The organism is Deinococcus aerius (genome assembly GCF_002897375.1).
GTDB lineage: Bacteria > Deinococcota > Deinococci > Deinococcales > Deinococcaceae > Deinococcus > Deinococcus aerius.
Map to the genome: position 1 here is coordinate 392,955 of NZ_BFAG01000001.1, position 55,695 is coordinate 448,649.

At 70.7% G+C, this 55,695-nt stretch carries 52 protein-coding genes and 1 tRNA gene (1 of these 53 cut by a window edge); 25 read left to right on the forward strand and 28 right to left on the reverse strand.

Annotated elements, in window-relative coordinates; all coding sequences use genetic code 11:
- The 6 genes in view from DAERI_RS01790 to argC are tightly spaced (at most 57 nt apart) and all read left to right on the forward strand, a layout consistent with a single transcriptional unit that may run on beyond the window.
- On the forward strand, positions 1-210 hold the 3' portion of the coding sequence (locus tag DAERI_RS01790; protein ID WP_103127751.1) for a hypothetical protein. It extends 630 nt beyond the left edge of the window; 210 of the gene's 840 nt are visible here — the last part of the coding sequence; its start codon lies off the left edge, out of view; it ends in the stop codon at positions 208-210.
- Complete coding sequence (locus DAERI_RS23020; protein ID WP_103127752.1) at positions 207-1,055, forward strand: hypothetical protein; 849 nt, start codon at positions 207-209, stop codon at positions 1,053-1,055. Before DAERI_RS01790 ends, DAERI_RS23020 begins: the two co-directional genes overlap by 4 nt.
- A 57-nt stretch (positions 1,056-1,112) precedes the next feature.
- Positions 1,113-2,168 carry an ornithine carbamoyltransferase gene (argF, locus tag DAERI_RS01800; RefSeq protein ID WP_103127753.1) on the forward strand — a complete coding sequence of 352 codons (1,056 nt, stop codon included), beginning with the start codon at positions 1,113-1,115 and terminating at the stop codon, positions 2,166-2,168.
- 24 nt (positions 2,169-2,192) lie between these two features.
- Positions 2,193-2,432, forward strand: coding sequence for an AbrB/MazE/SpoVT family DNA-binding domain-containing protein (locus DAERI_RS23230; protein WP_103127754.1), 240 nt, complete (start codon positions 2,193-2,195; stop codon positions 2,430-2,432).
- On the forward strand, positions 2,429-2,746 hold the full coding sequence (locus DAERI_RS21880; protein ID WP_133161942.1) for a hypothetical protein: 318 nt from the start codon (positions 2,429-2,431) through the stop codon (positions 2,744-2,746). The genes DAERI_RS23230 and DAERI_RS21880 overlap by 4 nt, the downstream gene beginning before the upstream one ends.
- Positions 2,747-2,757: 11 nt before the next feature.
- A complete protein-coding gene (gene argC / locus DAERI_RS01810; protein ID WP_103127755.1) occupies positions 2,758-3,723 on the forward strand; it encodes an N-acetyl-gamma-glutamyl-phosphate reductase in 966 nt (321 codons plus the stop codon).
- Positions 3,724-3,933: 210 nt separating this feature from the next.
- Here the strand turns inward: argC and DAERI_RS01815 are convergent, their stop codons facing one another.
- The 3 genes from DAERI_RS01815 to DAERI_RS01825 all read right to left on the reverse strand — a co-directional run bounded on the left by DAERI_RS01815 (position 3,934) and on the right by DAERI_RS01825 (position 7,857).
- Positions 3,934-4,686 (reverse strand): segregation and condensation protein A, encoded by a 753-nt coding sequence (locus DAERI_RS01815; protein WP_103127756.1) that lies wholly within the window; start codon positions 4,684-4,686, stop codon positions 3,934-3,936.
- Between the two features lie 34 nt (positions 4,687-4,720).
- A complete protein-coding gene (gene trpS / locus DAERI_RS01820) occupies positions 4,721-5,713 on the reverse strand; it encodes a tryptophan--tRNA ligase (protein ID WP_103127757.1) in 993 nt (330 codons plus the stop codon).
- Between the two features lie 143 nt (positions 5,714-5,856).
- Entirely contained in the window at positions 5,857-7,857 is a 2,001-nt protein-coding gene (locus tag DAERI_RS01825) for a peptidylprolyl isomerase (RefSeq protein ID WP_235610174.1), read from the reverse strand.
- Positions 7,858-7,897: 40 nt separating this feature from the next.
- Between DAERI_RS01825 and DAERI_RS01830 the strand changes: the two genes are divergently transcribed.
- Positions 7,898-7,974, forward strand: a tRNA-Arg gene (locus DAERI_RS01830).
- Between the two features lie 192 nt (positions 7,975-8,166).
- On the opposite strand, the gene DAERI_RS01835 is transcribed toward DAERI_RS01830, so the two are convergent.
- Together DAERI_RS01835 and DAERI_RS01840 are read right to left on the reverse strand one after the other, a co-directional pair.
- Positions 8,167-9,405 (reverse strand): MFS transporter, encoded by a 1,239-nt coding sequence (locus DAERI_RS01835; protein WP_103127759.1) that lies wholly within the window; start codon positions 9,403-9,405, stop codon positions 8,167-8,169.
- A 9-nt stretch (positions 9,406-9,414) separates the two neighbouring features.
- The gene (locus tag DAERI_RS01840) at positions 9,415-10,332 is read right to left on the reverse strand and encodes an AraC family transcriptional regulator (protein WP_235610175.1); all 918 of its coding nucleotides are present in this window, start codon (positions 10,330-10,332) and stop codon (positions 9,415-9,417) included.
- A gap of 75 nt (positions 10,333-10,407) precedes the next feature.
- On the opposite strand from DAERI_RS01840, the gene DAERI_RS01845 reads away from it, so the two are divergent.
- On the forward strand, positions 10,408-11,433 hold the full coding sequence (locus DAERI_RS01845) for an SIS domain-containing protein (RefSeq protein WP_103127966.1): 1,026 nt from the start codon (positions 10,408-10,410) through the stop codon (positions 11,431-11,433).
- 77 nt (positions 11,434-11,510) lie between these two features.
- On the opposite strand, the gene DAERI_RS01850 is transcribed toward DAERI_RS01845, so the two are convergent.
- From DAERI_RS01850 to DAERI_RS01865, 4 genes are all read right to left on the reverse strand, one after another.
- Positions 11,511-12,317, reverse strand: coding sequence for a DUF8692 domain-containing protein (locus DAERI_RS01850; protein ID WP_133161943.1), 807 nt, complete (start codon positions 12,315-12,317; stop codon positions 11,511-11,513).
- A 340-nt stretch (positions 12,318-12,657) separates the two neighbouring features.
- Positions 12,658-14,709, reverse strand: coding sequence for a single-stranded-DNA-specific exonuclease RecJ (locus DAERI_RS01855; RefSeq protein ID WP_235610216.1), 2,052 nt, complete (start codon positions 14,707-14,709; stop codon positions 12,658-12,660).
- A gap of 77 nt (positions 14,710-14,786) precedes the next feature.
- Positions 14,787-15,134, reverse strand: a complete 348-nt coding sequence (locus DAERI_RS01860) for a lipopolysaccharide assembly protein LapA domain-containing protein (protein WP_103127762.1) — start codon at positions 15,132-15,134, stop codon at positions 14,787-14,789.
- A gap of 80 nt (positions 15,135-15,214) precedes the next feature.
- A complete protein-coding gene (locus DAERI_RS01865; RefSeq protein ID WP_103127763.1) occupies positions 15,215-16,549 on the reverse strand; it encodes an S-layer homology domain-containing protein in 1,335 nt (444 codons plus the stop codon).
- A gap of 479 nt (positions 16,550-17,028) precedes the next feature.
- Here DAERI_RS01865 and DAERI_RS01870 point away from each other — a divergent pair, with 479 nt between their 5' ends.
- From DAERI_RS01870 to DAERI_RS01890, 5 genes are all read left to right on the forward strand, one after another.
- Complete coding sequence (locus tag DAERI_RS01870; protein ID WP_103127764.1) at positions 17,029-17,751, forward strand: phosphorylase family protein; 723 nt, start codon at positions 17,029-17,031, stop codon at positions 17,749-17,751.
- A gap of 65 nt (positions 17,752-17,816) precedes the next feature.
- Positions 17,817-18,614: an enoyl-CoA hydratase/isomerase family protein gene (locus DAERI_RS01875; RefSeq protein ID WP_103127765.1), complete on the forward strand. Its 798-nt coding sequence runs from the start codon at positions 17,817-17,819 to the stop codon at positions 18,612-18,614.
- Between the two features lie 28 nt (positions 18,615-18,642).
- Positions 18,643-19,692: a phosphohydrolase gene (locus tag DAERI_RS01880; protein ID WP_103127766.1), complete on the forward strand. Its 1,050-nt coding sequence runs from the start codon at positions 18,643-18,645 to the stop codon at positions 19,690-19,692.
- 74 nt (positions 19,693-19,766) lie between these two features.
- Complete coding sequence (locus tag DAERI_RS01885; RefSeq protein ID WP_103127767.1) at positions 19,767-21,464, forward strand: VanW family protein; 1,698 nt, start codon at positions 19,767-19,769, stop codon at positions 21,462-21,464.
- Between the two features lie 89 nt (positions 21,465-21,553).
- Positions 21,554-22,711, forward strand: coding sequence for an META domain-containing protein (locus DAERI_RS01890; RefSeq protein WP_103127768.1), 1,158 nt, complete (start codon positions 21,554-21,556; stop codon positions 22,709-22,711).
- A gap of 652 nt (positions 22,712-23,363) precedes the next feature.
- On the opposite strand, the gene DAERI_RS23235 is transcribed toward DAERI_RS01890, so the two are convergent.
- Genes DAERI_RS23235 through DAERI_RS01900 form a run of 3 tightly spaced genes read right to left on the reverse strand, consistent with a single transcriptional unit; the run spans position 23,364 to position 24,467 of the window.
- Positions 23,364-23,516, reverse strand: coding sequence for a hypothetical protein (locus DAERI_RS23235; RefSeq protein WP_369689437.1), 153 nt, complete (start codon positions 23,514-23,516; stop codon positions 23,364-23,366).
- Entirely contained in the window at positions 23,517-24,086 is a 570-nt protein-coding gene (locus tag DAERI_RS01895; protein ID WP_369689438.1) for a metallophosphoesterase family protein, read from the reverse strand. It lies immediately after the preceding gene.
- Positions 24,087-24,095: 9 nt separating this feature from the next.
- Positions 24,096-24,467: a hypothetical protein gene (locus DAERI_RS01900; RefSeq protein WP_369689439.1), complete on the reverse strand. Its 372-nt coding sequence runs from the start codon at positions 24,465-24,467 to the stop codon at positions 24,096-24,098.
- Positions 24,468-24,532: 65 nt separating this feature from the next.
- Here DAERI_RS01900 and DAERI_RS01905 point away from each other — a divergent pair, with 65 nt between their 5' ends.
- Positions 24,533-24,772, forward strand: coding sequence for a VF530 family protein (locus tag DAERI_RS01905; protein WP_235610177.1), 240 nt, complete (start codon positions 24,533-24,535; stop codon positions 24,770-24,772).
- Positions 24,773-24,798: 26 nt separating this feature from the next.
- Here the strand turns inward: DAERI_RS01905 and DAERI_RS01910 are convergent, their stop codons facing one another.
- Genes DAERI_RS01910 through DAERI_RS01920 form a run of 3 tightly spaced genes read right to left on the reverse strand, consistent with a single transcriptional unit; the run spans position 24,799 to position 27,497 of the window.
- Positions 24,799-25,128 (reverse strand): VOC family protein, encoded by a 330-nt coding sequence (locus DAERI_RS01910; protein ID WP_201262699.1) that lies wholly within the window; start codon positions 25,126-25,128, stop codon positions 24,799-24,801.
- Positions 25,129-25,148: 20 nt separating this feature from the next.
- Positions 25,149-26,426, reverse strand: coding sequence for an arsenical efflux pump membrane protein ArsB (gene arsB, locus DAERI_RS01915; RefSeq protein ID WP_103127770.1), 1,278 nt, complete (start codon positions 26,424-26,426; stop codon positions 25,149-25,151).
- Between the two features lie 6 nt (positions 26,427-26,432).
- A complete protein-coding gene (locus tag DAERI_RS01920; RefSeq protein ID WP_103127771.1) occupies positions 26,433-27,497 on the reverse strand; it encodes a methyltransferase domain-containing protein in 1,065 nt (354 codons plus the stop codon).
- Positions 27,498-27,558: 61 nt separating this feature from the next.
- Between DAERI_RS01920 and DAERI_RS01925 the strand changes: the two genes are divergently transcribed.
- The 4 genes from DAERI_RS01925 (at position 27,559) to DAERI_RS01940 (ending at position 31,583) form a co-directional block, all read left to right on the forward strand.
- Complete coding sequence (locus DAERI_RS01925) at positions 27,559-28,974, forward strand: TrkH family potassium uptake protein (protein WP_103127772.1); 1,416 nt, start codon at positions 27,559-27,561, stop codon at positions 28,972-28,974.
- A gap of 35 nt (positions 28,975-29,009) precedes the next feature.
- Positions 29,010-29,669 (forward strand): potassium channel family protein, encoded by a 660-nt coding sequence (locus DAERI_RS01930; protein ID WP_103127773.1) that lies wholly within the window; start codon positions 29,010-29,012, stop codon positions 29,667-29,669.
- Between the two features lie 280 nt (positions 29,670-29,949).
- A complete protein-coding gene (locus DAERI_RS01935; RefSeq protein ID WP_103127774.1) occupies positions 29,950-31,209 on the forward strand; it encodes a DUF4127 family protein in 1,260 nt (419 codons plus the stop codon).
- Between the two features lie 179 nt (positions 31,210-31,388).
- The gene (locus DAERI_RS01940) at positions 31,389-31,583 is read left to right on the forward strand and encodes a hypothetical protein (RefSeq protein WP_103127775.1); all 195 of its coding nucleotides are present in this window, start codon (positions 31,389-31,391) and stop codon (positions 31,581-31,583) included.
- Here DAERI_RS01940 and DAERI_RS01945 read toward each other — a convergent pair.
- The 5 genes from DAERI_RS01945 to metG form a co-directional block, all read right to left on the reverse strand.
- The gene (locus tag DAERI_RS01945; RefSeq protein ID WP_103127968.1) at positions 31,563-32,444 is read right to left on the reverse strand and encodes a DMT family transporter; all 882 of its coding nucleotides are present in this window, start codon (positions 32,442-32,444) and stop codon (positions 31,563-31,565) included. The two genes, DAERI_RS01940 and DAERI_RS01945, sit on opposite strands and share 21 nt — an antisense overlap.
- Positions 32,441-33,184 carry a glucodextranase DOMON-like domain-containing protein gene (locus tag DAERI_RS01950; RefSeq protein ID WP_235610179.1) on the reverse strand — a complete coding sequence of 248 codons (744 nt, stop codon included), beginning with the start codon at positions 33,182-33,184 and terminating at the stop codon, positions 32,441-32,443. Before DAERI_RS01950 ends, DAERI_RS01945 begins: the two co-directional genes overlap by 4 nt.
- A 103-nt stretch (positions 33,185-33,287) precedes the next feature.
- A complete protein-coding gene (locus tag DAERI_RS01955) occupies positions 33,288-34,622 on the reverse strand; it encodes a gluconeogenesis factor YvcK family protein (protein WP_103127777.1) in 1,335 nt (444 codons plus the stop codon).
- Positions 34,619-35,461, reverse strand: a complete 843-nt coding sequence (gene rapZ / locus DAERI_RS01960) for an RNase adapter RapZ (RefSeq protein ID WP_103127778.1) — start codon at positions 35,459-35,461, stop codon at positions 34,619-34,621. Before rapZ ends, DAERI_RS01955 begins: the two co-directional genes overlap by 4 nt.
- Before the next feature lie 533 nt (positions 35,462-35,994).
- Complete coding sequence (metG, locus tag DAERI_RS01965) at positions 35,995-38,022, reverse strand: methionine--tRNA ligase (RefSeq protein ID WP_103127779.1); 2,028 nt, start codon at positions 38,020-38,022, stop codon at positions 35,995-35,997.
- 325 nt (positions 38,023-38,347) lie between these two features.
- Here metG and DAERI_RS01970 point away from each other — a divergent pair, with 325 nt between their 5' ends.
- The 3 genes from DAERI_RS01970 (at position 38,348) to DAERI_RS01980 (ending at position 42,763) form a co-directional block, all read left to right on the forward strand.
- A complete protein-coding gene (locus tag DAERI_RS01970) occupies positions 38,348-40,747 on the forward strand; it encodes a glycoside hydrolase family 15 protein (protein WP_103127780.1) in 2,400 nt (799 codons plus the stop codon).
- Between the two features lie 177 nt (positions 40,748-40,924).
- Entirely contained in the window at positions 40,925-41,518 is a 594-nt protein-coding gene (gene ruvA / locus DAERI_RS01975; RefSeq protein WP_103127781.1) for a Holliday junction branch migration protein RuvA, read from the forward strand.
- Positions 41,519-42,763 carry a low temperature requirement protein A gene (locus tag DAERI_RS01980; protein WP_235610181.1) on the forward strand — a complete coding sequence of 415 codons (1,245 nt, stop codon included), beginning with the start codon at positions 41,519-41,521 and terminating at the stop codon, positions 42,761-42,763.
- Positions 42,764-42,789: 26 nt separating this feature from the next.
- Here the strand turns inward: DAERI_RS01980 and DAERI_RS01985 are convergent, their stop codons facing one another.
- Entirely contained in the window at positions 42,790-44,598 is a 1,809-nt protein-coding gene (locus DAERI_RS01985; protein ID WP_103127782.1) for a hypothetical protein, read from the reverse strand.
- A gap of 298 nt (positions 44,599-44,896) precedes the next feature.
- Between DAERI_RS01985 and DAERI_RS01990 the strand changes: the two genes are divergently transcribed.
- The 3 genes from DAERI_RS01990 to ftsY are packed head-to-tail and all read left to right on the forward strand — an operon-like array spanning position 44,897 to position 48,208.
- The gene (locus DAERI_RS01990; protein WP_103127783.1) at positions 44,897-46,948 is read left to right on the forward strand and encodes a protein kinase domain-containing protein; all 2,052 of its coding nucleotides are present in this window, start codon (positions 44,897-44,899) and stop codon (positions 46,946-46,948) included.
- 3 nt (positions 46,949-46,951) lie between these two features.
- Entirely contained in the window at positions 46,952-47,215 is a 264-nt protein-coding gene (locus DAERI_RS01995) for a glutaredoxin family protein (RefSeq protein ID WP_103127784.1), read from the forward strand.
- 36 nt (positions 47,216-47,251) lie between these two features.
- Complete coding sequence (ftsY, locus tag DAERI_RS02000; protein ID WP_103127785.1) at positions 47,252-48,208, forward strand: signal recognition particle-docking protein FtsY; 957 nt, start codon at positions 47,252-47,254, stop codon at positions 48,206-48,208.
- A 13-nt stretch (positions 48,209-48,221) separates the two neighbouring features.
- On the opposite strand, the gene DAERI_RS02005 is transcribed toward ftsY, so the two are convergent.
- The 7 genes from DAERI_RS02005 to DAERI_RS02035 form a co-directional block, all read right to left on the reverse strand.
- Positions 48,222-48,719, reverse strand: coding sequence for a DUF4303 domain-containing protein (locus DAERI_RS02005; RefSeq protein ID WP_165794033.1), 498 nt, complete (start codon positions 48,717-48,719; stop codon positions 48,222-48,224).
- Between the two features lie 83 nt (positions 48,720-48,802).
- Complete coding sequence (locus DAERI_RS02010; protein WP_103127787.1) at positions 48,803-49,513, reverse strand: ABC transporter ATP-binding protein; 711 nt, start codon at positions 49,511-49,513, stop codon at positions 48,803-48,805.
- A complete protein-coding gene (locus tag DAERI_RS02015; RefSeq protein WP_103127788.1) occupies positions 49,513-50,292 on the reverse strand; it encodes an ABC transporter ATP-binding protein in 780 nt (259 codons plus the stop codon). The genes DAERI_RS02010 and DAERI_RS02015 overlap by 1 nt, the downstream gene beginning before the upstream one ends.
- Positions 50,289-51,221, reverse strand: a complete 933-nt coding sequence (locus tag DAERI_RS02020) for a branched-chain amino acid ABC transporter permease (protein ID WP_103127789.1) — start codon at positions 51,219-51,221, stop codon at positions 50,289-50,291. The genes DAERI_RS02015 and DAERI_RS02020 overlap by 4 nt, the downstream gene beginning before the upstream one ends.
- 2 nt (positions 51,222-51,223) lie before the next feature.
- Positions 51,224-52,198 carry a branched-chain amino acid ABC transporter permease gene (locus tag DAERI_RS02025; protein WP_103127790.1) on the reverse strand — a complete coding sequence of 325 codons (975 nt, stop codon included), beginning with the start codon at positions 52,196-52,198 and terminating at the stop codon, positions 51,224-51,226.
- A 77-nt stretch (positions 52,199-52,275) separates the two neighbouring features.
- Positions 52,276-53,433 (reverse strand): ABC transporter substrate-binding protein, encoded by a 1,158-nt coding sequence (locus DAERI_RS02030; RefSeq protein ID WP_103127791.1) that lies wholly within the window; start codon positions 53,431-53,433, stop codon positions 52,276-52,278.
- A 166-nt stretch (positions 53,434-53,599) separates the two neighbouring features.
- Entirely contained in the window at positions 53,600-54,739 is a 1,140-nt protein-coding gene (locus DAERI_RS02035; protein WP_103127792.1) for an acyl-CoA dehydrogenase family protein, read from the reverse strand.
- 155 nt (positions 54,740-54,894) lie between these two features.
- Between DAERI_RS02035 and DAERI_RS02040 the strand changes: the two genes are divergently transcribed.
- Positions 54,895-55,554 (forward strand): GNAT family N-acetyltransferase, encoded by a 660-nt coding sequence (locus DAERI_RS02040; protein WP_103127793.1) that lies wholly within the window; start codon positions 54,895-54,897, stop codon positions 55,552-55,554.
- Positions 55,555-55,695: the final 141 nt, after the last annotated feature.

Sequence of the window (55,695 nt, forward strand, 5' to 3'; positions counted from 1 at the left end):
AACGAGGCGTATCTGGCGTGGCAGGGAACCTTCGCCCCGACCATTGCGCCGGGGGCCGAGGCTCCGGTGGCGGACGCGGCCTTCCGCTTGCAGATCACCTCCGCGTCGTTGCTGCTGCTGCTGGGGCTGGGGCTGCTCGCCGCCGCGGGGCTGCACGCCCTGGCCCGCCGCCTCGACCCGCGCCCCCGGGCAGGCGAGGAGGCCCGGTGAGGTGGCTGCTCCTCCCCCTGCTCCTGCTCGCCTTCCTCTCCCCACGTCAGGAGTGCGAGACGCGGGTGATCGTCGAGGTGCCCGCCCGGGTGGCCGGGGAGGCCCCTACCCTCCAGACACCGCCCCTGCGGGTGGGGAGCCCCACCGCGCCGCTGGGCACCGACCGGGCGGGCCGGGACGCCCGTTGCCTGCTCTCGCGTGGCCTGGCCCGTTCCCTGACGCTGGCCCTGACCGTCCTCGCGCTGGGCGTGCTGCCCGGGCTCGTGCTGGGGATGTGGCTGGGATGGAGGGGCCGCCCCCTGGCCCTGCCCGGCGAGGTGATCGTGCTGCTCGCGCTCGTGCTGCTGCTGGGCCGCGACTCGTTCCGGCTGGTGCTGGCCCTTGGCGTGACGGCGGTGACGGCCCGCCTCGTCGCCGTGCGGGTGGGAACCGTCCTGCGCGAGCCCTTTGTCGAGGGGGCGCTCGCCCTGGGGGGCGGGACCGGGCACCTGCTGCGCCGCCACGTCCTGCCCCACCTCCTGCCGGGTCTGCCGGTGGTGCTGGCGACGGTCCTCAGCGCCGTCTTCGTGTGGCTGATGGAACTCGGCGCCCTGGGCTTTTACGACCGGGGAACTATCGTGATCGCCTTTACCGACAACTACGACCTCGTGCAGGATGTGCAGGCCTTTCCGCTGGGGGCCGACCTGGGGCAGCTCGTCAGCTTCTTCCGCTGGTCGTGGCTCGACACGCCCGAACAGCTCGTCTGGCCGGTGCTGCTCCTCGTCGCCCTGACCGCCGCCCTCAAGGACCTGGCCCGGTGGGGCGGGGCACGCCGCCGGGTTCGGCCCGGGGCCTCCTCTTCCTGAGTCCCGCCATGGGACACGTCTGCATCTTTTCTCAGGCCTTGCGTATACTCATGCCCTATGACGAAGGCGGCCCGTTCCCCCAGAAAGCCCAGGAAATCGGCAGGAGTACAGGAAGAGCCGCAAGTCCAGGCCCCATCCCACACGAATAATCCTGCGCTGCTGACTCCTGAGACCCTTCCGGCCCCCGTCCTCGCTGGCCGGGACTTCCTGAGCAACCTCGACATGACGGCCACCGAGTTGCGGACGGTGTTGGACACCGCCCATTCCATGCGGCGGGGCGAGTGGCGGGGAGTGAAGCCGCTCGCGGGCCTGAGCCTCGCGCTCGTGTTCGAGAAGGCGTCGCTGCGCACCCGCACGACCTTCGACGTGGGGATGTACCAGCTCGGCGGGCACGCGATCGCCCTCTCCAACACGGAGATCGGCCTGGGCACCCGCGAGCGCGTCAGCGACGTGGCGCGCAACCTCGAACGCTGGGTGGACGGGGTGATGGGCCGGGTCTACCTCCAGCAGACGCTGCACGAACTCGCCGACCACGCCGCCATCCCGGTCATCAACGGCCTGTCCGACATGCTCCACCCCGCGCAACTCCTGGCCGACTACCAGACCATCGAGCAGGAGTTCGGCCCCGACCTGCGCGGGCGCCGGGTCGTGTACATCGGCGACGGCAACAACCTCGCCAACAGCCACATCCACATGGGCATCCTGACGGGGACGGACGTAACGATTGTCACCCCGGTCGGGTACGAGCCCAACGCGGGCGTGCTGATGGACGCGGTAAAGGCGGGCGTGCAGGTCACCCTCACCCATGACCTCGCCGCCGTCGAGGGCGCCGACGTGCTGTACACCGACGTGTGGATCAGCATGGGCCAGGAGGCCGAGGCCGACATCCGCCGCCGCGCCTTCCGGGGTTATCAGGTCACGCCCGCCATGCTGGAAACCATCGCCCCGCACGGCATCTTCCTTCACTGCCTGCCCGCCCACTACGGCGAGGAGACGGTGCCGGGGGCGACCGAACACCCCAAGTCCCGCGTCTTCGACCAGGCCGAGAACCGCCTGCACGCGCAAAAGGCGTTGCTGTACCACCTGATGGGCGAGATGCGGGCGCGGTGGTAGAACAGGTGTAGAGGTGCAGGACAAATGAGGCTTCGGGTCAAATTGGAGAACGGCCACAGACTCACTCTTCCGCCGGAAGTCGTCGAGATGCTCGCCCTGCAGGAAGGGGACACTCTTGTCCTAACGTTGGAGGAAGGCCGTGTTGTCCTACAGTCGCAGCGACAGGTGACACGCGCTATTCAATCCAAGTACGCCCGTCCCGAGTTTTCCGGGATGGTCGAGGAATTGATCGCCGAGCGAAGGGCGGAAGCGGAGCGAGAGTGACTGACCGCAATCCCCTACTCATCGCCAGGCTGCACCTTCCCAGTGACGCCAGTACAGCCTTTGTCTACCGCGCCTTTGGAGACAATGTGGGCGCGATGGATGGAGAGATTTTCTCCTTCCAACGGGCTGGGGAAACTATTCAAGCCTACGCCTGGTGGGAGACAGTGGAACCTGTGACTCTGGTACGAGGTGAGGTCGGCACCATTGCGATTCACCCCATGAACCCCGAACTTTGGCAGCATCTCAAGGCGGGGCAAACCTTGAACTGGGCCTTCACGTCATGGTCGGCTCAGATCCTTCATCCCCTTTCGTAGGACTTCACATCATGACCCACCCCCGCATCTTCATCGACGGCGAAGCCGGAACCACCGGCCTGCAAATCCGCGCCCGCCTGGAGGGCCGGGGCGACCTCGAACTCCTGACCATCGACCCTGCCCGCCGCAAGGACCCGGAGGCCCGCCGTGAACTCCTGAACGCCGCCGACGTGGCCGTGTTGTGCCTCCACGACGACGTGGCGCGCGAGGCCGTGGCGATGATCGAGAACCCGGCGACGCGCGTGCTGGACGCCAGCAGCGCCCACCGCACCGCAAAGGGGTGGGCCTACGGTTTCCCCGAACTCACGTTGTGCAGCCGGGACGAGATCCGCGCCGCCCGCTTCGTCAGCAATCCGGGCTGCTACGCGACCGGGGCCGTCGCCCTCCTGCGCCCCCTGACGGACGCGGGGCTGCTGCCGCCTGATTTCCCCGTCAGCGTGCAGGGCTTTTCCGGCTACTCGGGCGGGGGCCGCGCCCTGGTGGACGCCAACGAGGGCCGGGGCGAGCACCCGATGGCGGGGCCCTTCAAGAGCTACGCGCTCTCGCTCACCCACAAGCATCAGCCCGAGATAGCGCGGCACGGCGGGCTGAATCACGCCCCCCTCTTCACCCCCCATGTGGGCGGCTGGCGGCAGGGGATGCTCGTCCAGATTCCGCTGCACCTCGGGGCGCTGGGGGTGGGGGCCGGGGAGCTGCACGCGGCCCTCGCCGCCCGGTACGACGGGGAACGCTTCGTGCGCGTCATGCCCTTCGAGGGGGGGAAGCCCACCGACCCCATCCTCGATCCGCAGGCCCTCAACGGCACGAACGAGCTGGAACTCTTCGTCTTCGCCAGCCCAGGTGGGGAACACGCCCTCCTCGTCTCGCGGCTCGACAACCTGGGCAAGGGCGCGAGCGGAGCTGCCGTGCAGAACCTCGACGTGATGCTGGGGCTGGAGGGGGAGGGGCACGATTACCGGGTGCCGGAAGGGGCGTAGGGGTGTTGGTTGGTCAATTTAGAAAAAGAGCGGCCGAGACAACAAAAACCCCTCCCCCTTGAGGGGGGAGTTTGGGAGGGGGTGAGCGGGCACGACCCCCAGCGTGGCGGGAAGTTGGGGCAGACCACCTTGCGGGTGCTGCAGCGGGTCACACGCCCCCTCACCCCGGCCCTCTCCCACGAGGGGAGAGGGAGAACGGCCCCTTCCCCCTCACTCCTCCAGCCCCCGCGCCGTGACCTGAATCTCCCCATAGATGCCCTCCTGCTCCACCCGGAAGGTGCCCTCCTTCACGCCCTCTAAGAGCGCGGCGAAGTAGGTCGTGCGCTCGCCCCAGTCCGCAGCGGGGATGCCCCGGAAGGTGAAGGTCCGTAACCGGGTCCCGAAGGCCCGCAGCGCGTGGAGGGCGTCGGCGAGGGTGAGGCGTTCGCGGGCCAGCAGGGGCACCTCGACCTGCCGGACGGCATTCCGCGCGGCCCTCACCAACTTGGCGAGGCTGCCCTGCGGGTTGCTCTTGCGCTCCCGGCGGGGCAGGTCGACGGGGACGGGGCGGGCGGGAATGAGTCCCTCGCGCTCGCGGCGCCGGGCGGCGAGGAAGTCCACCAGCGCCCCGAGTTCGGCGAGCGCCTCCACGCCCTCCACCACGCCCTCCAGCGGGTCGTCCGCGTAGTCGTCGGGGCCGGGCTCGTCCACCTCCGGCTGGGGCAGCAGCAGCCGGGCCTTGAGGGCGATTACGTTCGCCAGGGCGGGCAGGGCCTCCGGGTGCGCGTCGAAGGCCCCTTCTCCAGTCAGCCCCTCGGCCCACGCCAGCACCTCCCGGGTCAGGGCGAGGAGCGGCACGTCCCCCGGCGACACCCTCCCGGCCCGCAACGCCGAGGCGAGGTCCGCCAGCGTGCCCTCGAAGGCGGGCAGCCGGACGGTGAAGCCCAGAGGCAGAGCGGGAGGAGGCGCTGCCAGAACAGTCAAACGCCCCTCCCGTGACCCGCCGCCCAAGCCCCCATCAGAGCTTCAGGAACCCCACCTTCTCCCGCGCCTCCTCCATCACCGGCGCGGCGATCTGGCGGGCTTCCTTCGCCCCCTGCGCGAGCACGTCGCGCACCCGGACGGGGTCGGCCCGCAATTCAGCGGCCCGCTCCTGGATGGGCGTCAGCTCGCGCGTGATGCCCACCATCAGCATCTTCTTGCAGTCCACGCAACCGATCCCGGCGGTGCGGCAGCCCTCGTACACCGTCTCGATGGTGGGCAGGTCGGAGAAGAGCTTGTGGTAGTCCCCGATCAGGCACTTGTCGGGGTCGCCGGGGTCAGTGCGGCGCACGCGGGCGGGGTCGGTGGGCGCTGGCCGGAGCTTTTGCCAGATCGAGTCGAGGGGTTCCAGGATGCCGATGGTGTTCCCCTTGCTCTTGCTCATCTTGCCCTGGCCGTCTACCCCGGGGATTCTCAGCGCGTCCTTCGCCAGCACGGCCCTCGGCTCCGGGAACATCTCGCCGAACTGGTGGTTGAACTTGCGGGCGATCTCGCGCGTCAGCTCGATGTGCTGCACCTGATCCTCGCCGACGGGCACAGTGTCCGCCTTGTACAGCAGGATGTCGGCGGCCTGGAGGACCGGGTACATCAGCAGGCCCGCCGGGGTGCTCTCCAGTTTCTGCGCCTTGTCCTTGTACTGGGTCATGCGCTCCAGCTCGCCGACCGGCGTGATCACCGTGAAGAGCCACGCGAGTTCGGTGTGCTCGGGCACGTGCGACTGGGCGAAGAAGATGACCTTTTCCGGGTCGAGCCCGGCGGCCATGTTCGCCACCGCCATCTCCAGGGTCCGGGCGGCGAGCTGCCGGGGATCGTAGGCGTTCGGATTCGTCGGCGCGTGAAGGTCCACCACGCAGTAGATCGAGTTCTTGCCGTACTCCTCGCCCAGCCTCACGTAGTTCTTCATCGCCCCGAAGTAATTCCCGATGTGCGGATCGCCCGTCGGCTGGATTCCTGAAAACACGCGCGGCATAACCCGGCGATTCTAGCGGGCGGGGGAAGGGCTGGAAGCTGTACAGGCTGACGGAGTGGGTTCACACCGGATAAGGCTCTTTTTCCCAGGTCCAAACGAAAGAAGCGACCCCGTGAGGCCGCTTCTGGAGAGGAGGAAGGGAATCAGCGGTCGCCCGTGTCCCCGGAAGTCGTGCCCCCCGAGGTCGCGTTGCCGCTTCCGGTGGCGCTGTTCGAGCCGGTGCTCCCACCCGAGGTGGAGCCCCTGGTGGAGGACCCGGTCGAGCTGCTGCCCGTACCCTTGTCCGTGCTGCCCTGCGTGCTGCCCGCCCCGGGCGTGGCCGGGGACTGCGCCGCCGGAGTCTTGGGCTCGGCCGCCGCGACCCGCTTCTGCTGGGCGGCGAGGACCTTCTGGAGGTTGTTGACGGGGTTCAGGGCCAGCACCTGCGAGGTCAGGTAGGTCTGCCCGGCCTCCTGCTTCTTCTGGGCGAGGACCTGGTCGCGAATCTGGTCGCGCACCTGGGCGAGGGGCTGCACGGCGGCGCGCTTGAGGTCGGTGACGTAGGCGACGACGTAGCGGTTGCCCACCTTCACCACGTCGCTCAGGCTACCCTCGCCGACCGGGCGCAGGCTCTTGGCGGTGAAGACGGCGGCTTCCAGTTCGGTGCCCAGGGTGCCGGGGGCCTCCGCCGTGCCGGGCGAGACCTGGCCGCGCTCGCTGACCGTGCCGCCCGCCTTTGTCGCGGCGGTGACGAAGCTGCCCTGCCCGTTCCAGCCCTGGCGGAAGGCGAGGGCCTTGGCGCGGTCCGCGAAGCTGGCCTCGCTGACGGTGGCGCTGGCGGGCGTCTCGAACTGGGTGCGGTTTTCGGCGTAGAACTTCTGAATGTCGGCGTCGGTGACCTGTACGTCCCGTGCCCCGTAGGCGGCGAGCCCGGCGGCGAGTTCCTGCCGGGTGCCCGCCAGCGGGATGTTCTTCTTCTGCACGATGAGGGGCGCGGCGTAGCCCTGGAGCAACGTCTCGACGACCTGCGGCTTGAGGATGCCGTTGACCAGCCCCGCCGCCTGGTCCGCCGGGACCTGCCCCAGCAGGCTGGCGAACTGCTGGTTTTGCACGACCTGCGCCACCACGTCCGAGTACGGAATCTTCTGCCCGCCCACCGAGGCGACCGTGGGGTTCTCGGTCTTCCAGTTGGGGTCCAGCACCTCGATCTGGGCGTTCTTTTCCAGGCCGTCCAGCCAGCGCTCGACCGCCGCGTTCTTCTTCTGGTCGTTCACGGCGCTCACCGCGTCGGCCTTGGCTTCCTCGAAGGGCTTCACGGCGGGGGGCAGGTACTTCTCGACCTTCACGATGTAGAACTTGCCGCCGCTCCCGATCACGTCGGTCACGCCGCCGTCCTTGAGCGCGAAGGCCGCGGTGCCCACCTCGCTGGGGAGGGCGACCTGCGCCACCGGGCGGGGGCTGCCGTTCTCGATGGGTCCCAGGGCGCCGCCCCGGTCCCCGAACTCGGTGCTGTTCTGGCGGGCGAGTGTGGCGAAGTCTGCCCCGCCCTTGACCTGCGCCAGGAGTTGCTGCGCCTTCGCCTTGTCGTTCACCACGATCTCGCGGCCCACGATGCGCGCGTCGGACTGGAAGCTCTGGGGGTTGAGCTGGTAGTACAGCCGGGCCTCGGCGTCGGTCGCCGCGGGGGCCGTCTTCTGAATCTGCTCGACCTTGCGCTGCACCGCGAGCTGGTCGCGGGTCTGCTGGCGGAAGGCGGCGTCGGTCAGGCCCACCCCTTGCAGGGCGTCCGTCCAGGCCTTGTTGTCGGTGAGGTTGTTCGCCTCGCGGATCTTCTGCACCTCGGCATTCACGTCCGCGCGGCTCACGTCAATGTCCTTCGCGCCCTGGGTCAGCACCGCCTGCCGGACCTTCTGGGCCACGATGTAGATCTTGAAGTCGTCGGCCAGCACGCCCGACTCGGCGCTGCCCAGCACGGGGTTGGTGCGGCGCACCGTCTCGAGTTCCTCGGCAGTCACGGTCTGGCCGTTCACCTTCAGGGCGGGTGTGCCCTGCTGGCGGTTTCCGAACAGCGAGCCGACGTTGGGGGTGAACTGGTAGGCCATGCCGACCACCAGCAGCAGTGCGAGAACGCCCAGCAGGACGTTCACGACCTTTTTTCTTCTCACTTGATCTCCTCCCGGGTGCGTGCTACATTCCCTGAGCCCTGCGCTCGTAGCTCAGGTGGATAGAGCGTTGGCCTCCGGAGCCAAAGGCCACAGGTTCGAGTCCTGTCGAGCGCGCCACAGCAGGTCAAGACGCCACCCGCCCGGGTGGTGTTTTGCTTTGGGGTCCCTTCCCGGGGGAAGAGGCCGTGGGGCCGGGGTTCCGAAGACGCACGCGGGCGATTCTAGCACGCTGCCTCAAGACCACATGAAGCCGGAAAAGGCGTTCTGGGCGCTCTTTTCCGGCTTCCTCTCATGTGATCCCGCTGAGGCTCAGCCCGCAACCTCCCGCGCCTGTTGCCCCCCGGGCCGCTGCCCCACGAGGAGGGCGAGGGCCGCGAGGACGAGGACCGACCCCGCCCCGAAAGTGGGCGTGGCGCCCAGGCGCGAGTAGAGCTGGCCGCCACTCAGGGGGCCGACCACATTTGCCAGGGCGCTGAACGCCTGGGCCCCGCCCTGCACCCGGCCCTGCGCGTCCTGCGGCGCGGCGATGGAGACGAGCGCCCCCAGCGAGGCGTTGAAGATGCCCTCGCCCATGGCGAAGGTCGCCACGCTGAGGTACAGCAGGGCCGCGTGGGGGAGGACGGGCAGCAGGGCCAGGCCGGTCATGCCCACCGCCCCCATGCCCAGCCCGAGCAGCGCCACCCCGCGCTCGCCCAGCCGCCGCAGCAGGTGCGGCAGCAGCAAGCCCTGCGCCACGATGTCGCAGCAACCCACGATGATGAAGGCGGTGCTGGTCTGCGCGGGACCCCAGCCCAGCGTGTCGCGGGTCAGCAGCGCCAGGGCAATCTGCATGAGCGAGAAGGGCAGCAGGAACAGCACGCTCACCGACACCAGCCGCCGCACCGCCGGGTACGCGAGCGCGCCCGAGAGCTGCCGCAGCGGGTTGAGGTGCGCGGCGTCGAAGTGCCGCTGGCGCCGCTCGGGCCTCAGGCTCTCGGGCAGGACGAACGCGCCCCACAGCAGGTTGAGCAGGGCCACCCCCGCCGCCAGGAACATGGGCGCGCCCAGCCCGAGGTGCGAGGTGAGGCCGCCAAGGGCCGGGCCGATGATGAAGCCCGCCCCGACCGTCGCGCCGATCTGCCCGAAGACCTTGCCGCGCTCCTCCTCGGGGGTGGTGTCGGCCACGTACCCGAAGATGGCGCTCAGGCCCCCGGCGCACAGCCCGTCGATGATGCGGCCCAGAAACAGCATGGGCAGGCTGCCCCCGATCCCGAAGATCAGGTAGCCGATCCCCGAGCCCAGCAGGCTGAGCATGAGCACGGGCCGCCGCCCGTAGGCGTCACTGAGCGCCCCCAGCACGGGCGAGGCGAAAAAGGAACACAGCGCGTAGGCCGCGCCCAGCAGGCCGATCACGGCCGCCTGCCGGGACACGTCCGGCACCTGCACCGCCACGATGTACGGCAGGACCGGGAAGACCAGCCCGATCCCCACGGCGAACAGGAAGGCCGTGACGAGCATGAACAGCAGCGGCGGGCGCGGGGAAGCGGAAGGGGAAAGGGTCTCGTTCATGTCCCCAGGCTAGGGAAGGGCGGAGGACGGGTCTTGAACAAACGCGACACGGGCCTGCTCCGGGGTCAGGGTCTCACTCAGGGCCAAGGTGGACAGGCTGCCCAGCCTCGATTCGAGGTCCGCCGGATGTTCCGCGGCGCGCAGGCGGCTGAACCGGACGAACGCACCCGGCGTCATGTGCGACAGCACCCGGAACTCGCGGGTGAGGTGCGCCTGGTCCGAGAACCCTAGCTCGTAGGCGAGGGGAGCGAGCGGTGTGTCGGGCCAGAGCCACAGGCGGTTGTGGACCTCCTCGAAGCGGATCAGGCGGGCGAGCGTCTTGGCGGGCACGCCCACCTCCTCCCGGAAGGCGCGCTCCAGTTGCCGGGGGCTGAGGTCCAGTTCCCCGGCCAGCGTCCCGATCCGCGCGGTGCCCAGCGAGCCGTAGAGCCGCGCGGCGGCCTGCACCCCCGCCCCCGCCTCACGGCCCCGACCGGCGAGCAGGCCCAGCAGCCAGGCTTCCAGGCACTGCCGCGCCCCCTCCCAGTCACTCAGGGTGACGAGCGCGCAGACCTCGCGGGCCACCCCGCCGTACCCGGGCAGCAGGTCCAGCGACGCGGTCCCGATGGACCAGCCGAACAGTTGCCGCGCGCCCCAGGGGTAGAGGTCCACCCCCAGCGCGCGGGTCAGGCCGCGCGAGACGACCCGCAGCGGCTCCAGGCTCATGCCGAAGAGGGACGCGGCGGGCATGGGCTCCAGCTCGCCCGTGACCGGGGAGCCGTGCCAGGAGTCGCCCGCGTAGAAGGTCAGGCGCACCGAGCGCTCTGGCAGGAAACGGTGTTCCTCCTCGCCCGGCCCGTGGTGTTCCTCGACCTGCCAGTACAGCCGCACGCAGCCCCGCAGGCGGGGGTCGGGCAGGAACTCCCGGTAGGGCATGGGGGGCAGCATGCCACAGGGGACTTCCGGCCGGCATCCGTGAAATGGCGGGGAGGGCGGGCGAAACAGATGTGGTACACCGGGGCCATGGACCTTCTCCCCCTCCTGGAACGTCTGCCCGGCAGCTATGCCGGACCCACCCGGCCCGAACCCGGCCCTTACGGATTGATCGGCGTGGGGGAAGGGGCGCTGGCCGCCCACCTCGCCGCCACGCTCGTGCCCTTCACCCGGACGCGGGGCGGCACCCAGTTCGTCGTGTCGAGCGCCGACGCGGGGGACGCCGCCCGCGACTACGCCGATCTCGCCGAGGTGTCGGGTGCGGCGGTGCGCCGAGTGAGCACCGGGGGCAGCGTAGGCGACGTGGACGTGCTCGTGCCGGGCGGGGTGGTGACGACCTACCACGCCGCCCAGTACCTCGCGCACGCGACCGGGCACGCCGACCAGGCGGCGGACGCCGAACTCCTGCTCGCCAACCTGCGTGACCGCTGCGCCCCGCATGTGGAGGAGGGCAACCCCGCCCGCGACCTGGCCTGGACCCTGTGGGGCCGCACGCCCCTGCTGCTCGCCGCACCCGAGGCCGACGCCCTCCCGCACGCCTGGCAGTCGCTCCTCGCGCGGGTGGGCAAGACGCTCGCCGTGCCCCTCCTGGGCGATCCGCTGATCCTGGCGACCGGGGCCTTCGAGGCGCAGCACGAGAAGGGCGACGCCAAGGTGGCGCTCCTGCTGGGTGACCCCGACCCGGCCCTGGGCGTCGCCCGCGAGGTGCTGGAGTCGCGGGTGGACGAGGTGCTGCACGTCCCCTACCCCGAGGGCGTCAGCCCCGACCAGGTCGGCGGGTACGCGGCCCAGCTCGCCCTGTGGTACTTCGGGGCCTGGGTGGCGGCCTACCTCGCCGAGCGGTACGGGGTGGACGCCGCCGATCCGCCCATGCTCGCCCGCGCGCAGGCCGTCCTGGCGGGCGAGGGCGACCCCGCGACCCTCCTGGCCCCCCAGGGCGGCGAGGACGTGCGCCGCACCAACCTCGTCCGCGACTGGCGGGGGGACGAAGCGGATGAGGACGAGGACTACGACGAGGACCTGGACGAGGACGAGGGGAACAGCGAGGAGGATTGAGCTGGGAACCCCAATTCAGGGGAAGAGCGGGGCGAGTCTCCCGCGCCCACCCCGCCGCCCGAACAGCACTCCGGCGCTTACCGCCGGCCCGCCTCCCGGGTCTCCGGCCCCACGCTGAGCTGGAGGGCAAACCCCGGCAGGACCCTCTGGAGGTACGAGAGCAGCGCGGAGATAAAGATCACCGTGCCGCACATCTCCATCGTCTCCTCGACGATGACGCCCCACACCGGGATGAACCCCGCGGCGATGTGGCGCGAGTTGGAGGCGGCCTCCAGGAGTTCCATCCCCAGGGCTCCCCCGACGTACACGGCGCCCGCCAGGATGAAGAGGCGCCGGGTCGGGGCGGGCAGGTGGAGCAGGAACCGGATGGACCCCAGGAGCAGGGCCAGCGCCGCCACTCCGTAGGGAACCACCCAGAGGTACAGCAGGGCGCCGCTCGAGTGGTGCAGCCGACTCAGGGGAAGGCTGATGTTGTCGTGGATGCTGGCGAGTTCGTCGAGGGAGAGGAAGAGAAAGGTGGCGGACAGCACGGCCCAGTGGGGCCAGAACGGTCCTCCGAACCGCCGCCTCGCCAGGGCGATGGCGCCGAGCAGGAGGCCGCTGAGCAGCAGCAGGCCGCCCGAGAACGTGGCCGGGATGTTGGCCTCGCCCCCCAGGCCGAACATGATCGTCAGCCAGTCCCGCCCGGTGAAGTCCGAAAAGTGCAGCGTCGCCAGCCGCGTCAGCACGTTGATGACGACCAGGACCGCCGAGATCCCGGCCAGCAGCCGGACGATCCCGCGGGGGGACAGGGTGAACGGCTGAACCCCTGCCGGGGACGGATGCGCGGCGCTTCTCGTGGCTGGACCCACACTTCCCAGTTCGGCTTGACCCGGTGCGGACATGCTGTGCCCCCCTCTGTGAATAGGTCAACTCCTGCCTGGGGCCGGACCCCGGGCGGGGCGGAGTTGTTTTGGCGCGAAGTGTTCGAGTCGCGGCAAGACCTGGCTTGCCCCGGACTCCCGGACAGGCACCGGCAAGGTTGGGGGGAGAACGCGGATTGTTGCGGGGAGGCCTGACGAAACCCTGACAGAGGAGGCGTTAATAAAAAGTAAATGAGATTTCGGTCACGAAGGGTGAGACAGCGGTGCCCTCGTCGTCCGGCACCGGCGGCCCCGCCGCTTCCCGGGGCAGTCATGGACAGTCGCGGGGGGTGCGGTGGTTACCCCCAGAGGGGCTTTTCCCTCAGTCGTCCGCGGCCAGGAGTTCCGGCAGCCGCACGGGAAGCTGCCCCTCCAGCCCCAGCAGGTGGCGCACCGCCGCGTTCCAGCCCTCGTCGTCGAGGACGCGGTACAGGTGGGCCCACTGCCAGCGGCGGTAGGCGTCGGCGGCCTCCTCCAGCCCGGCCTCGCGGCCCCCTTGCAGCGGGTTGGGGGGCGGCGCGCTGAGGTGATGGCGCGAGAGGCTGCCCTCCAGCTCCGCGAGGGTCTTCGGTCCCAGGGCGAAGGCGACCCGGCCCTGCCCCAGCCAGCGCGCCAGGTCTTCCTCGGGGGGAAGGGCATACAGGATGAGTTCGCCGCCGGGATGGGGGGCGCCGGGGGAGACCAGCGTGAGCCCGGGCACCTGGTCGCCCAGGTACGCGGCGACGGGACCGTCGGCGTAGGCGCTCGCCCCGGCGCGCAGGTGGCTCATCGCCTCCCGGGGGTCGAGGCGGGGCAGGGGCGGGGCGTCCACGAGCGGGCTGTCCAGCCCCAACCGGGCGGGGGCACGCAGGGCCTGCCCGTGCAGCTCCAGCCGGGTGCGCCCCTGCCACTCGGAAGTCACGAGGTGCGCGGCGAGGTCGCGGTCGCCGGGCGCCGCGTCCCGCTCCCCGTGCTTGATGCCGCGCAGCCCCCCGACCTGGAATTGCAGGCTGTCGCCGCGCTTCCCGACGAGCCGCGTGCCGGTCAGCGGCTCGCGCACGTGCCACAGCGGCGGCGCGTGGCCCGTCCCGAAGGGCTCGAACTCCGCCGCCTGGGTCACGAGGTCGGGGGTCGCCCCCAGGGTCGGGAGCGGCGCGTCCAGCCGCCACACGGGCACCGGGCGGGGGAACTGCCGGACATAGTCGTGCAGCCGCTCGCGCAGGGCGGGGAACCGGTCCTCCTCGACCGCGAAGCCCGCCGCCCCGGGGTGCCCGCCGTACCGCTTGAGGAGGTCGTGGCTGTAGCGCAGCCCCTCCACCGCGCTGATGCCGGGGGTGGAGCGCACCGACCCCTTGCCCTGCGCGACGATGTACACCGGCTTGTGAAAGGTCTCCACCAGCTTGCTCGCCACGATGCCCATCACGCCCGCGTGCCAGTCCGCCTTGGTGACCACGATGGCCGGGTCGGCGGGATCGGCCAGCCCCAGCGCCTCCTCGAACATGCGGTCTTGCAGCACCCGGCGGTCCTGGTTGCGCGACTCCAGGTAGGTCGCCAGGGTCCGCGCCTCGTGCAGGCTGTCCGTCGTGAGCAGCCGCAGCGCCACCTCGGCCTCGCCCAGGCGCCCGGCCGCATTGACCAGCGGGGCGAGCAGGAAGGCCACGTCCCGTGCGGAGGGCCGCTCCACCCGCCGGGCGCTCAGCAGCGCCTGGAGGCCGGGGAGGGGGGACTCCGCCAGCGCCGCCAGCCCCGCCCGCACGAGCGCCCGGTTCTCCCCAATCAGGGGCGCGACATCGGCGATGGTCCCCAGCGTCGCCAGGGCGGCCAGCTCGCGCGGCTCGGGCAGGCCGAGTTCCTGACGCACGGCCCACAGCAGGTGGTAGGCGACGCCCGCGCCGGTCAGGTTGTGCAGGTCGGGGTCGTAGCCCGCCGTCCGGTGGGGGTGAACGACCAGGCCCTCCGGGTAGTCCGGGCCGGGCGCGTGGTGGTCAGTTACGATGACTTCCGTGCCCCGGGCGAGGAGCGAGCGCACCTCCTCCAGGTTGGTCACCCCGCAGTCCACCGTCACGAGGAGGTCGCAGGCGGCGGCGTGTTCCTCCACCCGGTCAGGGTGGATGCCGTAGCCCTCGTTCAGGCGGTGGGGGATGAAGCCGTGGACCTCTGCCCCGGCCTCACGCAGGCCCAGGATCAGGATGGCCGTGGCGCTCACCCCGTCCGCGTCGTAGTCGCCGTGGATGCGGATGCGCCGCCCGGCCCGGATCGCCCCCACGATCCGCCGCGCCGCCTCCCGCAGCGCCGGGTTGGGCGTGAGGACCAGCGGCGGGTCGAGGAGGGCCGGGGTCAGGCCGCGCCCGTGCAGCACCTGGGCGAGTGGCGGCGAGACGCGCCAGGTCCGCATGCTCTCCAGCAACGCCTCCCGGCTGGCGGGCGGGGCGAGGAGCCAGCGCGCCTCGGGCCGGGGGGACGGGGGCCGCCTCACGCGTTCACCCGGGCCGGGGGAGCGGCGGGTTCGGGCGCCGGGGCCACGCTGCCCAGGCGGGCCTGGAGGGTGGCGGTGAGGCGGCCTTCGAGGGCCGCGCGCTCGCGGGCGTCGCGGCGGCGGCGCCAGCGGGCCTGCCACAGCGGGGGCAGCAGCAGCAGCGCCGCGTACAGGGCGCCCAACGCGGCAAACAGCGCGACCGCCGTGCCCACCGGGAGCAGCAGCTCGCCCCGCCCCAGCGGCAGCGGCAGCCGCACCAGGGCCGGGTTCTCCAGCGCGACCAGCAGCAGGTACGCGCCCAGCACGAGCAGCAGCAGCACCTGAATGAACCCCACGAGTCGCATGGGGGCAGTCTAGCGCTCCCCGGCAGCCCCTGCCAAAGAAAAAAGGCCCCGCTGGGGGGCCTTCTGGAGTCGCAACGGGCTCAGAAGTAGAACTTCAGACCGGCCTTGATCGCGGGCACAAAGCCGCGGTCGGTCGTCGTGGTGCTGTTCTGGAGGGCGCCCGTGCCCTTGTTGCTGAGGTAGTACTTGCCGTCCACCTCGGCGAAGGCGGCGAGCGAGTTGGTGATCTGGAAGTCGGCGCCCACCACGCCCTTCACGAAGGTGTCGGTGGTGTTGGTGGTGGGATTGGGGTTGGCGGTGGTGGGGCGGGCCGTGCTGCTCGTCAGACCCAGGCCCACCCCAGCGTAGGGCTGGATGTTGCTGCCGGTGTTGAAGTTGTAGGTGGCGGCCACGTCGGCCGAGAGCGCGTTGGCGGCGGGCTTGTAGTCGACCGAGACGCGGGCGCCGAATGGCCCGATGATCTGGGTACTGCCGACCATGCCGCCGAAGCTGGTGCAGAAGTTCACCTGGCGGCCGCCCGCGTTGGGGATGAAGCAGGTGCCGCTGCTCGCGGCGACGCTCACACCGGCGAACAGGTTGCCGCGCGTGGCGCCCTCGGGGGCGGGCGTGGTGTCGCCGATCACGACGGTGGTGGGCGCGGGGGTCGTGGTCACCGTGCCGGTCGTCGTGGTGTCGGTGGTGGTGCCCGTGGTCGTCCCGGTCGTCGTGCCCGTGGTTCCGGTCGTGCCGGTGCTCACGCGCTGCTCCAGGGCGGCGATGCGGGCCTCCAGCGCGGTGGTGTCGGCGGCGGGGCCTGCCGGACCCGCGGGACCGGCGGGGATGTTCCGCACGGCAGCCTCCAGCGCGTCGATGCGGGCGGTCAGGGCCGCCGTGTCGGTGCCCGCCGCCGTGCCCGTCCCGGTGCCCAGGGCGGCGATACGGGTCTCCAGGGCGGTGATGCGGGCCTGCTGCTCGGCGCTCAAGCGCTCCAGGTCGGTCACGCGGGTGCTGATGGCGGCCAGCTCGGTGCTGACCTCCTGCATGCCGCGCGTGATCGTCGCCAGGTCGCTCTGGCTGAGGTTCCCGCTGCTCAGGGTGCCCGCCTGGAGCAGGCGGTAGAAGATCAGGGCGGCCTCGTAGCGGGTCAGGTTCTGGTTGCCGCGGAAGGTGCCGTCCGGGAAGCCCTGAATCAGCCCGCGCTGGGTGATGAGATCCACCGCGTCCTTGGCCCAGTGCCCGGCGGGCACGTCGCTGAAGGTCGGGACCTGGGTGGTCGCCGCGCTCGTCGTGGCCGGGGCCGTGGTCGCGGGCGTGGTCTGCGCGGGGGTGGTCGCCGGGGTCTGGGTGGTCTGAGTCGTGGTGTCGGTGGAGGTCTGGGCGCTGGCGACGCCGAGGCTCAGGGCCAGGGTGGAGGCGATCATCAGGGACTTGTGCATAGGTTCTCCTTTGTCTCGCACGCGGACGGCGGGCCGTCCCCGGTGCATGGGCATACCGTAGGCAGCCCGAGTGAGTGGCCTGTGAAACGTAACACGAGAACGTTCGCAGGACCAATCGATTTTCCCCCAACCCGGCACCCTCTGCCTAAAAATAGGAGAAAAATGAGAAAAGTTCCCCGGATTCTGAGCGGAAATTCTGCCCCTGAGCAGGCCCATTTTCCGCCGACGATGAGAAGCCTGTTCGGTGATTCAGCCTTCCACTTCATGAGGAATCCCTCACGGCGCCTCAGAAGCGCGACCGTGGCGAGCGGCGCCCGTGTGAAGAACCACACGAGAAAGCGCGTGTGGAAACGGTGGACGGGGCTTCCCGCAGTTCGGCAACCGGCTTTAAGGTTTCTTGATCCGGTCGTCCGAGGTGAAGGGTCGCACCTGGAACGCCCGCCCGGCGGCGCAAACGGGACCCCTCTATACTCGCCCCCATGAGTCAGATTCACGTCCGCGCGCAGCCGGGAGACGTTGCCGAATATGTCCTGCTGCCCGGCGACCCCAACCGGGCGCGGCACATCGCCCAGACGTACCTGGAGGGCGCCACCCTCTACACCGAGCACCGGCAATTGCTGGGCTTCACGGGCACGTACCGGGGGGTGCGCGTCAGCGTGCAGACGACCGGGATGGGCTGCCCGAGTGCGGCCATCGTGGCCGAGGAACTCGCCCGGCTGGGGGCGCGGACGCTGATCCGCGTCGGCACGCTGGGGGGCGCCACGCCGGAGGTGCAGCCCGCCGATCTCGTGATCGCCACCGCCGCCGTGCCGGGGGACGGCACCACCCGGCAACTGCTGGGCGGCGCCCCCTATGCCCCCGCCGCAAGCTTCGAGGTGGTGGCGGCGGCGGTGGGGGCGGCCCGGACGGCGAACGTCCCCCACCATGTCGGCCTCGTCATGACCGAGGACGCCTTCTACGCGAGCACGCCCGAACACGCCCGCCTGTGGGCCTCGCGCGGGGTGCTGGGCTTCGAGATGGAGGCGAGCGCCATCTTTCTCGTCGCGGCGTATCACGGCATCCGGGCAGGCTGCCTGACCACGTGCAGCAACGACATCGGTGATCCCCAGCTCGTCCCCGACGAGGTGCTGGCGGGCGGCGTGGACCGGATGGTCCGGGTGGCGCTGGAGGCCATCGTGACGCTCGCCGGGGAAGGAAGCTGAGCCCCGGCCGCCCTACTGCGTCCCGCCTCCCTCTTGCCCCGCCCGCCGCGTGTCAGGATTGGCCCATGACGATGCTCGACGAGATCGAATTCCGCAACCTCCAGCTCGACCAGCACGGGCCGCTGGCGGTGCTCACGGTGAACCGCCCGGGGGCGCTCAACGCCCTGAACGCCGACACCCTCAACGAGATCTCGCAGGCGCTGGAGGCCGTGATCGAGAACCCCGAGGTCGGGGCGCTCATCATCACCGGGGGCGGGGACCGGGCCTTTGTGGCGGGGGCGGACATCAGCGAGCTGGCGCAGCTCGGGGACGTGTACGCGGGGCGTGAACTCGCCCTCGCCGGGCAGGACGTGATGCACTCGGTCTCCAGCCTGCCCATTCCCGTCATCGCCGCCATCAACGGTTTCGCGCTCGGCGGCGGCCTGGAACTCGCGCTCGCCTGCGACGTGCGGGTGGCCTCGCCGCGGGCCAAACTCGGGTTGCCGGAGGTCACGCTGGGCCTGATCCCCGGCTTCGGGGGCACCCAGCGCCTCGCGCGGCTGATCGGGGCGGGCCGGGCGCTCGACCTGATGCTCACGGCCCGCCAGGTGCCCGCCGAGGAGGCCCTGGGCATGGGCCTGGTGAACTACGTCGCCGACGACCCGCTGCAAAAGGCGCGCGAGGTGGCCGAGGGGATGATGAGGAACGCCCCCATCGCCCTCTCGCTCGTGAAGGAGGCGGTGCGCCGGGGCCTGGACACCACGCTGGAGGCCGGGCTGGAGGTCGAGGCGGACCTCTTCGGGCTGACGGTGGCGACGAAGGACTTCCGCGAGGGGACCTCCGCCTTCCTCGCCAAGCGCCGCGCGGAGTTCCAGGGTGAGTGAGCCGGGAAACGGGGGGGAGGGGACGGGCATGGCCGAGGAACCCAAGTTCACCCTGAGTGTCGCCGACGGCAACGTGCAGGACGTGGAGAGCCGCCACCCGGAGGCGGAGGCCGCGCCCGACCCCCGCCGGGTGGTGGAGTTCACCACGCCGCGCGCCAAGCTGATCGAGGAGGCGCACCGGGCGATCCACATGGACCTCGCCGACTATCCCCGGGCGCGGGCCGCCTACGAGGCGCTGCGGGGTGATCCCGAGGCGCTGGCGCACTGGGACATGGCGAACTACATCACCATGCGCAAGCTGGGGTACAACGACCACGGCCGGGTCCACGCCTTCATCACCGGCGCGGCGAGCATGGCGATCACCGAGCTGCTGCTGGAGGCCGGAGTTCGCCCCGACCTCATGGAGAGCGGGGTGGGCGACGCCGACGACGTGTTTCTGGCGGTCATCCTGGGCACCATGCTCCACGACATCGGCAACCAGATTCACCGGGTCGGGCACGAGGGGCACGGGGTCACGCTGGCCCTGCCCATCCTCGACCGGATCATGGGGCCGATCTACCCCGACCCCTTCAAGCGGACCAAGGTGCGGGCCTTCATCCTGGGGGCCATCGACTCCCACGACCTCAACCCGCCGCCGCTGACGCTGGAGGGCGGCATCACGGCGGTCGCGGACGGCACCGACATCACCAAGGGGCGGGGGCGCAAGGCCTTCGCGCTGGGCAGCGTGGACATCCACTCCATCAGCGCGCTTGCGGTGGATCAGGTCGTGATCGAGCGTGGGCGGGGCAAACCGGTGCTGATCTCGGTCACGATGAACAACTCCGGCGGCATCTTCCAGGTCGAGGAGGTGCTCGCCCCCAAGGTGATCCGCACGCCCATGAGCCGCTACGTGGAGCTGCGCGCGACGACGCGGCCCGAGGGCGACGAGCAGATCCTGTCGCGCGTCCGGCTGGACGGCGACCACTTCGTGATGGACCTGGAGGACGGCGAGCGCGTCGTGGCGAAGGTGCAGGACAGTCGGCAGCGGATCGCCGAGGCCGTCGTGGAGAACCTGGGCCTGGGAACCGAGCAGCGGTAGCTCCCCGTAGTCCCCTAGCTGGACTGTGCCCCAACTTCACCCACCGGCCCCCCGCGTTCTCTAGACTCGGGGGGATGAAGGTCTGGGGAATAGGTCTGTCGGCCGCCGTGCTTCTGGGCGGCGCTCTTGCGGTGGGGGTCGCCTCCCAGGACAACGGGCGCCTCGCCCCCGGCCTGCGGGTGGCGGGGGTAGATGTGGGCGGCTTGACGCGCGAGGAGGCATTGGCCGCCGTGAGGGGCCATGTCCCCGCCCCCCGGCAGGTGACGGTCACGGCGGGCGGGCAGGCGTGGACCGCCCCCGCCGACACGCTGGGCTGGCGGGCCGACCCGGAGGCGAGCGTGGACGCCGCCGTGCGGGCCACCGCCGGGCGCACCCTGCTCCAGCGGGCCGAGGGCCTGCTCGGCTGGGCCCAGGAGCAGGACCTCCCCCTGGTCGAGCGGGTGGACGTGGACACGGCGTTGACCGCCCTGAAGACCCTGACCCGGGATGTGCGGGCCGAGCCGCGTGATGCGGCGGTCATCTTCGACAAGACCCTCAAGGCCTACGCCGTGCGGCCCGACTCCCCCGGCCGCCGTCCCAACGCCGCCGCCGCCGCGAATGCGTTCGCCGCGAACCCCGCCCTGACCACCCTCGCCGTGCCCGTGACCGAGTGGCGACCCGCGCGCACGGCCGAGTCGCTGCGGGCCCAGGTCCAGCAGGGCAACCGCCTGATGCGCCCCCTGACGGTGAAGCTGGGGGGCAGTGGGCGCGCCGGGACCCTCACGCCCCTCCAGGTCGCCGACCTGTACTGGGTGCGCCCCGGGGGCATCGTGCCCGACGAGAAGACCCTCCAGACCACCTTCCAGAAGTTGACCGCCGCCGTGGACCAGCCCGCGCGCAATGCCCGCTACGCCCTCCAGGGGGGCAAGTTCGTGCGGGTGAAGGAGCAGACCGGGCGCGTGACCGACCGGGCGGCGGCCTTCGCGGCGTTCAGGAAGGCGGTGTTCGACCCCGCGGCGGACACGGTGGTGTTCCCGGCCAAGGTCAGCCAGCCCACCCTGACGGTCGCGGCGCTTCCCGACCCCAACAAGCTGGAACTCATCGCCACGGGCACGAGCACCTACTACCACAGCAGCCCCGAGCGGCGCACGAACGTGGCGAACGCCGCCGCCAAGATCAGCGGGGTGGTCGTGCCCGCGGGCGGGACCTTCAGTTTCCTTCAGGCGCTGGGCGGCATCAGCGAGGACAACGGCTTCGTCGGCGGGCTCATCATCAGCGGGGGGCGCACGGTGGACGGCCTGGGCGGCGGTGTGTGCCAGGTGTCCACGACCACCTTCCGGGCGCTGTACCAGGCGGGGCTCCCGGTCGTCGAGCGCAACCAGCACTCCTACCGGGTGAGCTACTACGAGCCGCAGGTGGGCTTCGAGGCCGCCGTGTACGACCCCGGCCTCGACCTGCGGATGAAGAACGACACCGGGGCGCCCATCCTCATCAAGACGGTCAACAACGACGCCCGCAGCACCCTGAAGGTCGAGGTCTGGGGCGTGAAGCCGGAGCGCCAGGTCACCGTGAGCCCCGCCGTGATCCTCTCGCGCACGCCGCACCCGCCCGCCGAGTACGTGGTGAACCCGGGCCTCCCCGCCGGGGCCGTGCGGCAGGTGGACTGGGCGCAGGACGGCTACGACCTCTACATCACCCGCACGGTCAGGGACGCGGGCGGCGTCCGCACCGACAAGGTCAGCACGACCTACAAGCCCTGGCGCGCCGTGTACGAGGTCGGCCCGCGCGGCTGAGCCGGGGGTGCGGGCTGGAAGGGGCCCGGTGAGTCGGCGGTCAGCCCCGCTCACCTCCCCGTCAGGCCTGGCCCGTACAACAGAGGCGTATGCGACGCCTTGCCCCCCTGGCCGTGCTGACCGCCCTCGCCCTCGCCGGGGGGGCAGGTGCCCAAGCCACCCTCACCGGCACGACCTGGACCCTGACCGGGCTCACGGAGGCGGGAAAATCGGTCTCGCCCGGTTCAGCGGCCCCGCGCCCCACCCTGCTGCTGGACGGCAAGGCGGCCTCGGGGAGTACAGGCTGCAACACGTACCGGGCGAGCTACGTGGCGCGCGGCGAGGTCCTGCGCTTCGGGCCGCTCGCCACCACCCGCCGCGCCTGCCCCGACCGGGTAGACGGGCTGGAGGCGCGCTTTCTCAACCTGATGGGCCGGGTCACCCGTTTCCAGCTCGGCGGGAACACCCTCACCCTCTTCGCGGGGAGCCGTGACCGGCTGGTGTTCACGGCGGGGAATGCGGCGACCTCCAACCGCCCGGAGGTGGGCATGAATCTGGACGGCACCTGGACCCTAATCGGCGGCACGGCCCTGCGGGTGGTTCCGGGCGGGGTGCCCAGCCTCACCTTCGCGGACGGCCGGGTGAGCGGCACGGGCGGCTGTAACCGGCTGACCGGCCCCTTCCGGCTGGAGGGGGAGACCCTGACCCTGGGGCCGCTCGCCTCCACCTGGATGGCCTGCGCGCCGGAGGTGAATGCCCGGGAGGCCGCGTTCCTCGCCTTCCTGGGGACGCCGCTCACCGCCTCCGTCCAGGCCGTGACCCTCACCCTGACGAACGGTGAGGGGCGGACCCTGGTGTTCCGGCGCGGCGGGGTGACGGGCGGCGCGGGGCTGAGGGAAGGCGGGGTCGGGGCGGCGCAGGCCCAGCCCTCCGTCGCCGACGGCAGCTACACGCTCGCCGCCGTGGACGGTCAGGCTGCGCCGCGTACCTTCCGGCCCATCACGCTGACGTTGGAGGGCGGGCGGATCGGCGGGAGCGACGGGTGCAACAGCTTCGGGGGGGCATACCGGTTGGAGGGTGGGCGCGTGGTTCTGACCGGTCCACTCGTTGGCACGCGGATGGCCTGCCCCGATTCGGCGGGCGAGGTGGACGTTCTGGCGGTGCTTAGGGCGCGGCCTGCCCTGACCGTCACGCCTGCGGGCCTGACCCTCACGGCGGGGGGGACGACGCTGGTGTTTAGCCGGGGCGTTGCTACAGGTAGGCCGTAAGTCGGGCGGTGGTGGGGAAGTGCGGGTGGGGTGAGGACGGGGGCTGGGCGCTTTGCTGGAGGAGGTTGGAGGGGCAGGGCATCCTGCTGCGGTTTGCCCCCACCCCCCAGCCCCCTACCCCCAGAGGGGGCAGGGGGAGTTTTCCGCTGCGCTCGGCAAAGGGCCCGCCCATTGCGCCCGTGGCCGACCTCTTCTCCCCGGAAGGTCTGATCTTGCTGCATCCTGATCCGCGTGCCCACCGTCTCGCTGCGCGAGCCGACGTGGTGAAGGCGGTGCGAGCGCGAGCCGAGGGGTGGGGATGGGCCGTCCACCGTAGACGGTTTTACCGAGCTGAAGCTATGGCGTTGGTACTCCTCTCCACTTGCGGGGGAGGCTGGGTGGGGGGTGGCGAGCGTAGCTCGCCCTCATGGCTGACCGCGAAACTGTCATCACCCCACTGCTCACCTCGCAACAAACATTGGCTGGGGAGGCTGGGACTCGTGGCGTTGCGTGCAGAGCGGGATGGCAAGCGCGCGCCTGCCCTCATCACGCGCCGTACCCCTCGCGGCGGTCCACTGTTCCGGCCGTTCCCAGAAGACGGCCTCCGCAGTTGGGCTCCGCAGCCTGTGACGAATGCAGTGAAGCAGGATGTGCAGAGGGCCCTTGCGGCGGCTCAGGACTCGCGCCCCTTCGTCAACCAGTCGGCCTCCAACTCAGCTATCTCGCGCGGAGCATGGGACCGCGCCCACGTGGCGGCGGCCTCCACGTCATACGCGGTGCGGCGGAACTCGGCGGCCCAGTTCCCGTTGCGGCGGGTCAGGAGCACTCAGCGGGCGAGGGGCAGGCCGTCCTTCTGGCGGCTGACCGGCCCGGCGTTCACGACCGTCACGCCGTCCACCACGGCCAGCATCTCGTGGTGGGTGTGCCCGACGATGCAGACGCGGCCCCCTGAATCGAAGGTGAAGTTCCCCAGCCTCTCCCGCAGCTCCTTGAAGTGCGCGGGGCGGGTGTGTTCCCCCTCCTCGGTCAGGAGCAGGTCCTCCCAGGGGCTGCGGGGGCTGCCGTGGGCGGCGCGCACCTCCCCGTCCGCCGTGTCCACGAAGGTGGGGAGCACGGCCAGTGTTCCGGGCACGCTCGCCGGAAGCTGGGCCAGCAGCCAGGAACGCATCCTCTCCTTGCCCGGCCGCATCCCCGCCACCCGCTCGTCGGTGTTGCCGCGCACGGTGACGGGGGCGTGTTCAGCCTGGAGCGCCCACGCCCCCGCTGGGTCGGCGGCCCCCCACACGCTGTCCCCCAGGTTGAGCACCGCGTCGGGCGCAGACTGGCGGATGTCCTCCAGTACAGCCTCCAGCGCGAAACGGTTACCGTGAACGTCCCCGAAAACGGCGAGTCTCATCCTTTCTCCTTACTGCGGGCGGCGCAGGGCGGCGAAGATCAGGCCGAAGAGCAGGCAGGTGACCACCACCGCGAGGAGGGAGGCGTTCGCGTTGAAGTCGGGCCGCAGCGCGTCGCCGGTGAACTTGTAGACGGCGTAGGGGGCCAGCCAGCCCAGCGCGTACAGCCCGGCGCGGCGGGGGTAGGCGCGGGTGGCGGCGGCCTCGGGGAACATGCGGGCGGGCACCAGCATGGCGGGGATCAGGAGGAGCTGCGTCAGCCAGAACCACAGGGGCAGACGCCCAAAGCCGTACTCCACCCCGGCGAAGACCACGTTCAGGGCGGCGATCAGGAGACCGGTGACGACGAGCGAGCGCAGGAGGAGCGGGTTCACGCCCGGCATGTTCGCACAGGTGTGGATGGGCGCACCGTCAGATCGGCGCGGCGGGAATGCGGCATCATGGCCGGGTGCCTGACCCCGCCTCCCGACATCCCGATCCCCTGCACGGCGTCACCCTGGAACAGATCGTGGTGCGGCTGGCGGACCGCTACGGCTGGGAGGGGCTGGCGCGCCGCGTGCCCGTCCGCTGCTTCCAGCATGAGCCCAGCGTGCCATCCAGCCTCAAGTTTCTGCGCAAGACACCCTGGGCGCGGGCGAAGGTGGAGGCGCTGTACGTGACCCTCGTGCGGGACGAGCGGGAGACCTGAGGGCCGTCAGGGCCGGGGAAGGTGCGTCAGGACGTTGACCAGCGTGCCGTCCGGGTCGCGCACGAAGAAGCGCCGAACGTCCCAGGCCTCGTCCCGGGGGGATAGACCACCTCGAAGTTCTGCCGCCGCATCTCGGCGTGGGCGGCGTCCACGTCGTCCACCTCTATGCTGACGTTCGGGTGGAGGCCGGAGGGGTCGCGGGAGATGATCTGGGTGGCCGGGTCGGTGGGCGAGGCGAAGGTCAAGGTCCAGCCGAGGTCCATCACCCCGCGGTAGCCGAGCGTGCCCCCGCAGAAGCGGCGGCTCCGGGAAAGGTCCTTGCTCGGGACGTTGGGCACGGCGCGGAGGACGCGCATGGATCACTGTACCGGGGCCATCACCCCAGCACGAGCCACAGGGCCAGCAGGCCCGCGAGCAGCACGGGCGGTGTGAGGATCAGCCCGGCGCGCAGGTACTCGCCCCAGGTCACGTGCAGGCCGCGCCCCCGCAGCACATGCAGCCACAGCAGCGTGGCGAGGCTGCCGATGGGCGTGAGCTTCGGCCCGATGTCCGCCCCCACGACCGCGCCGTACAGCAGGGCGTCCCGCGCGGCCCCCGTCACGCCGCTCTCCCGCAGGCCCAGGAGGGCGGTCAGCAGGGCGGGGAGGTTGTTCAGCCCCGCGCTGAGGCCCGCCACGCTCAGCCCCGAGGCCAGCACGCCGGGGAGCGGTCCCCCCTCCGCCCTCGCCGCCATCCAGGCCCCGTAGGCCCCTGTAATCCCCGCATCCCGCAGACCGGAGACGACCGTGTACATGGCGAGACTGAACAGCACTACGTTCCACGGAGCCGAGCGCAGCACCTCGCGGCTGCGGACGTTCCCGCTGCGCGCCGCGACGAGCCACACCGCCCCCGCCGCCACGCCGACCACCGCCGACAGCGGTACATGCAGCCGCTCGGCAAAAAAGGCCCCCGCCAGCAGCAGCGGTGTCACGGCCCACCCCGCCCGGAACACGCCCCGGGAGCGCACGGCACTCCCCGGGTCCGGCAGGGCCGCCGGGTCGTACCGCCGGGGCAGCGTGCGCCCGTAGACGGCGAGGAGCACGGCCAGGCACGCGAGCACCACCGCCAGGTTCACCGGCACCATCACCCGCGCGTACTCGCCGAAGCCCAGCCGGAAGGCGTCCGCCGCGATGATGTTGGTGAGGTTGCTGATCGTGAGTGGCAGGCTGGCCGCGTCCACGACGAAGCCCACGGCGAGCGCGAAGGCGAGCGTCGCCGCCCGCGGGAGCGAGAGCAGTCCCGCGAGTTCCAGCACGATGGGCGTGAGGATGAGCACGCCGCCATCGTTGGCGAAGACGGCAGCCACCCCGGCGCTGAAGACCACCAGCAGGACCAGGAGCCGCCGCCCGCTCCCGCCCCCCCAGCGGGCGACGTGGAGCGCTGCCCAGCGGAAAAAGCCCGCCGCGTCGAGCAGCAGGCTCAGGGTGATCAGGCCCACGAGCGTCAGCGTCGCGTTCCAGGTCGCCCCCCACAGGGCGGGCAGCTCGGAGGGGTGGACCACGCCCGTGAGCAGCGCGAGGACCGCCCCGAGAGTTGCCGCCCGCGCCGGACCCAGCCCCAGGGGCCGCCAGATCACCAGCGCCACGGTGAGCAGGACGATGAGGACGGCGAACACGCGCTCCTACCGCTTGCCCAGCAGGTACGCCTTGGGATGGTGCCCCCCGCTGTACACCTGGAAGAGTTCGCGGGCGTTCCAGCGGTCCTGCTCGCGCAGAATGCGCTCGAACAGCTTGATCTCGTGCGTGAGGACGACGAGGCGGCCCTGGCGGCTGCACAGGCGGTGCATCTCGGCCAGGAAGGCGGGGTAGAGGACGGCGTTGCCGCCGTGCGTGCCCACCGCGTCCCCCCACGGCAGGTCGGAGACGATCAGGTCGAAGGAGCGGGGGGGCAGGCCGGTCTGAAGCGCGTCCACCTGGGCAACTTCCACCTCGCGCCCCGCCGCCCGCAGGTTGGAACGGGCGCACTCGACGGCCTCCGCGTTCGTGTCCACCCCCACCATCGCGTCGTAGGGGCCGAGCAGCGCCCGCTCGACGAGCAGGGTGCCGCTGCCGCTCATGGGGTTGAAGATGCGGTCCTCGTCGCGCTGACCGGCGAGCTTGTGCAGGGCGTAGGCGACCGTGGCGTTCAGGCCGCCGCCCATGTTGCACACCCGCCACGGGCGCGCCGAGAGGGGCCGGGGCGTGAGGCGCGCGAGGACCTCCCAGCCGGGGCCGTCCTCCTGCGGGCGCAGCCGGATGAGGAGTTCGCCCTCCTCGGGGTCGTGGGGCAGGTTCAGCGCGGTCTGGAGTTCCTCGGCAATCCGCGTCATCACGCTCGACTCGCGGCCCGCCGCCGCCAGCCGGAAGGAGCGGTGACCCCCGAAGCGCCCCACCTCTTCCAGAAACGCCGTGAGTTCTCCCAGTTGCTGGTGGCCCAGCAGGCCGCGCGGGCGGGGCACGTCCCAGGCGCGCACCCGGTAGGCGGCGACCGCCCCCCGCAGCCGGGTCAGGCGCTCGGGCTCGCCGGGATACCAGAAGCGCAGGCCCCGGATGTCGCGCGCCAGCGGCACCGTCCGCAGTTCCCCCTCGGCGACCGCCTCCAGGCCGGGCAGCGCCTCCAGCACGTACTCGTGGGCGGGCTGGCGGGCGCGGTGGTCGCCCTGGGGCTTTCTGGGGCGGGTGGAGGGCGCGGTTCTGGGGCGGGGCATAGCAGGGCAGTATAGCGGCGGGTCGCCGGGTGGGGGGCGGTGGTAGAATCGCGCGTTTCCTATGACCCGTCCCCCCCTTCCCCCGGTGTCCGGCCCGCGCCCGCTCGGCTCCGAAGCCCCGCGCGCGCGTAAACCCCTGCTGTCGCGGGTCAGCCCGCCGCAACTCATCGCCCTGACGTTCGCCCTGGGCATCCTGCTGGGCGCGGGACTGCTGTGGCTGCCCGTCACCCACGGCGAGGGCCGCTCCGTGAACTTCCTGCAGGCCCTCTTCACGGCCACGAGCGCCCTGTGCGTGACCGGATTGAACGTGATCGACCCCAGCCGCGACTTCAACCGGCTGGGGCAGGTCATCATCATGCTGCTCATCCAGGTGGGGGGGCTGGGCATCATCACCTTCGGCACGGTCTTCGCGCTCGTCACCCGGCGGCGGGTGAACTACAGCGAGCGCATCCGGCTGGCGCAGCAGGTGAGCGCCTTCAGCGCGGGCGACGTGGTGCCGCTGATCCGCAACATCTTCCTGTACACCTTCGTGATCGAGGCCGTGGGTGCGGCGCTCCTCGCCTTCCGCTTCGTGCCGCTGGAAGGGTGGGGCAGGGGGCTCTTCTACGCGGTCTTCCACTCGGTCAGCGCCTTCAACAACGCGGGCTTCGCCCTGTACAGCGACAACCTCGTGCGGTTCGTGGGTGATCCCCTGGTCAGCCTGGTGATCGCGTTCCTGATCATCCTGGGCGGCATGGGCTTTCTGGTGCAGCTCAACGTGGTCGCGCACCTGCTGCACCCCCGGCGCAGCCGACTCCTCGTCCACTCCAAACTGGTGCTCACCATGATGGTGGCGCTGCTGATCATCGGGACGCTCATGTACCTCGCGTTGGAGTGGAGCAACCCGAGGACGCTGGCCCCCCTTCCCTTCGGGGACAAGTTGCTCGCCAGCTTCTTTCAGGGAGTCGTGCCGCGCACGGCGGGCTTCAACACCCAGGATTACGGCGCGATGCGTCTGGGGACGATCTTCATCACCATCATCCTGATGTTCATCGGGGCGAACCCCGGCTCGACGGGCGGCGGGATCAAGACGAGCACCTTCTACGTGATGATGGCCTCGGCCTGGAGCATGGTGCGCGGCCAAGCGGACACCACGCTGTTCTCCCGGCGCATCGACCGCGAGACGATCCTGCGCGCGATGACAGTCGGCCTGCTGAGCATCGGCCTGGTGAACACCATGTTCATCCTGCTGCTGGTGACGAACAGCCGCGTGAACATCACCTTCGAGCAGCTCTTTTTCGAGGCGGTGAGCGCCTTCGGGACGGTGGGGCTGAGCATGAACGCCACGCCCCTGCTGAACCCGGAGCAGCACCTCGTCCTGATCCTGCTGATGTACCTGGGGCGCATCGGGCCGCTGACCTTTGCCGTGGCCTTTAATTCGCGCACCCAGGGCGACCCGGTGCGCTACCCCGCCGAAAAGGACATCCTGATCGGCTGAGCGCCGGGCCTCCCCGCGCTACCCTGCCTGTCAGGATGAAGACCAAGCAATGTCTGGTGATCGGCCTGGGCCGTTTCGGCACCGCCGTCGCCACCACCCTGTACGAGATGGGCCACGAGGTCGTCGCCATCGACCAGAACGAGGAGAATGTCGAGCGGGTGATGAACCTCGTCACCCACGCCGCCGTGGCCGACGCCAGCGACGAGCGGGCGCTGAGGAGCATCGGGGCCGCCGACTTCGACGTGGTGGTGGTCGCCATCGGCACCGACGTGCAGGCGAACATCCTCGCCACCATGAATGCCAAGAGTCTGGGCGCGCCCTATGTGGTCACCAAGGCCATCGACGAGATGGCGCGGCGGGTGCTGGAGCGCATCGGCGCGGACCTCGTGATCCGGCCCGAGCACGACATGGGCGTGCGGCTCGCGCGGCAGATCGCCACGCCGAACATCGTGGACACGCTGGACCTGGGGGGCGACTACGCCATCGTCGAGATCGAGGCGAATGAGCGTTTGCGGGGCACGTTGCGCGACCTGAACCTGACGGGTCGCTTCGGCGTGCAGGTGATCGCCGTCAGCCGGGCGGGGAAGGTGGAGGTCACCCCCCGCGCCGAGGATGACGTGCGCCCACACGACAAGCTGGTGGTGATCGGGACGGGGCACAGCCTGGACGAGCTTCGGCGGTATCTGGGGGAGTGAGGGGGAACAGGGCACGCCCCAGATGGCGGCACTTGTTGCCCCCCAGGTGTTCAAAGGCGAGGAGCACAGAACCCGGCTCCAAGGCCTCCCGGACTTCTGGGACGGTGGGGCCGCTCTCCAGGTGGGTGAGGTTCAGCGCACCCCGTTCCAGATGACCCTCAAAACGAGCCCCGGGAAGGCTGGGGGCCGACACTCCATCGGCGCTTCTCGCCGAAGAAACGACCCTCTTTGCCCCCTCGCTCGCCCGGCCCTCACGTCCCCCCTCTACCCTGCCGGGATGATGCGCCGCGCCGCCCTCCTCTCCGCCCTGCTGCTCGCCGCCTGCGCGGGCGCGCAGACCCTCGTGCCCCTAGACTCGCGCCCGGCGACCCGGGTGCTGCCCGCCCTGATCGCGGGCGTCGGCGGGAAGGCGGTGCGGGTGCCCGGCGCCGACCTGCTGGGGAATGCCCAGCGCGGGGCAGACCCGGCGGCGCTGGCGGCCTGGCTGAACGCCCAGCCGACTGGCGGACCCCTCGTCGTGGCGCTCGACGCCCTCGCCTACGGCGGGCTGGTGCAGTCGCGGACGAGCCCTCTGACCGCTGAGGAGGCCCTGGCCCGCCTCCAGCCCGTGCGCGACTGGCAGGCGCGGACGGGGCAGCCCGTCTATGCCTTCATCACCCTGCCGCGCGAGCCGGACGCCACGAACCGGGAGCGGAACCTGGCGGTCGTGCGCGGGATGATCGGGTGGGCGCGGGAGGGCGTGTTCAGGGAGTTGCACGTGACCTGGGACGACGCCCTGCCCGGCAGCCCCGCCCCGGCCGAGGGGGCCGAGTTGGCGCAAGCGGCCCCCGCCAACGTGCGCGTCTACCCCGGCGCCGACGAGGTGCTGGCGATGCTCGCCGCCCGGGCCCTCGCGCCCACCGAGAAGACGGTGCGCGTGGAGTACAGCGACCCGGTGAAGGCGCGGGGAGTCATCCGGTACGAGGGCATTCCCCTCACCGAGAGCGCCGTGAACCACGCGCGGGCCAGCGGCTTCCGGGTGGTGGACTCAGGGCCCGCCGACCTGACGCTGTTCGTGTACAACGGCGGGGACGCCCGGCAGGCGGCGGTGCGGATCAGCGGGCTGCTGCGGCGCGGCGCGGTCGCGGTCGCCGATGTCGCGCAGGTCAACCTGGGGAACTCGCGGCTGTGGACCGACCTCGCCACCCTGCGCCAGCACGCCAACCTCCGCGCGCTGGCCGCCTGGGGCACGCCGGGCAACAACCTGGGCACCGCGCTCGCCCACGCCCGGATGGCGCTGGAGGGGGCCGACCCGATCCGTCAGGACGCCCTGCTGGCCCGCGAGTACGCCAACGACGTGATCTACAGCGGCGAGGTGCGCGCGGCGCTGCGAAAGGCCATCCCCGAGGCGGAGCTGAACACGCCCGCCGGGCAGGCGAAACTGCTCGAACTCGCCCGCGATTACTTCCCCCTGCGGGTCGGCCTGACGTACAGCCTTGACGACGCCACGCTGCCCTGGGGCCGCTCCTTCGAGTGGGACTTCGACCTGAAGGGGAAGTGAGACGGGTTCGGGCCGCACCACCAAGCTAGCTACTGGAGCACTGGACAAAAGAAGATGTGCCCCCTGGGCGCGGCGAAGGGTTTCTACCCGAGCCCGGGAGTGCTTCGCGTCGCTCAACGGGCAAGATTTTTGCGCCCAGTGCTGTGGACCTCCCGGCAGGCGACGGGAGACGCTGAAGTATGGCCGAGCTTGCCCTGTTCTTCGCCCTGTCTCCAGAGGGCTGGACAGTCCTCGCCCTGCTTGTCGGCGGTTTGCTGTTCTTGGGCCTGACCTACCTGGTGCCGCGCCGCTTCTGGGGCTGGCTGCTCCTGATCGGCTGCCCGCTCCTCGCCTTCGGTCCTGTCGCCGCCGCCCTACTCCTGGACCGGATGTGAGATGGGTGTCCCCGGGCGTTTCTCCACACTCAGCAGCAGCGCCGCCCCAATCACCAGCCCCGCCCCAAGCAGCGCGGTGGGGGAGAGGCGCTCGCCGAACAGCAGGGCGGCCAGCCCCGCAGCGACGACCGGCTCCAGGCTGGCGATCACGCTCGCGCGGGTGGCGGGCAGGTGCCGCAGGCCCGCGCTGTAGGCGAGGTAGGCGAGGTACGTGCTGAAGACGGCGATGGCGGAGAGAGAGCCCCACGCGCCGGGCGTCTTGGCGCTGAAGCTCACGAAGGGGAGCAGGCAGAGGGCGCCGACCGGCAGGGCGACCGCCAGCAGCGCCGTGGGCGAGTAACGGGTGAAGAATGCCTTTCCATACAGGTAGTACAGGCTGTACGTGAACCCGGCGGTCAGGCCCCACCCGAGCGCCGCGCCCGTCACGTTCACGCCCTGCCCCCCGCCCAGGCTGATCAGGCCGATGCCCACCAGCGTTCCGGCGACGGCGGCAAGTTCCCGCGCGCCCAGCCGCTCGCGCAGCACGGCCCAGCCGAACAGCGCCACGAAGGCCGGGGCGGTGTACAGCAGCACGCTGGCGAGGCTGGCGCCGCCCGCCCGAACGGCGAGCTGGTACGAGCCGTAGAACACGCTCACGCCCAGGACGCCGAAGCCCGCCGTCACCAGCAGGTTGCGCCCCCGGGGAAAGGCCGCGCGGGTGACGAGGGCGTGCGCCGCGTACAGCCCGCCCGCCAGCACCGCCCGCCAGAAGGCGACCTCCAGCGGCGAGACGCCCGCCGACTGGGCGTTCTTGCCCAGAATGCCCAGCAGGCCCCACAGCACGGCGGCGGTCAGGATCAGCCCCGGCGCGGGCACCCTCATGACCGCCGCCACAGCCGCAGGGTCGCCAGGCTCACCAGCAGCAGCCCCACGCCGCCGACCGCCGCGAGGATGAGGGGGCGGGTGTCGCGCGTCTCCCCCACGGCGGGAAGCGTGCCCCCCGTGAAGGGCGCCGTGTCCCCCGAGGGCAGCAGCACGTCCACCGGCACGGGGGCGTCCGCCCGGCCCGCCTGGAGAACCGTGGGGCCGGGCGTGGTGCCCGGGCGCAGCACCCCGTCGGGCGTCAGGGGCGAGTACACGCTGCTCGTCACCCAGTAGGCGTACTCACCCGGTGGAACGGCGGCGTCGATCACGAGGTCCGTGCCCTCCACCCGCACGGTCGGCGTGGGGAGGGCGGTCAGGGAGGTGGGGCCTTCCCCGTTCGCGGCCACGCGCTCCAGCGTGCTGCCGAAGCCCGTCACGCGCAGGTGGTAGGTCCACCCGCCGCCCGCCGCGTTCAGCCGCAGGTGATCCAGCCTGCGCTGCCCGCCCTGGGCGCTCCCCACGAAGATGTCGGTCACGTTCGCCGAGAAGCCCGAGGAGGCGTTCCAGGGGTTCTCGATCCGGCCCAGCCCCACCCGGAAGCGCATGCCTGACCCCTGCGGCCCCGCCTCGAAGCGGCGCAGGTCCAGGGCGTCCGCGCTCACGGCGGGCCGGGTGGGCAATACGTACCCGCCGTCCCCCCGCGCGTCCCCGGCAGGATCGGACAGCGTCAGGAGCGCGGCGGTGAGGAGCGTCAGCACGCGCGCCAGCATAGAGCAACGGCCCGAGGGGTGAAGTTCTCCTGGCCGAAAGGGGGGTGAGTTTTCGGAACGTTCGGGGGAATGAAGGCGAGTGGCCCGGCGTTCAGGCCGCGCTCCGCATCCAGGCGATCATCGCCAGCAGGGCCTGTGCCAGCGCGGCCGGGTCGTGGCGGGCGGTCTGTCCCGCTTGCAGCAGGGGAGCGGTCCGCACCCGGTCCCGCAGGTCGGGGCTCGCCCCCCTCAGGTCGAGGACCTGTGCCCCCTCGGCGGCGTAGCGGGCCTGCACGTCGGGGGGGATGGGCGTGCTGTTGGTGAGCACCCAGTTCGGCGCGCGGCCCAGATGCTCGGTGATCGCGTTCACATGATCCTCCAGGCTCAGGCCGGTGGTCTCGCCGGGCTCGGTCATCAGGCTGGCCACGTACACGACGGGCGTGCCCGACTCGCGCACCGCCCGGGCGATGTCGGGGACCAGCAGCGCCGGGAGGATGGAGGTGAAGAGGCTCCCCGGCCCCAGCACGATGAGTTCCGCCTCCCGGATCGCCTCCAGCACGGCGGGCAGGGCGGGGAGGTCGGGGGGATCGAGCCGCACGTCTATCACCCGGGCCTGACCCACCTGCCGGGACAGCTCGCTCTCGCCGCGCACCTCGCGCCCGTCGGACAGCCGGGTGATGATCGTGGCGGGGCGGGTGGTCGCCGGAAACACCTGACCGCGCACCCGCAGCACCTCGTGAATGTCGCGCATCGCCCCCTGAAGGCCGCCCTGTTCCTCGCTGAGGGTGGCGAGGAGCAGGTTGCCGAAGGTGTGCCCCTCCAGCCCCTCCCCGCGCCCGAAGCGGTGCAGCAGCAGCCGCGCGAGGACCGGGCTGTCGGAAAGCGCCGCGTAGCAGTCCGTGAGGTCGCCCGGCGCGATCATGTCGAGCGACTCGCGCAGCCGCCCGCTGGAGCCGCCGTCGTCCGCGACGGTCACGACGGCCGTGATGTTGGCCGTATGGACCTTGAGCCCGCTCAGCAGGTTCGAGAGTCCGGTGCCGCCCCCCACCGCCACGATGCGCGGCCCCCGCGAGAGCGTGCGGTTGGAGTAGATCACGTCGAGCGCATTCTCCGGCGCGGTGCCCGTCGAGCGCAGCATGGAGCGGTTGAGCATCACGATGGAGAGAAAGGCCCCGCCCAGCGCGAGGGCCATCACGGCCATGCCGACCCCGTACAGCGGCATGATGTTGGGCTCGGTCAGCGCGTTGAGCCACAGGATCCAGCGGGTGGCGACGAAGTGCAGCGGCCCCGTCCAGGTGAAATGCAGGAAGCCGACGGCGCCGATCAGCGTGCAGAGGACGAACAGCACCAGCCAGCGCTTGACCCCCATGCCCGGTGTGAGCCACATCCGCGCCCGGCGGCCCCCCGCCCGCATGGCCGCCGTCCGGCCCCGCCGCGCGCCGCTCATCCGTGTTCCCCCAGGCCCATGTCGCGGTGTTCGGGGGAATGCGCCCCCAGGTCCGCCAGGTCCCGGGCGAGCCGCTCGGCCACCGCGACCGAGCGGTGCCGCCCCCCCGTGCAGCCCACCGCCACCGTGTACCCGCGCCGCCCGGACTGCCGTGCCCGCTGGGCCGCCAACCGCACGAAGTCGCGCAGCTCCCCGTAGAACCCTTCGGAGGCCTCGTCCTGAAAGACGTACTCCGCCACGTCCGCCTCCAGCCCCGTGTGGGCGCGCAGCTCGGGCACCCAGTGGGGATTGGGGAGCGAGCGCACGTCGAGCGTCAGGTCCGCGTCGCGCGGCGGCGTGTGCTTGAAGCCGAAGCTCAGCAGCCGCAGGGCGAAGTCCTGTTCCAGCCGGAAGAGCCGCAGCACCCGCTCCGAGAGTTCGGCGGCCGTCAGGCGGGTCGTGTCGATCACCGTGTCCGCGATCGCGCGCAGCGGGGCCAGTAGTTCCCGCTCACGCGCGAAGTCCACCATCAGCGCCTCGCCCAGGGGGTGCACCCGCCGGGTCAGGTTGTACCGCTGGAGCAGCACCTCCGAGTGCGCCTCCAGGAACAGCACCCGCAGGTCCTCGCGGCGCCGGGAGAGCCGCGTGTAGGAGTCCTCCAGCGCCCCCAGGAAGTCCCGCGTGCGCGCGTCGGTGCTGACCGCCACCCGCGTCAGGCCCCGCGCCGTCGCCAGGTCGTGCATCGCCCCCCACAGCTCGGGCGGCAGGTTGTCGGTGATGAAAAAGCCCGCGTCCTCCAGGGTGCGCAGCGCGGTGCTCTTGCCACTGCCCGACAGGCCCGAGACGATCACGAACGGCATGGGGGCAGTGTAGCGAAGGGCGAGGCGGGGGGAGAAAGTGGGGCTGCCTCCCGGTGGGGGCAACGTGAGGGGACAAAGCCGGGGAACGGTGCCAAAGACACGCTCCCCACCCGATCCCCTCGCAGGTCAAACTAGAGCATCTGACATAAGAATTGTCATGCTGAGCGCCAGCGAAGCATCCAAAAACGCCATCTATCAGGCCCTTCGCTGCGCTCAGGGTGACAAGCTTTCTTGTGTCAAATGCTCTAGGAACAAGAGAGACAAAAACCACGCCTGGAACAGCAGAAAAAGCTCCTCCCCCTTGAGGGGGGAGGCTGGGAGGGGGTGAACGGGCTCGCCCTGCGGCGCGGCGTGAATGGGCGACAGGGCATCTTGCCCACGTCTGCGCCTGCTCCGTCGCCCCCTCACCCCGGCCCTCTCCCACGAGGGGAGAGGGAGAAAAGCTGTGCTTTCATCGCATTTTCTGTCATCAGGGGGCGGCGTGCATCACCCACACGGCGCAAGTTCTTCCTGGCAGAGATGCCCTTGCCCGCCTACCGCACCTTCGTCCCGCTCGGCAGGTCCAGCCCCGTCCCCACCAGGTCGAGGTTGCCGTGCTCGTCCTCGGCGGCGAGGATCATGCCCTGCGACTCGATGCCGCGCAGCTTGGCGGGCTTGAGGTTGGCGACCAGGATGACCTTGCGGCCCACGAGGTCCTCCGGCGCGAACCACTTGCGGATGCCGCTGACGACCGTGCGCGTCTCGTCGCCCAGTTTCACCGTCAGTTTGAGGAGCTTGTCGGCCTTCTCGACGGCCTCGGCGGCCACGACCTCCGCAATTCGCAGGTCCACCCGGGCGAAGTCGTCGATGGAGATCACGGGCTGGGTGTCGGCGGGGGTGTCGGTGGGCTGGGGAGCAGGTTGCTGGGTTTGCGTCATGGTCTTCTTCTCTTTCTTGAGGGCGGGGGTGTGGCGGGCGCTGCTCTCGGCCCCGTTCGTCGCGGGCTGGGGCGCCTCGGCTTTCGGCAGTTCCGGTTTGGGAAACAGGATCGGACCGCCCACCACCCGCGTTCCGGCAGGGGTCAGGCCCCAGTTCCCGGTCAGGGCGTACGACTGCCCGCCCAGGCCAAGCTGCTCGCGCAGTTCGCGCGCCTTGCCGGGAATGACCGCCTCCAGCGCCACGCTCGCCACCCGCAGCCCCTCGGCGGCGGTGTAGAGCACCGTGTCCAGGCGCCGCGCCGTATCCGGCGACTTGGCGAGGTTCCATGGGGCGCTTTCGGCAATGTAGCGGTTGAGGTCGCGCACGAAGTTCATCGCCGTCTCGACCGCCATGTTCACCTTCAGGTCGCGCGCCAGGCCCAGCACCTCGCCGGGGAGGGCCAGCGCCGCCGCCTCGATCTCGTGCTCGCGCTCGGTGAGTTCGAGGGCCTGCGGGATGATCCCGTCCCGGTACTTCTGAATCATGCTGACCGTGCGCGAGAGGAGGTTCCCGAGGTCGTTGGCGAGGTCTGAATTCAGGCGCGAAACCAGGATGCCCTCGCCATAGGGGCTGTCCGCGCTCAGTGTGGCTTCCCTCAGCAGCGTGTAGCGAATCGCGTCCACCGGGTACTCGGCGACCAGCTTTTCGGGGTCGATGGCGTTGCCGAGCGACTTGCCCATCTTGCGCCCGTCCTCGGCGAGGATGTGGCTGTGAACCACCAGCTTGCGGTAGAGCGGCAGCCCCGCCGCCCGCAGCATGGTGGGCCAGAAGACCGCGTGCGGCTTGAGGATGTCCTTGCCGATCACGTGCCACGCCTTGCCGATGGTTTCTTCCCCCATGCCCAGGCTGACGGGCGCGGAGACGTAGTTCAGCAGCGCGTCGAACCACACGTAGGTGACGTGGTCGGGGTCCCAGGGGAGTTCGATGCCCCAGGGCACGCGGCTTTTCGGGCGGCTGATGGAGAGGTCGCCGATAGGCTCGCGCAGCATCTCCAGCACCTCGTTGCGGTAACCCGCGGGCTGGATGAAGTCGGGGTTACGCTCGATGTGTTCCAGCAGCCACGCCTGATACTTCTCCATGCGGAAGAAGTAGTTCGCCTCGCGCCGGGGCTCGGGCGGGTCCTTGTCGCCGGGGTAGCGCCGCACGCCGTCGGGCCCCGCCACGAGTTCCTTTTCGGTCACGTAGCGCTCGGCGCCGACCGAGTACAGGCCCTCGTACTCGGCGAAGTAGATGTCGCCCGCGTCGTACACGCGCTGGAGGATGTCCTGCACGTAGCGCTTGTGGCGGCCCTCCGTCGTGCGGATGAAGTCGTCGTAGCTGATCTCCAGCCGGTCCCACAGGCCCTTGAAGGCGCGGCGCGAGAGGTCGTCCACGAAGGTCTGGGGCGTCTGCCCGGCTTTCGCGGCGGCCTTGGCGATCTTCTCGCCGTGTTCGTCGGTGCCGGTCACGAAGGTCACGTCGTACCCGGCCAGGCGGTGGTAGCGGGCCAGGGCGTCGGTCAGGATCTTCTCGTAGACGTGCCCGATATGCGGCGCGCCGTTGGCGTAGTCAATCGCGGTCGTGATGAAAAAGGTTCTGTCCCCGGTTTCCGGCTGTCTCGTCATGCTCGGCCCCCCGCCCGGCCCGTCCCTCCGAGGAGAAACGCCGGGCAACCGCTCAAAGATACGGAAAAAGAGAAACGAAAACGCGGGGCGTCCTCTCCAGGCACCGCCCCGCGAACCCCGATCACGTCAGGAGCGCGGGGGCATTCGCATCATCACGGTGAAAGTGATGGTCATGGCCCCAGTGTAACGGTTGGCAAAGCCCGCTGCATCTGGAACCTGGCGTAGGGCGGGAGTACGGTGAGAGGGTACGGACAGGCAAGGAGACGGAGCCGGCGACAGGGGGCCGTTCGCCGCTGGCCGTCACCTCCGCCGAGAAGGGGGCAATATGACCAGCTCGCCACCCCGGGACCTTTCAGACCACAAGTTGCCTTCCGAGAATCCGCCCGCCGAGGACACGCCGACCCACGGCCTCGCCCCCGGAGCCCCCGGCCTGCCGCCGACCTGGGCGAGCAGCGACAAGGACTTCGTGACGACCGCGCTGGGCGGTGCGTCCCGGCTGTGGGTCACCGGCGGCCACGGCGCGCTGAATGAGGTGTACTGGCCCTCCACCGGGCAGCCGCAGATCCGCGACCTGACCTTCTACCTCATCGGCGAGTCGGGCTGGGTGGACCTGGCGCGGGCGCGGCGGTACGTGTTCTCGATGCCGGGGCCGTACCTGCCGCTGCCGACCATCCTCCACTGGGGCGAGGACTACGAGTTGTCGCTGGAGGTGCTGCCCGACCCCACCCGCGACGTGCTGCTGGTCCGCTACGCCCTGACCGGCCCCTACCGCCTGGCAATGGTGCTGGCCCCCCACCTCACCTCCACCGGGCACGGCAACGCGGCCTGGGTCGAGGGGCAGCGGCTCCTCGCGGTGAGCGGCGACCGCGCCCTCGCATTGCTGGCGGGTGGGCCGATGACGCACCTCAGCGCCGGGTACGTCGGTTTCTCGGACGGCTGGCAGGACCTGCACGCGCACGGGCGCCTGACCTGGGCGTATGAGAGGGCCGAGAACGGCAACGTGGCCCTCTCCGCCGAACTGGTGGAGCCGTCCGGCCTGCTGGCGCTCGGTTTCGCGGAGAGCGTGCAGGGCGCTCAGGGCCTGGCCCGCGCGAGCCTGGCCGAGGGGGACGAGCCCGCCCGCCGCGCCTTTCTCCACGCCTGGGAGGACTGGGGAAGTGCCCTGCGGCTGGGCGGCTCCAGCCCCGAACTGGAGGCGGAGGCGGTGCTGAGCGCGACCGTCCTCAAGATTCACGAGGACCGGACCTACCCGGGGGCCCTCGTCGCCAGCCTCAGCATCCCCTGGGGGAACCACACCGACACGCTGGGGGGCTACCACCTCGTCTGGCCGCGCGACGCCACGCTGGCGGCCTTCGCTTTGATCGCCTGCCACCAGCGGGGGGACGCCCGGCGGGTGCTCGCAGGCTTCATCGCCAACCAGCAGCCCGACGGCCACTGGTTCCAGAACTACTACCCCGACGGCCAGCCCTTCTGGCACGGCATCCAGCTCGACGAGACGGCCTTCCCGGTGCTCCTCGCCGCCAAACTCCGCGAGGAGGGCGAGCCGGAACTGGAGGGCACCCGCGACATGGTGCGCCGCGCCCTCGCCTTCGTGGCCCGCACCGGCCCCACCAGCGACCAGGACCGCTGGGAGGAGAACCCCGGCGTCAACCCCTTCACCCTGGCGGTCGCCATCGCCGCGCTGGTCGCGGGGGCGGGGTGGCTGGAGGAGGACGAGCGCCACTACGCCCTGGGGCTGGCGGACGACTGGAACGAGCGGCTGGAGAGCTGCTGTTACGTGACCGATACGCCGCTGAGCCGCGAGCTGGGGGTGGAGGGCTACTACGTGCGGCTCGCGCCCCCGACCCGGGACGGCGCCCTGACCGGGGAGGTCATGCTGCAAAACCGCGAGGGGAAGACGGTCGAGGCGTCCGCCCTCGTCAGCCTGGACTTCTCGTACCTGCCGCGCCTGGGGCTGCGCTCGGCGCGCGATCCCCGCATCCGGGGCACCGTGCGGGTGGTGGATCACCTGCTCGCCGAGGAGACGCCCACCGGGACCTTCTACCACCGCTACAACGACGACGGGTACGGGGAACACGATGACGGCTCGCCCTACGACGGGCACGGGTGCGGGCGGTTGTGGCCCCTGCTGACGGGCGAGCGCGGCCACCTCGCCCTCCAGGCGGGGGAGGACCCCGCCCCGTACCTGGACGCCCTGCTGCGCTGTTCCAGCCCCGGTGGGCTACTGCCGGAACAGGTCTGGAATGGCCCGCCCCTGCCCGAGTGCGGCCTCTTCCCGGGCCGCCCCAACGGGAGCGCGATGCCCCTGCTGTGGGCGCACGCCGAGTTCCTGAAACTGCTCCGGGCCTCCCAGACCGGCCGCCCCGCCGAACTGCTGCGCGAGGTGGAGGAACGCTACGCCGAGCCGCTTCCCGCCGAGGTCCGGCACTGGCGCCCCGCCGCGCCCGTTCCGCAACTGGAGCCGGGCCTGCTGCTGCTGATCGAGGACGCGCAGCCCTTCACGCTCCACTCCGGCTTCGACGGCTGGCAGGACGTGCGGGAGCGGGCGGCGCTGCCCCTACCCTTCGGCCTGTGGGGGGTCAGTTTCAGTCCCGCCGACCTGGAGGGCCACCATCGGCTGAACTTCACCCGGCGGAGCGAGGCGGGATGGGAGGGCCAGGACCACGTGATCCGGCTGGGCCAGGACACGCCCCGCACCTCCCTTCCGGCGCGGAGTGGGGGATAGGCGCCCCTCCCCGCCTGTCCTGGCCCCTAGAATTCCCGGTGTGATACGGCTTCCGCTCCGTTCCGTACTTTCCGGGAAAGCGCCGGAAAGTTCTCCACTCCGCAGAACCCGTACTATCTCCTTCTCCCTTCGGTCGGGAAATATCCGTGAACAGCTACGGATATTTCCGGAGTTTTTGTGATTGCCTACCTGAGTGGCGTGGTGCGCGAGGTACGCGACGCCAGCGCCGTGATCGTCGCCGGGGGCGTGGGCTACGAGGTCTTCTGCCCCGCCTCCACCCTAGGGAAACTGAGCCCGGGCCAGCCCGCCGAACTCAACACCCGCTTCGTGGTGCGCGAGGATGCCCAACTGCTCTTCGGCTTCAGCGACGCCGACAGCCTGCGCCTCTTCGACCTGCTGACGGGCGTGAGCGGTGTGGGGCCGAAGCTGGGGCTGGCCCTGCTCTCCGCGATGCCCGTCAGCGCCATCGCGCAGGGCCTGATCACGGGCGACGTGAAGCTGCTCTCCAGCGTCTCGGGGGTGGGCAAGAAGACCGCCGAGCGGCTGGTGCTCGAACTCCAGAACAAGGTGCCCGACCACCTCGCTGCGCCGACGACGGGGGCGAAGGCCGCCCCGGTCAGCAGCACGGCGGGCCGGGACGCCATCGAGGCCCTGCTCGCCCTCGGCTTCCGGGAGGGGCAGGTGCGGAGCGTGGTGGCGGAGCTGCTCGCCGCCGACCCCGCCCAGAGCGCCGACGCGCTGATCCGCAAGGGTTTGGGGAAGCTCCGCTAGATGACGATGACGCACGGCCAGCCCGACAGTGTGAGCATCGAGGACGGGGTTCAGGACAGCCAGGCACCCTCCCCCCCGCCCACCGACGAGCAGCGGGTCACCTGGCTGGAGCTGTTCTTCGACCTGATCTTCGTGGTGGCCTTCGACCAGCTCGCCAAGCGGCTGGGGGACACGCCGAGTGGGGCGAACGTCGGCCTCTTCCTGCTGCTGTTCACGGCGGTGTGGTGGGCCTGGGCGGGCAACACGACGTTTGCGGCCCGCTACGGCAACGACCGCCGGGTGTACCGCTGGGGCAGCCTGCTGCAACTCGTGACGCTGGGCATCATCGCGCTGACCGAGCGCGGCGACCTCGACCAGACCGGTCAGGCCTTTGCCCTCGCTTACGGGGCCAACCGCCTCATCCTGGTCGGGATGTACCTCGTGACCCTGCGGCGCGACCCGGACGCCGCCGTCTTCGCCCGTCCCACCGCCGCCGGGTACGGGCTGGGCGCGCTGATCTGGCTGGGAAGCGCGGGGCTGGGGGGAACGGCCCAACTCGCCCTGTGGTGCCTGGCCCTCGGGGTGGACCTGCTCACGCCGCTGTTGATCCGCGAACGCCACGGCGCCGCCCTGCCCCACCAGGAACACCTGCCCGAGCGCGTCGGGCTCCTCCAGATCATCGCGCTGGGCGGGGTCGTCAACGAGGTCGTCACGGGGGGGCGGCAGCGGGACCTGACGTGGGATTCCCTGGGGGCCGCCCTGTTTGCCATCGCCGCGGCGGTCGCCCTGTGGCGGCTGTACTTCGACCAGGCCCGCGCCCTGCCCGTGGCCCTCGCCCACCGGGTGGGCCGCGTCAGCGCCTTTCTCGCGTGGCTGTACGGCCACCTGCCCTTCACGGTCAGTGTGGTGATGCTCGGGGTGGGCCTGGGGCACGGGATCGGCGACACCGACCCCGCCCACGACGCCGTGAACCGCGCCCTCGTCGTCTGGCCGCTGGCCGGGGCGCTCCTCACCCTGGCCCTGCTGCGCTGGAATGCCCGGCGCCTCACCGTGCACCGCGCGCGGCCCGACCGCAGCCTGCTGGCCCTGTCCCTCGGGGCCGCCGCTGCCGGGGGCCTCGCTCTCAGCGGGCTGGGCACCCTGCCCCTGCACGCCGCCGTCGCCGCCCTGACCCTGGCCCTCGCCCTGATCGTCGCCACCGATCCCCTCACCCGGCGCCTGGGGCAGATCGAGGAGCGGCTGGGCGCGTCCGGTTCACCGATCTGAAGCTGGGACGGCTCCCGGAAAGCCCCTCAGGCGGAGGCGGGCTGGGCGTTCCCCGGGGCCTCTTTTCCCTGGTCCGCCGGTCCGGCCGCGACGCCCAGCCACGTCCCCTGACGGACGAGCAGAATCTGGCCCTCGGGGCGGCGCAGGACCAGCAGGTCACCCAGGACGGCGCGGGCCTGTCCCGGCCAGGCGGCGACGAGGTCGCCCCGGTGGTCGAGCCGCAGGGTGAGGGAGCGGCCCAGGACGCGCAGGGTGAGGGGGTCATCGCCCAGGGCCAGGCTGACGAAGGACCCGTCCCCCGGCACCTCCACCCGGGTCAGGGGTTGCGGCTCGGGCAGTTCCTCGGGGATGAAGGCGGCGGCGTGCAGCCGTTCGTGCAGGCGCCGCGCCCGTTCGGGGCTCAGGCCCAGGACGGCGGCACTCGCCCGCAGCGCGGCGTCCGCCCCGGCGGGCGTGAGGCGCGCGAGCCGGGCGGTGAGCCCCTCGGCCCCCTTGCGGGCGAGGGCGAGCAGGGTCTCGTCGGGTGCCCCGGCGTACCGCTGCGCGCTCCCGGGTCCCAGGGCGCCGGCCTTTACCGCCCCGTCCCGCAGGAACTGCACGGCGGCGCGGGCCAGCCGCAGGTTCGCGTGGTGCTCGCCGGGGTCGAGCAGCAGCGCCACGACCCGCGCCCGCGCCGCCAGCCGCCCCAGCGCCTCGGGGGAGCGGGGCTCGGCCCGGAGGAGCAGGTGGGTCCCGCTCAGGGCGCCCCGCAGGGTCAGGTCCGGCGCCCTCAGCGTGAGGAGCCGCTCGGCGGGGGGGCGGTCCGGGCGCAGCAGGGCGAGCTGGCCGTTCACCTGAAGCTGCCAGTTCGGCCCGACCGGCTGCCAGCGCAGGTCCAGCCCCCGCCAGCGCGCGGCCTGCCCCCCCGCAAGGTGGATGACGAGTTCGCTTGCCCCGTCGTCGGGCGCGGGCAGCGCGGCCTCGGCGTGCTCGGCGTACAGGATGCTGCGGGTGGGCAGTAGCCCCAGGCCGGGGCCGGGCGCGTCCGCCAGCAGCTCGTCGAGGCCCTGCTGAAGCCGCCGGGCCGCCTCGCGGATCGCCGGGCGCTCGCGGGGATCACGGGCCTGCGGCGAGGAGGCGCGCAGGGCCTCCACGAGCGCGGCCCGGGCCGCGGGGGCCAGCGGCTCGCGCTCGGCCGCCTCCAGTCGCGCGGCGAGCACGTCCTCGTCCGGGTGGCGCGGAAAGGGGGCCTCGTGAATGTCGGAGAGCGCGGTGCGCAGGCGCGAGCGGCCCTCCGCCGAGAGCAGCTCGTCCGCCAGGGTCAGCATCAGGTCGCGCGTCACCTCCGGCTGGTGCAGGGAGACCAGCGGGTCGTGCGCGGCGGGCACCGCGAGCCGCTCGGCGACGCCGCGCGCCTCCCGGCCAGCGTTCTCGACCACGGCGTACAGCGTGCGGAGCATGGGGCGTTCCGGCTCGGCCTGGAGGGCGCGGCCCAGGTGCAGCAGCCGCGTCCGCAGCCCGGCGTACCAGGCCAGTTGCCGCAGCTCCTCCCAGGCCTGGGCCTCGGCGGCGCCGCCGGTCACCGGGGGGGTCCAGCTCGGGCGGGCGCCCTCGGGAGCGGGTGGGCGGGGAACCGCGGGCGGGGGCGTCTCCGGCGCACTCCCGCCCCTCAGGTGGGCGCGGTACTGCCGCTCGCTCGCCAGCAGGCGGTGGTAGAGGGCCGGTTCCAGGGGCGCGGAATGCAGCACCTCGCGCAGATCGGCCAGGGACCGGCGGCCCCCCCGCGGCACCCGGCCCCCCACCACGTCCGCGACCTTGTACTCGTACAGCTCCACGAGTTCGGCCCAGTGGGTCATGCGGGCTCCGGGCATCCCCGCGGGCGGCTCCGGGAAGGTCCCGGCCCAAGGGGAGAGGAGAAAAGACAGGCTCCACAGCATAAAGAGCTTTGCGGCGCTCTCGCGGGAGGTCCTTCGTTTCGCGGGGGCCGTCTCACCCGGTCAGTATAGGCGCGCGGCCCCCGCCTCCCGCCCCCGGTTTTCTCACGGCGGGGGCCGTGTAAGGCGCCCGACAGGGGGGCCAGGTATAACAGAGGAGCATGCCTGCCCGCCCCGCTCCGCCCCGGTCCCGCCTGCCCCTTCCCGGCGGGGGCCGTCCGTGACCGCCTCCCCGAACCTGCTCCTGAACGCCCTGCTCCTCGCGGGCCTGTTCGTGGTGGGGCTGCTGCTCACCGTGCGCGCGGGCGAGCGGGCCCTGCGGCTCGCCGTCACGCTGCTCGCGCTGGGGCTCGCGGTGCCCCTCACCGTGCTGGCCGTGCAGAGCGGAAACCTGGGCCGCGCGCAGGGCGTCCTCGTGGTGGCGGCGGTGTTGCTGGGGAGCGCGCCCTTCACCCTGGGGGCGCTCCCGCTGCCGGGCACGGGCCGCTCGGTGCGGGTGGGCCGGGCCGGTCCCCCGCCGTCCTCCCGCCCCACCTCGGCCGGGGCCACCGTGCCCGACCTGCACTTCCAGGACTACGAGGTGCTGGGCCGCGTGGGGGTCGGCGGCATGGGCAGCGTGTACCGGGCGCGCCGGAAAAGCGACGGGCGGATCGTGGCCCTCAAGGTGCCGCAGGAGAAGTACCTCGCCGACGCCAAGTTCGTCCGGCGCTTCTACCGCGAGGCGGAGGTGCTGCGCCGTTTTAGCCACCCCAACATCGTGCGGGTGTACGACTACCGCATGGAGGACCCCGAACACTACATCGCCATGGAGTTCCTCGACGGCGAGAGCCTGGAGGCGCTGCTGGAGGCCCGCCCCCTGGAGTTTCCCGAGAGTACCCAGCTCCTGCGGGCGCTCGCCGACGCGCTGCGGCACATCCACATGCAGAACGTCGTTCACCGCGACATCAAGCCCGCCAACGTCATGGTGATGAAGGGGGCCTTTGTGGAGGGCAAGCTGCGCGACGGCGGCGTCAAGCTGATGGACTTCGGCATCGCGGTGGGCAAGGTGCTGACCCGGCTGACCATGACGGGCGCGCGGGTGGGCACGCCGATCTACATGGCCCCCGAGCAGGCCAAGGGCCACCGGGTGGACGCGCGCAGCGACGTGTACTCGCTGGGCCTCCTCGCCTACGAGATGGTGACCGGCCAGACCGCCTTCAAGGGGAGCTACGAGGCGGTCGTCCACCAGCAGGTCTTCGAGACGCCCAAGCCGCCCAAACAGGTCCGGCTGGAGGTGCCCGGCAAGCTCAGCGACCTGATCCTGCACATGATCGAGAAAGACCCCGCGGGCCGCCCCACCCTGGACGAGGTGATCGCCCGCCTGGACGCCGGGGTCCTGGGCGACGACGTGTTCACCGACCCCGTCGCCCTGGCGATGAGCGTGGGCGAGAAGCGCGGCGCCCTGCGGCTGCTCGACCTGGGGGGCAAGCTGCGCCTCAGCCTGCGCGACCTCTCGGCCACTGAGGGCGGGCTGCCCAGCCCCCCGAACGCCCTGGCCTCGGACGCGGAGGGGAACCTGTACCTGACCCTGCTGGAGTTCCGCCAGGGCCGCGCCGGGGCGCTCGTGCGCAAGCTCGCCCCGGATGGCCGCGAGCTCGCCGCGTTCGGCGGCTACGGCCTGGGCGAGGGTGACCTGCTGCAACCCGTGGGCGTCGCGGTGTCGCGCGGTCACGTCTACGTCCTCGACGCCGAGGCGCACCACGTCGTCGTGTACGACACCGCGGGCCGCTTCGTGCGGCGCTTCGGCGGGCGCGGGCCGGGCCTGGGCCGCTTCGAGGGGCCGCGTGCCCTCGTGGCCGCCCCCAACGGTGAAATTTACGTCCTGGACAGTGGCAACCGCGAGGTGCAGCGCTTTTCCGCCCAGGGCGAGTACCTCAGCCGCTACGCCTTCCGGGTGGACCGCGGCGGCGAGGCGCTGCGCGACCTGGAAGGCCTGGCGGTGGATATGTTCGGCGCCGTCTACATCGTGGACGGGGTGGCCCGCAAGGTCCGCAAGATCGAGGCGGACGGCACGCCGGGCTCGACCTTCGCCCTGGAAACGCTGGTGGGCGAGCCGGAGGGTGCCCCCTGGCTCCTCCAGGTCAGCGCCGAGGGGCAGGTCTACGCGGTGCGGCAGGGCGGCCAGGTGCTGCGGACGTACAGCCCCGCCGGGGACCTCCTCGCCTCGCGCGACATGTACGCGCCCGTTCAGGCGATGACGCTGATCGCGCGCCCCGTCCCGGTCGGAGCGTAACCCGTGTCCCGCCTGCCCACCCTGACCCTCTACACCCGCTCCGGCTGCCACCTGTGCGAGCAGGCGGAGGAGGGGCTGCGGGCGCTGGAGTACCGCTACGAGGCGGTGGACGTGGACGGCGACCCGGCGCTGAAAGCCCAGTATGGCGACGACGTTCCCGTGCTGACCCTCGGTGAGCGGGTGCTGCTCAAGGGCGTGCTGAGCAAGGGGCGCCTGAGTACGCTCAAGCTGCACCTCCTGCGCGAGGCCGGAGCAGGACGGGGCTGACCTTCCTCGCCCCCACCTGGGCGCTATGGTGGGGGTATGAGTTGGCTAGAGCGCCTGCGGGACGGGCTGAGCAAGACCCGCAAGCAGATCAATGACACGGCCGGGAATCTCGGCCAGGACCTCCGCAACACCCTCACGAATCGCCTGGACTCCATCGAGGACCTGGAGTACGCCCTGATCGCCGCCGACGTGGGCCGCGCCGCCACCGAGGAAATCCTGGAGGACGTGCGCGCGAGCAACAAGCCCAACCTCCAGGAAGCCCTGATGGAGGCCCTCACCCTGCAACTCGAGCCCGACGCCCGCCGCGCGCAGTTTCGCAAGTTGGGCTTCGCCCCCGACGCGCGCCGGGCCGTGGTGGACCCCCGGGGCCACGTCGTCATGGTGATCGGTGTGAACGGGGTGGGGAAGACCACCACCATCGCCAAGCTGGGCCAGTACTACATGGAGCGGGGCCGCAGCGTCATGTTCGCCGCCGGGGACACCTTCCGCGCGGCGGCGGGCGCGCAGCTCGGCGTGTGGGGCGAGCGGCTGGGCGTGCCCGTCGTGCAGGGCCCCGAGGGGGGTGACCCCGCCGCCGTCGCCTTCGACGCCGCGACCGCCCGCGCCTCCCGCGGCACCGACCTGCTCTTCGTAGACACCGCCGGGCGCCTCCACACCAAGCACAACCTGATGGAGGAGCTGAAAAAGGTCCGCCGCGTGATCGACAAGGCCGACCCCGGCGAGCCCAGCGAGGTGTGGCTGGTCCTCGACGCCGTGACCGGGCAGAACGGCCTCGCCCAGGCCAAGAAGTTCCACGAGGCCACCCCCCTGACCGGTGTGATCGTCACCAAGCTTGACGGCACGGCCAAGGGTGGCATCCTGGTGCCCATCGTCCGCGAACTGGGCGTGCCCATCAAGTTCATCGGCGTGGGCGAGCGGGCCGACGACCTGCAACCCTTCGACAGCCAGGACTTCGTCCGGGCGCTGTTCGACGTGGAGATTCCGAAGGCCTAATTTCCAAGCGTAGTTATTCCTGCCACTGGGTGCTGAGATCGCTGTCAAAAGCGTGCACCACATGAGGGGGGTTAACTTCCACCACTGACTCACGTACCCAGGGACTCCCCATTTCTCCCATAAAGAGGCCCACAACGGCGGACGAGCCATACAAATAGCGTTCTCTTGCTTTCAGAAGGACGCGGTGAATCAGTTGCCTCATGCGCGCCTGATCCACATCAAAAGTTGAGAAGTCCTCGTTCCACCCCTGAATAAGAACTTTTTCAGTCGTTTTAAACGCCTCAATAGCATAGAGGTGAAAGGTCCAATCCGCAGGAGACCACTTTGATCCTTTGGATCTTGTCCATGCCGATGTTGCATTTGCCGTAGGAACCAAGTAGTTAAGTTCACCGGATGTGTACAAGCCAACAGCGTACAAATCGGTGTAATTTACCTGTTGAAGAAGTCGCCTTAAGAAAGTCTCCACGGCTTCGCTTAGAGCCACTTCCAACGCCTCGTACGGTATAGGCATTCGCATATGCTATGCGACCAGTAGGCAAACCCACAGAAAAGGGCGACTCCCTCGCCGAGCCGCCCCTTCCCGTTCCGCGCTGATTACCCCCCCAGATAGGCGTGCAGCACCCGCTCGTCGTTCACCAGCCGGGCGCTCTCCCCGCTGAGGGTGAGTTGCCCCGCCTCCAGCACGTAGGTCCGGTGGCTCGACTGCATGGCGAGGCGGGCGTTCTGCTCGACGAGGAGGATGGTCACGCCCTGCTCGTTCAACTCCCGGATGATGGCGAAAATCTCCCGGACGATAATGGGCGCGAGGCCAAGTGAGGGCTCGTCGAGGAGTAGCAACCGGGGGCGGCTCATGAGGGCGCGGGCGATGGCGAGCATCTGCTGTTCGCCGCCGGAGAGGGTGCCCGCGAGCTGGTGGCGGCGCTCGCCCAGGCGGGGGAAGCGTTCGTACATCCGGGCGATGTCGGCCTGAATGAAGACCCGGTCGCGCCGCGTGTACGCCCCCAACTCCAGGTTGTCCTGGACGCTCTGCCGCGCCAGCACCTGCCGCCCCTCGGGACTCTGCGCGATGCCGAGGCGGACAGCTTCATCGGGCGCCACGCGGGTGATGTCCCGCCCGGCGAAGAGGATGCGTCCTTCTCTGGGGCGGACAAGCCGCGAGACCGCCCGCAGCGTCGTCGTCTTGCCCGCGCCGTTTGCGCCGATCAGGGTGACGACCTCGCCCTCCTCCACGGTCAGGGTCAGGCCGCGCACTGCCTGAATTGCCCCGTAGTTCACGCTCAGGTTCTCGATCTCCAGCAGCGCCATTATTCGCCCCCCAGGTAGGCCTCGATCACCCTCGGGTCGCGCTGGACCGTCGCCGGATCGCCCACCGCGATGAGTTGCCCGAAGTTCAGCACCGCCACCCGGTCGCACAGGTTCATCACCAGGGGGACGTGATGTTCGATCACGAGCACGGTCAGGTCGAAGCGGTCGCGCACCTCGCGGATAAAGGCCGTCAGCCCGCCCTTCTCAGCGGTGTTCATGCCCGCCGCGGGCTCGTCGAGGAGCAGCACGCGCGGCTCGGTCGCCAGGGCGCGGGCGATCTCCAGCCGCCGCTGGTCGCCGTAGCTGAAGTTTCCGGCACTTTCCCCGGCCCGGTCTGCCAGACCAACCAGGTCGAGGAGGGCCCACGCGCGTTCCTCCACCCGCCGCTCCTCGGCGCGGGCGGTGCCGAACACGCCCGCCCACAGCCCCGCCCCGGTGCGGACGTGCTGCGCGATCTTCACGTTCTCCAGCGCGGAGAGGTTGCGGAACAGCCGGATATTTTGAAAGGTGCGGCTCATCCCCAGCGCGGCGATGCGGTGCGGGGCGAGGCCAGTCACCGTCTGCCCCCGGTAGCTCAGCGTCCCGCTGCTCGGCGGCGTCAGGCCCGTCATCAGGTTGAAGAGCGTCGTCTTGCCCGCCCCGTTCGGCCCGATCAGCCCGAAGATTTCCCCCTCCCGCACATCGAAGCTCACGTCGTTCACGGCGACGAGGCCGCCGAAGCGCCGGGTCAGGCCGCGCGCCTCCAGCACGGTTGTTCTTTCGGTCGTCACCGCCGTCACGAGGTTCCTCCCTTCACCTCGGCCACGGAGGGAGGGCGTTGGGGCGGAGGCGTGCGGCGCAGTCTCTGGAGCGCTCCCACGATCCCCTGCGGCAGATACAGGCTCGCCACGACCAGCACCAGCCCGTTAATCACTAGTCGCCAGTCGGCCAGGAAGCGCAGCAGTTCGGGAATGGCCGTCAGCAGCGCCCCGCCCACCACCGGCCCCCAGATATTGCGCGAGCCGCCGATGAGGACGAAGGCGAGGATGGCGATGGAGGCGTCGAAGGTCCCCTGCTTGGCGTTCCAGGTGTTCAGGAAGGGCGCGCTCATCGCCCCCACGATGCCCGCCAGCACCGCACCAATTACGAAGGCGAGCACTTTGTAGCGCGTCGGCGGCACGCCCATCGCGTCGGCGGCGAGTTCGTCCTCGCGGATGGCGCGCAGGGCCCGGCCCACCCGCGACCGTTCGAGTTGCCGCGCGAACAGCAGCGTCAGAATTAGCAGCGGCCCGAAGAGCCAGATGTACTGCCAGCGGTCCTGAAAGCCGAACGCCTGGGGAATGCCGAAGATGCCGATGGCCCCGCCCGTGATGTCGAGGTTGAGGCTCACCACGCGCAGAATCTCGACGAACGCGATGGTGGCGAGCGCGAGGTAGATGCCGCGCAGACGCAGGGCGGGCACGCCGACGATCACGCCCAGCACACCGCAGACGAGCGCCGCCGCCAGCCAGGTCAGCGGGAACAGGCCATTGCCCAACGAATCGCGCAGGCCCGAGAAGGCCGGATTCGTCAGCATAATCGCCGAGACGTACCCGCCCACCGCATAGAACCCCGGGCTGGCGAGGCTCAGTTGCCCGGCCTGAAGCGGGAAGTACAGGCTCAGGCCCAGCAGCCCCGCCTGCACCATCGTGACGATCAGGAAGCCGTACTGGCTCAGAAACTCGCCCACGGTTACACCTTCTGAATCTGGGCGCGGCCCAAGAGCCCCTGCGGGCGCACGAGGAGAATGACGAACAGCAGCGCGAACGCGACGGCGTCCTTGTACGCGCTGTACTGCGAGGGGACGAAGGCTTCCGCCAGCCCGATGACGAGGCCGCCGACCACTGCACCGGGAATGCTGCCCAATCCTCCCAGCACGATGACGGCGAGCCCCTTGAGCCCATACGTCACCCCGAAGTACGGCCCCGCCACGCCGAACGCCGTGCCCACCAGTGTCCCCGCCAGCCCGCCCAGGAAGCCCGACAGGAAGAAGGTGATCAGAATGAAGCGGTCCACGCTGATGCCCAGCAGGCTCGCCGTGCCCGGATTCTCTGCCACCGCCCGCAGCGCCTTGCCCACCTTCGTCCGCCCGATCACGTACCCCAGCACGGCCAGCATGACGAGGCTCACCGCAAAGATGATGACCTGCACGGTGCGGATAATCACGACCTTCTCGCCCACTTGAAAGCTCAGCGCCGGTTGCACCTGCCCGTAGGCGTCCGAGGGGAAGTTGTAGATTTCCGCCCCCACCAGGAGCTGAATCAGGTTCACGATGACGAGCGCCACCCCCAGGCTGCTCACCAGCGCGAGGAGGGGATCGGCCCCCCGCGCCCGCATGGGCCGGAAGGCGAGGCGTTCGATGAGCACGGCGATAAGCCCCGCGATCACCGCCCCCACCAGCGTCGCCAGCGCGAAGACCCACGGATTCCCCGAGAGCGGCGACCCATTCGGAAAGAGGTTAATCCCCTTGAGCAGCCCGTTGTTCTCGAACTGCCCCACAACCAGCGTGTACGTGAAATACGCGCCCAGGGTAAACACGGCCCCGTGCGCGAAGTTGATGATGCCCAGGATGGAAAAGACGAGCGTGTACCCCAGCGCGAAGATCGCGTACACGCTCCCGATGGCGAGGCCGTTGAGCAGGTTCTGAATGAGTTGACTGGCTTCCATGTGGTCTCCAACAAAGTCTTCAGCCGCCAGCTTTCAGCTCTTGTTCTGCTGACCGCTGACGGCTGACCGCTGACCGCTTACTTCAGGTACACGAACGAGCCGTTCTTGGCGTCCTTCATCTTGATCTGCGCGACGTAGAACTCCTTCTGGATGATCTCGCCGTCCTTGTCGAAGCGCAGCTCGCCCAGCGGCGTGTTGTACTTCCCGGCCAGAATCTGCTTGTTCAGCTCCACCCGCAGGTCGTCCAGGTCCCACTGCGAGAGCTTCTTGCGGCGGTCGATGGCCCGCAGCGCGTCGACCATCACCTGCACACCCGCGTAGGCCTGGGCGGCGAACTGGGGCGGGTCTTTCTTGTACTGGGCGCGGTATTCCTTCACGAAGAGCTGGTTGGCGGCGCTGGGCTGCGCGGGGCTGTACGCCTGCGCGATGATCACGCCGTCGCAGTACTTCTGGCACACCGGGAAGATGTTGGAGGTGTTCAGGCCGTTGCCGCCGATGATCAGGCCCTTATACCCCAGTTGCCGGAGCTGCTTGACGAGGTTCCCGCCGTCCGCCGCCAGCCCCGACACGATCACGAGGTCGGCGCCCGAGTTCAGCACCGAGGTGACCTGGGTGGTGAAGTCGGTGTCGGTCGTCTGGAACTTCTGCACCGTCACCACGTCGAGGCCCTGGGCCTTGGCCGTCTCCTGGAAAGTGCCCGTCTCAGAGGTCGAGAAGGCGTCGTTCTGCGCGTACAGCACGGCGACCTTCTTGATCTTGGGGTCGAGCTTGAGCGCCTGCTTGACGGCGTTGGGCGCGACGACCGCGACGGGCGCCGACACGCGGGCGATGAACTGCCCGATCTGCGGAATGCCCTTGGCCGTGTTGCTCGGCCCCAGGACCGGCACCTTCGCCCGCTCGGCGATGGGGTCGGCGGCAAAGGCCTGCTGCGAGAGCGTTGGCCCCACGATGCCCACCACCGCCGACTTCGTGATCAGGTTCTGGAAGGCGTTGATCGCGCTGTTCTCGTCGCCCGCCGCGTCCTGAAAGACCAGCTTGATGGGCGTGCCGTTGATCCCGCCGCGCCCGTTGATGAACTTCTCGGCCAGCCGGGCACCGATCACCTGCTCCTGCCCCAGCAGGGCGGTGTTGCTCGTCTGCGCGAGCGCCACGCCGATGGGGATGGGCACCTGAACCTTCTGCGCCTGGGCAGAAGCGAGTACACCGAGGGCCACGGTCAAAGCGATACGTTTCATGGGTACTCCTCTGCTGAGCGGGCGAACCGCTCGTGAGACTGGATTGAAGGTCCGTTCACTATCCGGTGAGGCCGGGGGGAAGTCAAGCGGGAATCCACCCAAAAAAGCACCGGGCCACCCCAGTGCTTCCTCGGCTCCTCGTTTTGCCCGGCCCCTTGGGCGGTGCTTACTTCAGCAGGTTGCGGCTGATCACCACGCGCTGAATCTCGTTCGTGCCCTCGTAAATCTGGTTGAGCTTCACGTCGCGCAGCAGCTTCTCGACCGGGTACTCGCCCACGTAGCCGTACCCGCCGTGAACCTGAATCGCCTCGTTCGCGGCGCCAAAGGCCATCTCGGAGCAGTACGCCTTGGCGATGGCGCTCTCGTACCCGTGGGTCTGGCCCCGGTCCACCAGCCAGGCGGCCTTCATGTACATCAGGCGGCCCGTCTCGATGCCCATCGCCATCTCGGCGAGCTTGAACTGAATGGCCTGGAAGTTGGAGATGGGCCTCCCGAACGCCTCCCGCTCCTTGGCGTACTTCACGCTCTCGTCCAGCGCGCGGCGGGCGATGCCGACCGACCCGGCAGCGACGGGAATGCGGGTCTTGTCGAGCGTCTTCATGGCAATCTTGAAACCGTCGCCCAGGCCGCCGAGCTGATTCTCCCGCGGCACCCGCACGTTCTCGAACACGAGTTCGGAGGTGAGGCTGGCCCGCTGCCCCATCTTGTGCTTGATCTTGTTCCACGAGAAGCCGGGCGCGTCCTTGGGCACCACGAGCGCGACCGTCGCCTTGTGCCCACCCTGACGGTCGGTGGTGGCGAAGACGACCGTGATGTCCGCCACACCGCCGTTGCTGATCCACATCTTCGTGCCGTTGATGACCCACTCGTCGCCGTCAAGGACTGCGGTGGTGTGCATCGCGGCGGCGTCCGAGCCGTTGTTGGGCTCGGAGAGGGCGAAGGCGGCCAGGCTCGGCTTCTCGGTCAGTGGCCCCAGGAAGCGCTTCTGCTGCTCCTCGGTGCCGCCGACCAGGATCGGCGTGATGCCGAGTTCGGAGGCCATCAGGATCGTGTAGATGCCCATGCAGCCGTACCCGATCTCCTCGCCGATCAGGCACTCGTCGAGCATCCCCAGGCCCAGGCCGCCCGCGTGTTCGGGGATGGAGGCGTTGAGGAGGCCGACCTCAAAGGCCTTTTCGACCACCTGCCAGGGCAACTCTTCCTTCTGGTCGTACTCGGCGGCGATGGGGATGATCTCGCGGCGGGTGAAGTCGCGGGCGAGTTGCTGAAGCTGCTTCTGCTCGTCGGTGAGGGTGAAGTCGATCATGCGGACACTCCTGGAAGGGGGCGGCGCCGTGCTGGGCCGGGCCGGGAACAACGGGTCTCTGAACTCGGTTCAATTTAACATGCACGGGAATTCCCCCGCCTGCTGTTCCTCCCTCCGGGACGCCCCCGGCGGCAGGATCGCACTACTCTGCGTCCATGTCCGCCGACCCCCGCCTCACGCTGCGCCCGGTCCAGCCCGGGGACGCGGCGGCGCTGGCGCACGTGGCCTACGAGACGGCGTTCTTCGGGGAGAGTGCCGAGCGGTTCTTTCCGTGCCGCCCGCTGTTCGCCGCGCTCTGGGTCGCGCCGTACTTCCAGGATGGGAGCGGCAGCGTGGGCTTCGTCGCCCTGCGCGGGGAGGAGGTCCTGGGGTACATCCTGGGGAGCGTGGACCCGGGCCGCTACGCCCTGGCCCTGACCGCGCAGGTTCCGGGGCTCCTGGGGCAGTGGCTGCGGGGACAACTCCCGGGCGCGTGGCCCTCGCTGGCCTACCTGCTGCGCTCGGCGCTCTACCGGGTGCCGCACCCCCCCGCCGACCGTTACCCGGCCCACCTGCACCTCAACCTGCTCGCGTCCGCGCGGGGACTGGGGGCGGGTGGGGCTCTCCTCGACGCCTTCCTGGCCGAGCTGCGCGCCCGGCGGGTTCCCGGCGTCCAGCTCTCGACCACCCGCCGCAACGTGGCCGCCGTCGAGCTCTACACCCGGCGCGGCTTCCGGGAGTGGGCGGCGCGGCGCACACGGCTCTGGACGCCCTGGACCGGGCAGCCGGAGGAACAGGTCACGATGGCCCTCAATCTCGGCGGGGAAACGGCATGACGCCTGCCCGCTCCAGACCAGGGCCACCGCACAGTCGCCAGGTGGGCACCGCCGCGTATAACCCCTCTGCGAGTCGCCGGGAAGGCAACCGCCTCGGGTTCTTGACGAGCCAAGGTTGTGCCTGGTTCCCCTCTCAGTGGG

Coding starts and splice junctions, on each gene's coding strand:
- argF (WP_103127753.1), top strand. CDS start 1,113: ATGACGAAGGCGGCCCGTTCCCCCAGAAAGCCCAGGAAATCGGCAGGA.
- DAERI_RS23230 (WP_103127754.1), top strand. CDS start 2,193: ATGAGGCTTCGGGTCAAATTGGAGAACGGCCACAGACTCACTCTTCCG.
- argC (WP_103127755.1), top strand. CDS start 2,758: ATGACCCACCCCCGCATCTTCATCGACGGCGAAGCCGGAACCACCGGC.
- trpS (WP_103127757.1), bottom strand. CDS start 5,713: ATGCCGCGCGTGTTTTCAGGAATCCAGCCGACGGGCGATCCGCACATC.
- DAERI_RS01835 (WP_103127759.1), bottom strand. CDS start 9,405: ATGAACGAGACCCTTTCCCCTTCCGCTTCCCCGCGCCCGCCGCTGCTG.
- DAERI_RS01840 (WP_235610175.1), bottom strand. CDS start 10,332: ATGCTGCCCCCCATGCCCTACCGGGAGTTCCTGCCCGACCCCCGCCTG.
- DAERI_RS01845 (WP_103127966.1), top strand. CDS start 10,408: ATGGACCTTCTCCCCCTCCTGGAACGTCTGCCCGGCAGCTATGCCGGA.
- DAERI_RS01850 (WP_133161943.1), bottom strand. CDS start 12,317: ATGTCCGCACCGGGTCAAGCCGAACTGGGAAGTGTGGGTCCAGCCACG.
- DAERI_RS01855 (WP_235610216.1), bottom strand. CDS start 14,709: ATGCGGACCTGGCGCGTCTCGCCGCCACTCGCCCAGGTGCTGCACGGG.
- DAERI_RS01860 (WP_103127762.1), bottom strand. CDS start 15,134: ATGCGACTCGTGGGGTTCATTCAGGTGCTGCTGCTGCTCGTGCTGGGC.
- DAERI_RS01865 (WP_103127763.1), bottom strand. CDS start 16,549: ATGCACAAGTCCCTGATGATCGCCTCCACCCTGGCCCTGAGCCTCGGC.
- DAERI_RS01870 (WP_103127764.1), top strand. CDS start 17,029: ATGAGTCAGATTCACGTCCGCGCGCAGCCGGGAGACGTTGCCGAATAT.
- DAERI_RS01875 (WP_103127765.1), top strand. CDS start 17,817: ATGACGATGCTCGACGAGATCGAATTCCGCAACCTCCAGCTCGACCAG.
- DAERI_RS01880 (WP_103127766.1), top strand. CDS start 18,643: ATGGCCGAGGAACCCAAGTTCACCCTGAGTGTCGCCGACGGCAACGTG.
- DAERI_RS01885 (WP_103127767.1), top strand. CDS start 19,767: ATGAAGGTCTGGGGAATAGGTCTGTCGGCCGCCGTGCTTCTGGGCGGC.
- DAERI_RS01890 (WP_103127768.1), top strand. CDS start 21,554: ATGCGACGCCTTGCCCCCCTGGCCGTGCTGACCGCCCTCGCCCTCGCC.
- DAERI_RS01895 (WP_369689438.1), bottom strand. CDS start 24,086: ATGAGACTCGCCGTTTTCGGGGACGTTCACGGTAACCGTTTCGCGCTG.
- DAERI_RS01900 (WP_369689439.1), bottom strand. CDS start 24,467: ATGCCGGGCGTGAACCCGCTCCTCCTGCGCTCGCTCGTCGTCACCGGT.
- DAERI_RS01910 (WP_201262699.1), bottom strand. CDS start 25,128: ATGCGCGTCCTCCGCGCCGTGCCCAACGTCCCGAGCAAGGACCTTTCC.
- DAERI_RS01920 (WP_103127771.1), bottom strand. CDS start 27,497: ATGCCCCGCCCCAGAACCGCGCCCTCCACCCGCCCCAGAAAGCCCCAG.
- DAERI_RS01925 (WP_103127772.1), top strand. CDS start 27,559: ATGACCCGTCCCCCCCTTCCCCCGGTGTCCGGCCCGCGCCCGCTCGGC.
- DAERI_RS01930 (WP_103127773.1), top strand. CDS start 29,010: ATGAAGACCAAGCAATGTCTGGTGATCGGCCTGGGCCGTTTCGGCACC.
- DAERI_RS01935 (WP_103127774.1), top strand. CDS start 29,950: ATGCGCCGCGCCGCCCTCCTCTCCGCCCTGCTGCTCGCCGCCTGCGCG.
- DAERI_RS01940 (WP_103127775.1), top strand. CDS start 31,389: ATGGCCGAGCTTGCCCTGTTCTTCGCCCTGTCTCCAGAGGGCTGGACA.
- DAERI_RS01945 (WP_103127968.1), bottom strand. CDS start 32,444: ATGAGGGTGCCCGCGCCGGGGCTGATCCTGACCGCCGCCGTGCTGTGG.
- DAERI_RS01955 (WP_103127777.1), bottom strand. CDS start 34,622: ATGAGCGGCGCGCGGCGGGGCCGGACGGCGGCCATGCGGGCGGGGGGC.
- rapZ (WP_103127778.1), bottom strand. CDS start 35,461: ATGCCGTTCGTGATCGTCTCGGGCCTGTCGGGCAGTGGCAAGAGCACC.
- metG (WP_103127779.1), bottom strand. CDS start 38,022: ATGACGAGACAGCCGGAAACCGGGGACAGAACCTTTTTCATCACGACC.
- DAERI_RS01970 (WP_103127780.1), top strand. CDS start 38,348: ATGACCAGCTCGCCACCCCGGGACCTTTCAGACCACAAGTTGCCTTCC.
- DAERI_RS01980 (WP_235610181.1), top strand. CDS start 41,519: ATGACGATGACGCACGGCCAGCCCGACAGTGTGAGCATCGAGGACGGG.
- DAERI_RS01985 (WP_103127782.1), bottom strand. CDS start 44,598: ATGACCCACTGGGCCGAACTCGTGGAGCTGTACGAGTACAAGGTCGCG.
- ftsY (WP_103127785.1), top strand. CDS start 47,252: ATGAGTTGGCTAGAGCGCCTGCGGGACGGGCTGAGCAAGACCCGCAAG.
- DAERI_RS02005 (WP_165794033.1), bottom strand. CDS start 48,719: ATGCCTATACCGTACGAGGCGTTGGAAGTGGCTCTAAGCGAAGCCGTG.
- DAERI_RS02010 (WP_103127787.1), bottom strand. CDS start 49,513: ATGGCGCTGCTGGAGATCGAGAACCTGAGCGTGAACTACGGGGCAATT.
- DAERI_RS02025 (WP_103127790.1), bottom strand. CDS start 52,198: ATGGAAGCCAGTCAACTCATTCAGAACCTGCTCAACGGCCTCGCCATC.
- DAERI_RS02030 (WP_103127791.1), bottom strand. CDS start 53,433: ATGAAACGTATCGCTTTGACCGTGGCCCTCGGTGTACTCGCTTCTGCC.
- DAERI_RS02035 (WP_103127792.1), bottom strand. CDS start 54,739: ATGATCGACTTCACCCTCACCGACGAGCAGAAGCAGCTTCAGCAACTC.
- DAERI_RS02040 (WP_103127793.1), top strand. CDS start 54,895: ATGTCCGCCGACCCCCGCCTCACGCTGCGCCCGGTCCAGCCCGGGGAC.